A 56,870-nucleotide genomic window follows, 5' to 3' on the forward strand; every position below is an offset into this window, starting at 1 on the left:
GTCGGCGCAATGGACGTCGCGAAGGACCACACGCTCGACTATCTGCGCACGCGCAAGCAGTTCGGCGTGCCGCTCGGCAGCTTCCAGGCATTGCAGCATCGCATGGCCGATTTGCTGCTGGAAATCGAGCAGGCGCGCTCGGCAGTGATCAACTCGGCGGCTGCGCTCGACGGCGAACGTAACGCGCGCGAGCGCGCGGTGTCGGCGGCGAAGTACAGCATCGGCCGAATTGGCACGCGGGTCGCGGAGGAATGCATCCAGTTGCACGGCGGGATCGGCATGACGTGGGAGCTGCCGCTCGCGCATTACGCGAAGCGGCTCGTGATGATCGACCATCAGCTTGGGGATGAAGATCATCATCTGGAGCGGTTTGTGGCGCTGGGGGCTCACGGGCGGTGATTCGCGTGCGCGTGCTAACGCGGCACGCCGGGGCCTGTCCTTGAAAATCGGGAGTGGCGTGCTTTTCGTGCGTCACCCTTTTTTGGATGTCGCTGAGGTCAGTTCTGCACCACCAGATAGGCGAACGCCCAAATTCACTTCTGAGATGCCTTTGCCGGCGATAGGTCTGCTAGATTGCACTCATCTATTTTTGCGGGGGCGAACGTGCCAAACGAATCAGAAAGGTTGAGCAATGCGGGACTCACTGCTTTGCGGATGCGCGAGGGCGCTATCCTTCGCTACTACAACGACGTAGCGAACAACTGCACCTTCGGACTAGGCTCGCTTGTGCACTTTGGCCGATGCACCATCGACGAACTCCGGCGGCCGGTGACCTTGGCAGATGTCAACGCTCAACTCGACAAGGCGGTTCGCGCCGCGGAAGGTGCCGTCAGAAGCCGCGTGACGGAACACGAGCTAACGCAGGAGCAGTTCGACGCTCTCGTGAGCTATACCTATAACACGGGCGCAACCGGCGCCCGACAGACGTTGGACGTAGCAAATCGTGGGCAGAACAGTAAAGTTGCAAACGAAATGGCGCGCAACGTCTATGTGCACCCTCGCGATGCTAACGGCCGACGGCTACCGGCCGTGCGAGTGCCAGGCTTGGTCAATCGTCGCCGTGAAGAAGCCGCGCCGTTCCTGAAGCAAGGCCAACAATGAGACGTCTGTTTGTCGCGCTTGCGATGGTTAGCGGTTCGGCACTGGCGGCCGCACCGAATCCAACCGACGTCATCGCACGCCACAGTGGACTGCCCGCGAGCGAGGTCGACGCAGCCCTGTCGCATTGCGACGCGAATCAGATGAACATGAATCTTTGCGCGTGGCGCGAGCAGCTCGTCGCGGAACAAAAGCTGGAACAGGTCGTCGAGAGCACGACGGGCTCGTCGGGGACTTGCAAAGCGTCGCTCGAGAAAAGGCTCACCGCGTGGAAAAGGCACCGTGACGCCAGCTGCGAAAAATCGGCTTCGCAAGAATGGGGCGGCGGATCGATGCTGCCCACTGCCGTTGCGATGTGCAAAACAGTCGAGACCAGGCGCATGAGCAAAGCGATCCACGCTTCGGGATGCAAATGAGCGTGGGCGAAGCTTTGGCAGCGGGCAACGTAGCGATCCGCGATCGGGCAACAAAAAGGACCTACGGCTTTCACCGTAAGTCCTTTTGAACTTTTTTGGTCGGGGCGAGAGGATTTGAACCTCCGACCACCTGCACCCCATGCAGGTACGCTACCAGGCTGCGCTACGCCCCGAACAGAAGAAAAATTATAACAGACACTTCATTCGATTAGAACTGCTCGATCCGAACAATGCCAACAAGCGGATGAACTAGTGGCCCAGCAGATCGATCACGTTCTGCAGTTCCTTGCGCAGCTTCTCGACATCGACCGCAACCGTTGCCGCCGATGCGTGCACCTGCCCTGCGGCACCGCCAGCACCTTCGCCCTCCTCGATCACCTCATCAGGCGCAGCCCCGCCATGTGAATCGAGCCGGTTGCGCGCTCCGTTGATCGTAAAACCCTGCTCGTACAGCAACTCTCGAATCCGCCGGATCAGCAGCACCTCATGATGCTGATAATAGCGACGATTGCCGCGCCGTTTGACCGGCCTCAACTGGGTGAACTCCTGCTCCCAATATCGCAGCACGTGAGGCTTCACCCCGCAAAGTTCGCTGACCTCGCCGATCGTGAAGTACCGCTTCGCCGGAATCGGAGGCAAGACGACTTTTTCGATCGTCGCTGTCATCGTCAGTTAGCCGTGATGGGTTGCCCGAAAGCGCGCCAGTCAATCAGCGCGCGAAGCTCGCTTCGGCGCCGTTTTCGACGAGCGCCTTCAGCTTTTGACTTGCATGAAACGTCACCACGCGACGCGCGGCGATCGGAATCGCCTCGCCTGTCTTCGGATTTCTGCCGGGACGCTGCGGCTTGTTGCGCAACTGGAAGTTGCCGAAGCCCGACAGCTTCACGCTGTCGCCGCTCTCGAGTGCATCGCGGATCACCTCGAAGAACGCCTCGACCATGTCCTTCGCTTCCCGCTTGTTGAGCCCGACATTGTCGAACAGCAACTCGGCAAGTTCCGCTTTGGTGAGCGTCGGCGTTTCGTTCGAAACGACGGCGGGTGAGGTCGGAATATCTCGAATCATGGCGCTGCGTTGCGCCGTAAGAAGGGCTTCGAAATCACTCGAGTTCATTTCATTCATATCTATCAAATGGCGCGCCAAGCCTAAACCAATGTATGCGGAAACAGCCGTGCAATTGTTAGATGCGGGTTATCCGCGCAACCGTGCGCCATATACTCGAGCCAGACGTTCCACCAGAGTTTGAATAGCCAGATCGACCGTTTCATCCTGAAGGGTTCCGCCAGTATCTTGCAAGGTCACCCGGAACGCAAGGCTTTTCTCGTGCGCGCCAAGGCCGCCGGAAGTGTTTGATTTTGGACGGAATTCGTCGAAAAGCGCAACCTTCTGGACAGCCTTGCAGGCCGGTTCGGACAGTGCCTTCTGAAGCTCGTCGAGCAACGCCTGAACCTCGATTTTCTGATCGACGACCACCGCAATATCACGTCGCACCGGCGGAAATTTTGAAACTTCCGACGGAATCGGCAATACCCGTTGCATTAATGCTTCCGCTTCGATTTCAAACAGAATCGGCGCATGGGGCAAATCATATTTTTGCATCCAGCGCGGATGCAATTCGCCAATCCAGCCCACTGCGCGACCATTCAATTCGATGCGCGCGCTGCGTCCCGGATGCAGCGCCGGATGTTCAGCCTTCACGAACCGCGCCACCGCCGGCGCGACCAGCGCTTCGAGGTCGCCCTTCACGTCGAAGAAGTCGACGGTGCGCGTCAACGCGCCCCATTGCTCGTCGAGCGCGGGACCATAGGCGAGCGCGCCGATCATCTTCGGCTGCGCGAAACCTTCGACCGTTAGCTCGCCGGCCTTGATCGATGGATCGTGCAGGAATACGCGGCCCGCCTCGAACACGCGCACGCGGTCCGCCGCGCGACGGTTCAGGTTCGTGCGCAGCACATGAATCAGGCTGCCGAACAGCGTCGTGCGCATGACCGACAACTGGCTCGCGATCGGGTTGATCAGACGCACCGGCTTGCTGTTGCCCGCGAAGTCCTGCTCCCATTCGGCGTCGACGAAGCTGAAATTCACCGTTTCAGCGTAGTCGCGCGCGGCTAGCGCATGACGGATCGCGTGGATAGAGCGTTGCGTCTCGTTGGTCGCACGCATTTCGCTGGTTGCGACCGGCGGGCGCGCCGGAATCTTTTCGAAGCCGTAGATACGCGCGACTTCTTCGATCAGGTCCTCTTCGATCTCGATATCGAAGCGGTACGACGGCGGCATCACCGAGAACGTATCGCCGTCACGCTCGAACGACAAGCCAAGGCGCGTGAACACCTGCGCGATCTCATCGGCGCCCATCGCGATGCCGATGATGCGGTTCGCGCGCGAAACGCGCATCTTCACGGGTGCGCGCTTCGGCACATTGACGATTTGATCGTCGACCGGTCCTGCTTCGCCGCCGCAAATGTCGAGGATCAGCTGCGTGATTCGCTCGATATGATCGACGGTCGTGGCATAGTCGACGCCGCGCTCGAAGCGATGGCCCGCATCGGTCGAGAAGTTGTACTTACGCGAGCGGCCACGAATGCTATCGGGCCACCAGAAGGCGGCTTCGAGATAGATGTTGGTGGTGTCGAGCGTGACCGCCGTGCTGTCGCCGCCCATGATCCCCGCAAGGCTTTCGATATGCTGTTCGTCGGCGATCACACCGACCGTTTCGTCGAGTTCGACCGTGTTGCCGTTCAGCAGCTTCAGCGTTTCACCCTTGCGGCCCCAGCGCACGTCCATGCCGCCGTGGATCTTGTCGAGGTCGAACACGTGCGATGGACGCCCCAGCTCGAGCATCACATAGTTCGAGATGTCGACAAGCGCGGAGATGCTGCGCTGGCCCGAGCGCTCGAGACGCTCCACCATCCATTGCGGCGACTTCGCGCGCGCATTGACGCCGCGGATCACGCGGCCCGAAAAACGGCCGCACAGATCCGGTGCCGAGATTTTCACGGGCAGCGTTTCGTTGAGCGTGACGGGAGCCGCCTTGATTTCGAGCGGGCGCAGCGGCGCGCCGGTAATCGCCGACGTTTCGCGTGCGACGCCGAATACCGACAGACAGTCGGCCTTGTTCGGCGTCAGCTTGATTTCAAACACGGTGTCGTCGAGGTTGAGCGTCTCGCGGATGTCCTGGCCGATCGGCGTGTCGTCAGGCAGGATCAACAGACCGCTGTGGTCTTCGGAGAGCTTCAGCTCGCGCGCGGAGCACAGCATGCCCTGGCTTTCCACGCCGCGCAGCTTCGACAGCTTGATCGCGAACGGCGCGCCGCCCACTTCGGCCGGCGGCAGTTGCGCACCGACCAGCGCGACCGGCACTTTGATGCCGGGCGCAACATTCGGTGCGCCGCACACGATGTTCAGCGTCGCGCCCGTGCCCGCGTTGACCTGACACACGTTGAGCTTGTCCGCATCCGGGTGCTTGACGACTTCCAGCACCTGGCCAACGACGATTTTCGAGGTCGGCGGCGCGGCCGGTCGCAGGTCCTCGACTTCGAGACCCGCCATCGTCAACGCGTGCGACAGTTCGTCGGTGGTCAGTTGCGGATCGACAAAAGTTCTGAGCCAGGATTCCGGAAATTGCATGGTTCTGTGTACGTTCTGATCAGGTTAGGTCCACGGCCGGCAGATGCTTCGTAAAACTCGGTGGTCTTGCGCCGGTTCAGCAAGTTCTGCCGGGGACGCACGCGGCGCGCACCGGGTGCGCTGCCGCGTTTTATGCTTTGTCGCGCTCACTCACGCCGGTTCACGCGAATTGACGCAGGAAGCGCAGGTCGTTTTCGAAGAACAGCCGCAGGTCCTGCACGCCGTAACGCAGCATCGTGAGACGTTCGAGGCCGCTGCCGAATGCGAAGCCGATGTAGCGCTCCGGGTCGAGACCCATGTTGCGGATCACGGTCGGATGCACCTGGCCGGAGCCCGAGATTTCGAGCCATTTGCCCGCGTTCTTGCCCGTTTCGAACTGCATGTCGATCTCGGCCGACGGTTCCGTAAACGGAAAATACGACGGGCGGAAGCGCACGAGAATGTCGTCGCGCTCGAAAAATTTCTTCAGAAAGTCGGTATACACACCCTTCAGATCCGCGAAGCTGATGTTCTCGTCGATCCAAAGGCCTTCGACCTGGTTGAACATCGGCGAATGCGTCGCGTCGCTATCCACACGATACGTGCGGCCTGGCACGATTACCTTGATTGGCGGCGTGTTCGTGCGCGCGTAGCGGACCTGCATCGGGCTCGTATGTGTACGCAGCAGCAGCGGACGGCCGTCGGCATCCTTGCCGTCGACGTAGAAGGTGTCCTGCATCGAACGCGCGGGATGGTTTTCCGGGCTGTTCAGCGAAGTGAAGTTGTACCAGTCGGTTTCGATCTCGGGGCCGTCGGCCACGTCGAATCCGATGGTACGGAAAATCTGTTCGACGCGCTCCCAGGTGCGCATCACCGGGTGCAGGCTACCCGCATTGGCGCCGCGGCCCGGCAGCGTGACGTCGATCGCTTCGGCGGCGAGGCGCTGGTTCAGGAGCGCGTCGGCGAGCGCCTGACGACGTGCCGTCAGCGCGGCTTCGACCTGTTGCTTGACGAGGTTGATCCGTGCGCCTTCAGTCTTGCGCGTCTCGGGATTGAGTTTGCCAAGGCCCTTCAACAGCTCGGTCAGCGCACCCGCTTTACCGAGAAAGCGCGCTTTCTCATTCTCCAGGCTGGTGACATCCGGGGCTTCTGCGAAGGCTTTTTGCGCGTCCGCGACAATCTGTTCCAGATCCATTGATCCCATCATTTCAACGTCAGTGTTCTATCGAAACAAAACCGGTTCTACCAACAAAAACGGGGCTCGGTGAGGAGCCCCGTTTTTGTTGCAGCGTCACCGAGACTACCGGATATTCGCTGCAACGAACCACGCAGTTTTAATTGCCAGAAGCGCAATCAGGCTGCAACGGCGGCTTTCACCTGCTGAACGATCGCAGCAAAAGCAGCCTTGTCGAACACAGCCATGTCGGCCAGCACCTTGCGGTCCAGTTCGATCGACGCCTTCTTCAGGCCGTTGATGAACACGCTGTACGTCATGTCATGTTGACGCACCGCCGCGTTGATACGCGTGATCCACAGTGCGCGGAAGACACGCTTCTTGTTGCGGCGGTCGCGGTAGGCGTACTGGCCCGCGCGCATGACCGCCTGCTTGGCGATGCGATAGACGTTATTGCGACGGCCGCGGTAACCCTTGGCCAGCTTGATGATCTTCTTGTGACGGGCCCGTGCGGTAACCCCACGTTTTACTCGAGGCATGTTTCGCTCCTGTGAGTGTCGGTTAAGGGTTAAGCGAACGGCAGCATTGCGCGAACGGAGTTCAGATCGGAATCATGAACTGCCGTGGAGCCACGCAGATGGCGTTTGTTCTTGGTGGACTTCTTGGTAAGAATGTGACGCTTGAAGGCCTGACCGCGCTTGACGGTACCGCCCGGACGCACCACGAAGCGCTTCGCAGCGCTCTTCTTGGTCTTCATCTTCGGCATGACAACTCCATTATTAGATGGACATGGGTGTGCGGTCGGCCAGATGGCCATTTCCCGCCCTTCGAAACCCATTCCACTTGGTATGCAGACCGCCGATACTGCCAGCGGTCGCTTTTCGGGAACCACCGCACTTGCATGCGCGCCGTTCCGAAACCTTCACGCCGCGCCGGGCACCCGGCACAGCATTAAACAAACTTGCGCCACCGGAGCACGCGCCACATGGCGCGCCGCCGCTCCAGCCAACTGCTTCGCGCTTACTTCTTTTTCTTCGGAGCGAGCACCATGATCATCTGGCGCCCTTCCATTTTCGGCATCTGCTCGACCTGACCGACTTCGTCGAGGTCGGTACGTAAGCGTTCGAGCATGCGCATGCCGATTTCCTGGTGAGCCATTTCACGGCCACGGAAACGCAACGTGATTTTCGTCTTGTCGCCGTCTTCGAGGAAGCGGACGAGGTTGCGCAGCTTGACGTTGTAATCACCGTCGTCAGTACCGGGGCGGAATTTGACTTCCTTGACCTGGATGACCTTCTGCTTGAGCTTAGCCTCGTGCTGCTTCTTCGCTTCCTGGTACTTGAACTTGCCGTAGTCCATCAAACGGCAAACCGGCGGAACCGCTTGCGGAGCGATTTCAACCAGATCCACGTCCTGCTGTTCCGACATGCGGAACGCATCAGCGAGTTTCACGATGCCGAGCGGTTCGTTCTCGACGCCGACCAGTCGCACCTCGGGTGCTGTAATTTCACCGTTGATGCGGTGCGCAGACTTATCAGTAGCGATGTTACGTTTCCTCTAAAAATTAAAAAAATGAGCCGGGGTACCAGGTGGTTTAGTTGAACGACTGCACGTCCTGGCGCAGACGCTCAATGAAGGCGTCGACAGGCATGACGCCCATATCGACACCACCACGGGCACGCACGGCTACCGTTTGGGCTTCACGCTCTTTGTCACCGACCACCAGCAGGTACGGGACCTTTTCCAGCGTGTGCTCGCGTATTTTATAGCTAATCTTCTCGTTGCGCAAATCGGCCTCGACTCTAACCCCTTGTTTTTGCAACGATTGAGCTAGCGCCCGCGCATATTCGGCCTGACTTTCCGCGATATTCATCACGACGACCTGCATCGGCGCGAGCCAAGCGGGCATCGCACCGGCATGGTGCTCGATCAGAATTCCGAGAAAACGCTCCATCGATCCGACGATCGCCCGGTGCAGCATAATCGGGCGACGGCGGCTGTTGTCTTCGGCGACGTATTCCGCACCCAGCCGTTCCGGCAACACCATGTCGAGCTGCAGCGTACCGCACTGCCACGAGCGGCCGAGCGCGTCCTTGATGTGATACTCGACCTTCGGACCATAGAACGCGCCCTCGCCGGGCAGCTCTTCCCACGTGACGCCGCACGCCGTCAGTGCCTCGCGCAGGCCCTGCTCCGCACGATCCCACGTTTCGTCGGTGCCGGCGCGCGCATCCGGACGCAGCGACAGCTTGATTTCGACGTTGTCGAAGCCGAAGTCGCGATAGACGCTCATTGCCAGCGTGTTGAATGCGATCGATTCGCTGATGAACTGATCTTCGGTACAGAAAATATGCGCGTCGTCCTGCACAAAACCGCGAACACGCATCAGTCCATGCAGCGCGCCGGACGATTCGTTGCGGTGGCACGAACCGAACTCCGCGTAACGCAGCGGCAGATCGCGATACGAGCGCAGACCGTGGTTGAACACCTGCACGTGACCGGGGCAGTTCATCGGCTTGATCGCGTAGTCGCGTTTTTCCGATTCCGTCGTGAACATGTTTTCACGATAGTTCTGCCAGTGGCCGGACGCTTCCCACAGCGAGCGGTCCATGATCAATGGCGTCTTGATTTCAAGGTAGCCGGCGTCGTTCACGCGACGGCGCATGTACTGCTCGACTTGCTGCCACAGCGTCCAGCCGCGCGGATGCCAGAAGACCATCCCCGGCGACTCGTCCTGCATGTGGAACAGGTCGAGCTGCTTGCCAAGCTTGCGATGGTCGCGCTTCTCGGCTTCTTCGAGCATGTGGAGATACGCTTCCTGGTCTTCCTTTTTGGTCCAGGCCGTGCCGTAAATGCGCTGCAACTGCTCGTTCTTCGAGTCGCCGCGCCAATATGCACCCGCGACTTTCATCAGCTTGAAGACCTTCAGCTTGCCAGTGGACGGCACGTGCGGGCCGCGGCACAGGTCCGTGAAACTGCCATGCGAGTACAGCTTGATCTCGTCGCTGGCGGGGATCGATTCGATGATCTCGGCCTTGTACCTTTCGCCGATGCTCTTGAAGTACTCGACCGCTTCGTCGCGCGATACCACGCGACGCGACACCGGCTCGTCCTTCTTCGAGAGTTCCTGCATGCGCTTTTCGATCTTTTCGAGATCTTCCGGCGTGAAAGGACGGTTGTACGAGAAGTCGTAATAAAAGCCGTTGTCGATGACCGGGCCGATCGTGACTTGCGCTTCCGGGTACAGATCCTTCACGGCGTACGCGAGCAGGTGCGCCGTCGAGTGGCGAATGATATCGAGACCGTCTGCGTCCTTCTCCGTGACGATGGCGAGCGCCACGTCGTGATCGATCAGCGTGGACGTATCGACCAGCTCTCCGTCGATCTTGCCGCCGAGCGCGGCTTTCGCGAGGCCCGGGCCGATCGAGGCGGCCACTTCGGCGACGGTCACCGGATGCTCGTACTGTCGAACCGAACCGTCAGGCAAACGTATCGAAACCATTGCGTTCTCCGTGGTGCCGACCGGCGGCGGCACATACAACCAAGGTCAAAAAAACAAAAAAAATGCGGCCCCGCTTTCGAGGGGCCGCATTCACATTTTTATGCAAACTTCACTGGCGAAAGTGGTCCTCGACTAGCGTCGCTCCGAAGTGGTTTCGGTCAACGTTCGCAGTGTCATAACCGTATTCGCCTTTTTTGCGCTAAAGCGCTTACTGCAATTTGCGAAACCCCGGCGAGACCGGAATTTCATTTTCGTTGGTAGGCTCGATTGGACTCGAACCAACGACCCCCACCATGTCAAGGTGGTGCTCTAACCAGCTGAGCTACGAGCCTGAAGAAACGAGATTATATGGAGTGCAGCCCAGCTTGGCAAGTGGTTTTATGCAACGGCTTTAATTCGCCGCGCCGCTAGCAAATCTCTTCCAACCGCCCGCGCCTCAGCTCTTGCGCATCGCCCGCACCACACCCATGACTTCGCCCAGCAGCGTGCACGCGCGCTGAATCTGCGCGGCGCTCGACACCTCGACGGTAAATTGCATGAACGCGGCATTGCGGCGCGATTGCGTCTTCACGCCGATCACGTTCATCTTTTCCCGCGCGAACACTTCGGAGATGTCGCGCAGCAGACCCTGCCGGTCCGTCGCTTCGATGCTGAGGTCGACCGGGTAGACGGAGTGGCCACGGCCGCTCATCACGTCCGCCGACCACGCGGTCTGCAGCACGCGCTCCGGCGCGCGCTCTGCCATTCGGCGGAACGTTGCACAATCGCTGCGATGTACCGACATGCCCTTGCCGCGGGTAACGAACCCGCAGATGTCGTCGGGCGGCGCTGGCCGGCAGCAGCGCGCGAGCTGGGTGAGCAATGCATCGACGCCGACCACCAGCACACCCGTCGACGCGCCGCGCGCGACACTTGCGCCGCTGCTGCGTTTCTCGAATTTCTCCGGCGCATCGACCTCGGGCTCGGGCGGCGGCGCATCGTGCAGCGCCTGCTCGACGAGCCTCAGGCTGAATTCCTCCTTGCCGACCACGGAAAACAGGTCGTCGGTGGTCTTGAAGCCGAGCCGCGTGGCCAGCTGATCGAGACTGACCGAGGTCTTGCCCTCCCGCTGCAGGGTCTTTTCGACCATCGCGCGACCATTCGCGATGTGCTCCTGTAACTCGACCGCGTTGAACCACGCGCGCACCTTCTGCCGCGCGCGCGAGCTTTGCAGATAGCCGAGCTGCGGATTGAGCCAGTCGCGCGACGGACCGCCCTCCTTTACCGCCACGATCTCGACCGTCTGGCCGTTCTGCAATGGCGTGTTGAGCGGCACCATCGCGCCGTCGACGCGCGCGCCGCGGCAGCGATGCCCCAGCTCGCTATGCAGGTGATAGGCGAAGTCGATCGGCGTCGCGCCGTGCGGCAGCGCAATCACACGCGCCTGCGGCGTCAGCACGTAGATGTGATCGTCGTCGAGCGTGGCCTGGCGCAACTGCTCCCACGGCTGCACCGCACCCGCTTCGCCATGCTCGCCCTCGGACACTTCGTCCTTCCACGCGAGCAACTGCCGCAGCCAGGCGATCTTCTCGTCGTATTTCTCGTTCGCGGTGAACGTGCCGCCATAGCCGCGCGCGCCCGCTTCCTTGTAGCGCCAGTGCGCGGCCACGCCGTACTCCGCGAAGCGATGCATTTCCTGCGTGCGGATCTGCACTTCGAAGGCGCGGCCGTCGTCGCCGATCACGACCGTGTGCAGCGACTTGTAGCCGTTCGGCTTCGGCCGGGAGATGTAATCGTCGAATTCCTTCGGCACCGGCTGCCACAGGTTGTGCACGATGCCGAGCACGGTGTAGCAGTCCTTGATGTCCGGTACGATCACGCGAAACGCGCGAACATCGTACAACTCGGCAAAGTCGAGCTCCTTGCCGCGCATCTTGCGCCAGATGCTATAGATATGCTTCGGCCGACCGCTCACTTCCGCGCGGATATGCGCGGCCGCTAGCTCCCGCTGAAGTCGTTCGATCGCCTGCGCGACGTAGCTCTCTCGCTCGACACGCTTTTCGTCGAGCAGCTTCGCAATGCGCTTGTAGGTGTGCGGCTCCTCGAAACGAAACGCGAGATCTTCGAGCTCCCACTTCAATTGCCAGATGCCAAGGCGGTTCGCGAGCGGCGCGTAGATATCGAGTGTTTCCCGCGCGACGTCGGGCGACGGCGTGAGCTTCGCCGCCGCGTAATAACGCAGTGTCTGCAGCCGCGAGGCGAGACGAATCAGCACGACGCGAATGTCCTGCGCGAACGCGAGCAACATTTTGCGCAGCGCCTCGACCTGCACGCGGCGCGCCGCCTGCGCATCGCGCCCGGCCTCGGGCATCGCGTTTTGCGCCGCGCGAAGACTGACCGTGCCGAGACGCAGCAGCTTGCGTACGTCGCCGACCAGTTGCGCGACTTCTTCGCCGAAGTTGTCGGCGATCACGCGCTCCGGATCGCGCAGATGCGGTGTCAACGCGAACAGCGCGGCGGCCAACACCGCCGGCGGCTCGACGTTGAGCTTGCTCATGATCGACGCGGTGCCCGCCGCGTGATCCGCGAGCAATTCGCCCGACGACAGCCGCACGTCGCCCGCATGTTCGCGCACGAACGCCATCGCTTCGTCGAAGGAGCGATGGGGATGAGGCGCGTTCGAAACGGTTTCGGTGTTCATGGTGCGACGGCCCGCCGGGCCAGACGATTCAACGGAAATCAACTACGGTGCTGCGTGACGGCCGCGACTAGCTGCGCTGCGCGGCGATCACGACGATTTCGACGAGGCACTTCGGATTCGCGAGCTTGGCCTCGACGGTCGCGCGCGGCGGCGTGTCGCCCTGCGCGACCCACTCGTCCCATACGGCGTTCATGCCGGCGAAATGCGCCATATCCGAGATGTAGATCTGCACCGACAGCAGCAGCGACTTGTCGCTGTTCGCTTCAGCGAGCAGACGATCGATGTGGCCGAGCACTTCGCGCGTCTGGCCGGTGATGTCCTGATCGTCGTCTTCGGCGATCTGACCCGCGAGGTACACAGTGCCGTTGTGCACGGCCATTTCCGAAAGACGCTTGCCGACGTGGTAACGAATGACTGCCATGAAAAGTCCTCAACTGAGGGGTTAGTCGAACTGCATCCCGCACGACTGTGCCGACAAAAATGTCGTGCCGAACGTAATATTATGACGCCTTCGCGGCCGGCCCGATGAAGAACTCCCGCGCAAGCGCGATCTGGTCCGCCGCAAGAAACGCCGGCGCATGCCCGACGCCCGCGATCTCCGCGCTCGATACCGCGCGCCCGCTCGTCACCATCTTCGCAACCGTTTCACGCGACAGCAAATCCGACCGTTCGCCGCGCACCACCAGCACCGGCCCCGGGAACGACGCCAGCGAATGCCACAGCGCCGCCTCGCCGAGCTTCGCCGCTTCCTCGGTGATCGCGGCGAACGGCTGCGCGATGCGCGGGTCATAGCGCAACACCCACGCGCCGCTCTCCTCGCGCAGCAACGGCGTATTGATTTCGCGCCATTCGTCCGGCGTCAGCGGGCCGAAACTTTGCGCGAGCTGTGCGGCATAGTCGATACCTTGCTGCAGCGTATCGAAGCGTGCGGGCTTGCCGAGATAATCGCCGATCCGCTTGACTGCGGCCGGCTCGAGATGCGGACCGACGTCGTTCAGCAGCAGCTTGCGGATCGGCGTGCCCGGCAGGCCGGCGAGCCCCATGCCGATCAGGCCGCCCATCGAGGTGCCGAACCAGTCGACGGTGTCGACGTCGAGCCGCGCGATCAGCGTGACCATGTCGGCGACGTACTGCGGCACCGCGTACAAGTTGGGGTTCGCGAGCCACGACGACAAGCCGCGGCCGACCACGTCCGGGCACACCACGCGATAGTTATCGGCGAAGTCGGCGGCGAGGCGATCGAAATCGCGCCCCGATCGCGTGAGTCCGTGCACGCATAGCAGCACACGCGGATTGTCCGGTTCGCCCCACTCGGTATAGGCGACGCGATGCAGGCCGGCCGCGCTCGCGCACTGCACGTAACGTTGACGCGGCGCGGGCCGCCCGGCGGTGGCGGCGGAAGTCGTTGCGGTCATACGGGGTCCTCGCAAAGGCGCCGCGAATTGGGCTGCGAACGATTGTAAACCGCTTCGTCGCGCGGCAAGCATCGGCCGAAAGGCGTAGGAAGGTCGACCCGACCGGCGCATCCGGTGCCGCGCGCAAAAACAAAACGGGCGAGACTCACGCCTCGCCCGTCCGCACGGCACCCTTGCCGCCGCGCCGTCGTATCGACTCGCGCGGCGCGGTTGGCCCGCGTCAGCTCACCGCGCTGACATCGAGCGGGGCGCCGGTCTTCGCCTTGATTTCATCGACGCTCACGCCGGGCGCAAGTTCGGTCACCTTCAGGCCGTTCTCGGTCACTTCGATCACGCCGAGATCGGTGATGATCTCGTCGACGACACCCACGCCCGTCAGCGGCAGCGTGCATTCTTCGAGGATCTTGTGCTGATCGCCCTTGGCGACGTGCTCCATCAGCACGACCACGCGCTTGACGCCCGCGACCAGGTCCATCGCGCCGCCCATACCCTTGATCATCTTGCCCGGGATCATCCAGTTCGCGAGATCACCCTTCTTGCTGATCTGCATTGCGCCGAGAATCGCCAGATTGATGTGACCGCCGCGAATCATCGCGAACGAATCCGCCGACGAGAAAATCGACGAACCCGGCAGCGTCGTCACAGTCTGCTTGCCGGCGTTGATCAGGTCGGCGTCGACTTCGTCTTCGGTCGGCGACGGGCCGATGCCGAGCAGGCCGTTCTCCGACTGCAGCCACACTTCGACGCCCGGCGGCACATGGTTCGCGACCAGCGTGGGCAGGCCAATGCCGAGGTTCACGTAAAAGCCGTCCTGCAATTCCTTCGCCGCGCGCGCGGCCATTTCGTCACGAGTCCATGCCATGATCAGTCTCCTTTCGCGCGGACGACGCGTTGTTCGATGCGCTTTTCCGGATGCGGATTCAGCACGATGCGCTGCACGAAGATGCCAGGCGTGTGGATCGCGTCGGGATCGAGCTCGCCCACTTCGACGATCTCTTCGACTTCCGCGACCGTGATGCGCCCGGCCATCGCGCACATCGGATTGAAGTTGCGCGCGGTGCGGCGATAGATCAGGTTGCCCGACTTGTCGGCCTTCCACGCCTTGACGAGCGCGACGTCGGCGGTCAGCGAATGTTCGAGCACGTAGTGGTTCGCGCCGAACTGGCGGGTTTCCTTGCCCTCGGCGATCTGCGTGCCGAAGCCGGTGTTCGTGAAAAATGCGGGGATGCCCGCGCCGCCCGCGCGCAGCTTCTCGGCGAGCGTGCCTTGCGGCGTGAATTCGAGCTCGAGTTCGCCGGCCAGGTACTGACGCTCGAACTCCTTGTTCTCACCGACGTATGACGAAATCATCTTCCTGATCTGGCGAGTCTCGAGCAGCAGGCCAAGGCCGAAACCGTCGACGCCCGCGTTGTTGCTGATGCAGGTGATGCCCCGCACCTTCGAATCGCGCAGCGCCGCGATCAACGCCTCGGGAATGCCGCATAACCCGAAGCCGCCGACGGCGAACGTCTGCCCGTCCTTGACGATGTCCTTCAGCGCCTCGGCGGCACCTGGATAGACCTTGTTCATCTGTATGTCCCTTCCTGTATGGAAACCCGAAACCTGTACGCAGGCCGCCGGATCGTTGCGGCTGATATCGCAGCTGGCGAACTTCGCGTCGCCTCACGATACCGCTACGTCATTCTAGTCATACGCGGCAAGGGCCGCGTCGTCATCTGCCCGAAAGGGTACGCTGGGCCCGCCATGCGGCACAATACGCAAAAATACATAAGTACTTGCCGCCCGCCCATGCCCGCCCTGGATTACCGCGCTGCGTTTCACCTCGCCCCGATCGGACTCGTGCTGTCGCGCGAACGGACCATCGAAGACTGCAACGACCAACTCGCGTCGATTTTCGGCTACGCGCGCGACGCGCTGATCGGCCAGTCGTTCCAGGTGTTGTATCCATCGGCGGATGAGTTCGAGCGCATCGGCGCGCGCATTCCGCCGATCATGACCGCGCAAGGCAGCTACGCGGACGACCGCATCATGAAGCGCGCGAATGGCGAGCTGTTCTGGTGTCACGTGACGGGCCGCGCGCAGCAACGCACCGACCCGCACGCGGCGGGTGTCTGGACCTTCGAGGATCTGAGCGCGACCCGGCGCGTCGCGGTGGAGCTCACGCCGCGCGAGCGCGAAATCGCCGCGCAACTGGTCACCGGCAAAACCAGCAAACAGATCGGCCGCGTGCTCGACATCAGCCCGCGCACGGTCGACGTCTACCGCGCGCGGCTCATGCGCAAATACGATACGGGCAACGCGACCGAGCTGTTGCAGCGGCTGCTCGGGGATTGAGAGACAGACTTCGAAGCGGGCGGCCACTCAGTCAGGCCGCAGGCCGCGCTGTCAGGCGGCCTTGACGAGCGCCGCGCCCTCGATGGCCGCGCGCAGCACGTCGGGCACCGGCATCGACTTGCCCGCCGCGTAGTCGATCCACACGCATCGCGCGGCGCCCCGCGCATAGAGCGTATCCGGCTCATCGGCGCGCAGCAGCTCGAAAGCCGTATCGAAGCTGCTGCGCCCCGGCGTCGCCACCGACATCCTGCCGATCACGTCGCCCGGATAGTGCAGCTGCTTTAGAAACTCCATCGACGCATTCACGATCACCGGCCCCTGCCCGTCCACGCGCTGGTCGAGAAAGTCCATGTGCTCGAACCAGGAGATCCGCACCTGCTCCATGTAGCGAAAATAAACCGTGTTGTTCACGTGACCGAAGGCGTCCATGTCGCCCCATCGGATCGGCATCGTCATTTCGAAAACTGCGTGAAAATCGCTCATTCGGTACTTCCGTTCTTCCTTTGCTTGCTGACGTTCGAAACTTTGGACGGCCCGCTCACGCGAGCCCGAACCCGTCGTCGGCGGCGATCACCGAGCCGTTGATGAACTGCGATTCGTCCGCCGCGAGCAACAGGAGCAGCCCGTCGAGATCCTCCGGCTTGCCGACGCGATGACGCGGCAGCATCGCAACCAGTTTCTGCCCCTGATCGGTCGACCAATGGTGATGGTTGATCTCAGTGTCGATATACCCTGGGCAGATCGCGTTCACATTGATGCCGTGCTTGCCCCACTCGAGCGCCATCGCTTTCGTCATGTGGACGACCGCGGCCTTGCTCATCGAATACAGGCCGATTTGCGGCAATACGCGCAAGCCCGCCATCGACGCGATGTTGATGATCCGGTACGACGGCTTCTGCGCATTGTTGCCGCGCATGATCATGCGCTTGGCGACTTCCTGCGCGACGAAAAACGCGCCGCGCGTATTCGTGTCGAACACGTATTCGAAGTCCGCCGGCGTGACTTCGGACAGCTTCTGCGTGGTCGATACGCCAGAGTTATTGACGAGGATATCGATCGTGCCGGCCTCGGTCTCCGCATGGGCGACCGCCGACTTGATGCTCTGGTAGTCGGTCACGTCGAGCGACACGACATGCGCGGCGCCGCCGGACGCCTCGATCTCCGCGCGCAGCTCCTTGAGCCGCTCGGTTCGTCGGCTCGCCAGCACGACTTTTGCGCCCGCCTGCGACAGCACCTGGGCGAAGCGCTTGCCCAACCCGCTCGAGGCGCCCGTAATCAGCGCGACCTTCCCTTCCAGATTGATCGAACGGCCCATTGTCTTTCCTTGTTCGGTTGTAACGACAACTGCGGTTGACGAGGTTCGGTAGGACCGTCACAAAGGTCTGTACCGTATCATGAAATAGTACGATCGTGCTAATCTCTGGCTTTTGGGTTGCGGCACCGTGATCCATCGCCCACAATACGAACCCGAAAAAAGCATTCTAACGGTAAGAGGAGCATCGATGACCCCCGCAAGTCTCATTGAGCAATACGGCCCGCGCGAGTCGATGGAGTATGACGTCGTCGTTGTCGGTGGCGGCCCTGCGGGCCTGTCGGCGGCGATTCGCCTCAAGCAGCGCGCTGCCGAACAAGGCGTCGAGCTTGGCGTGTGCGTACTGGAAAAAGGCTCGGAGATCGGGGCGCATATTCTCTCGGGCGCGGTGATGGACCCCCGCGCGCTGACCGAACTGATCCCGGACTGGAAAGAAAAAGGTGCGCCGCTAACGGTCGACGTGACCGAAGACCGCTTCCTGTTCCTCACCGAAACCGGCGCGAAGAGCGTGCCGGCCTGGGCGCTGCCGGACAATTTCAAGAACCACGGCAACTACGTGATCAGTCTCGCGAACGTGACGCGCTGGCTGGGTCAGCAGGCCGAGGCGCTCGGCGTCGAGATCTTCCCGGGCTTTCCGGCGGCCGACATCCTGTACAACGACGATGGCTCGGTCAAGGGCGTCGCGACCGGCAATCTCGGCATCGGCAAGGACGGTGAGCCGACCGAAAACTTCCAGCTCGGCATGGAACTGCACGCGAAGTACACGCTGTTCTGTGAAGGCGCGCGCGGGCACCTCGGGCGTCAGCTGAACGACCGGTTCAGGCTGCGCGACGGCGTCGATCCGCAGGTCTACGGCATCGGCATCAAGGAGCTGTGGGAGATCGATCCCGCGAAGCACAAGCCGGGTCTGGTGATGCACACCGCCGGCTGGCCGCTCGAAAACGACACCTACGGCGGCTCGTTCCTCTACCACATGGACAACAACCAGGTCGTGGTGGGCTTCGTGGTCGGCCTCGGCTATTCGAATCCGTACCTGTCGCCATTCGAGGAATTCCAGCGCTACAAGACGCATCCGGCGATCCGCGCGATGCTCGAAGGCGGCAAGCGCGTGTCCTACGGCGCGCGCGCGATCACCGCGGGCGGCCTGATGTCGCTGCCGAAGCTGGTGTTCCCGGGCGGTGCGCTGGTCGGCGACGACGCGGGCTTCCTGAACGCGTCGCGCATCAAGGGTTCGCATGCGGCGATCAAGACCGGCATGCTCGCGGCCGACGCCGCGTTCGACGCCGTGCAGGCCGGCCGCCAGGCAGACGAGCTGAGCGCTTACCCGGAAACCTTCAGGACGTCGTGGCTCTACACCGAGTTGTACCGCGCGCGCAATTTCAAGCAGTGGATGAGCAAGGGTCTGTACCTGGGCACGCTGATGGTCGGCATCGAGCAGAAGCTGCTGGGCGGCAACGTGCCGTGGACGCTGCATCATCAACATTGGGACCACGAGATGCTGAAGCCGGCTTCGCAGTGCAAGCCGATCACGTATCCGAAGCCGGACGGCAAGCTGACGTTCGACCGGCTGTCTTCCGTATTCATCTCGAACACGAACCACGAAGAGAACCAGCCGGCGCACCTGACGCTGAAAGATCCCTCGGTGCCGGTCGATGTGAACTGGCAGACCTATGCCGGTCCGGAGTCACGCTATTGTCCGGCCGCGGTGTACGAGTTCGTGAAAAACGACGATGGCAGCGAGCGGCTCGTGATCAATGCGCAGAACTGCGTGCATTGCAAGACCTGCGATATCAAGGACCCGACACAGAACATCGTCTGGGTGACGCCTGAAGGCGGTGGCGGCCCGAACTATCCGAACATGTGATCGGCGTGCTGTTCGCGTTCGCGACGCTGCGCGATAACGGGCAGCGCATGGCGGTGCGATGGCGGCACACGAATTTGCCTTCGTGCCGCTGTGTTACGGCGCGCTCGCCGCGATCTTCGGCGTGGTCACGACCACATCGCCGCATTGCGCGCGATGACGCAGCGCGTGATCGATCAGCACGAGCGCGAGCATCGACTCGGCGATCGGCGTTGCGCGAATGCCGACGCACGGGTCATGCCGCCCGAAGGTTTCGACGACCGCCGGCTGCCCCGCCTTGTCGATCGAACGGCGCGGCGTGCGAATGCTCGAGGTCGGCTTGATCGCGATCGACACCGTGATGTCCTGCCCCGTCGAAATACCGCCGAGCACACCGCCCGCGTGATTGCCGACGAAGCCCTCCGGCGTCAGCTCGTCGCCATGCACCGAGCCGCGTTGCGCGACGCTCGCGAAACCCGCGCCGATCTCCACGCCCTTCACCGCGTTGATGCCCATCATCGCGTGCGCGATGTCGGCGTCGAGGCGGTCGAATAGCGGCTCGCCGAGGCCGACCGGCACACCGGACGCGACCACGTTGATGCGAGCGCCGATCGAATCACCGTCCTTGCGCAGCGCGTCCATATACGTTTCGAGTTTCGGAACGATCTCGGCATTGGGCACGAAGAACGGGTTTTCGCGCACCTGCGCCCAATCGACGAATGGCACGTCGATCTCGCCGAGCGCGGCCATATAGCCGCGAATCTCGGTGCCGAACTTCTCGCGCAGCCACTTCTTCGCGACCGCACCGGCCGCGACCGTCGGCGCCGTCAGCCGCGCCGACGAGCGGCCGCCGCCGCGGTAATCGCGAATGCCGTACTTTTGCCAGTACGTGTAGTCGGCGTGGCCGGGGCGGAACGTCTCGGCGATGTTGCCGTAGTCCTTGCTGCGCTGGTCGGTGTTACGGATCAGCAGCGCGATCGGCGCGCCGGTGGTTTGACCTTCGAACACGCCCGAAAGAATCTCGACCTTGTCCTCTTCCTGGCGCTGCGTCACGTGGCGTGACGTGCCCGGCTTGCGGCGATCGAGTTCCAACTGGATATCGGCTTCGTTGAGCGCCATGCCCGGCGGGCAGCCATCGATCACGCAGCCGATAGCGGGGCCATGCGATTCGCCGAAGGTCGTGACAGTGAAAAGCGTACCGAGCGTGTTGCCGGACATGAGCGTCGTCCAAAGAAATGCGGGGAGAACGCTATTATGCCAGCCCGCTCGCGCCGAAGCCGGGCCTGGCGACGGCGATGGCCGCTATTTCCGCGCGCCGCGCAGCTCGGTCACGACCTGCTGCAGCTTCTCCGGCGTCGCGAGCGTCGGGTCGATCGGCTCGCCGACCACGAGGCTCAGCCGGCTCATCACGCCTTTTCTGAGCGGACGCGGCCAGTGGGCATCGACCGCGCGCGAGAACACACTCCCCCACAGACCGCGCAGCGCCATCGGAACAACGAGCGCCGGCGTGCGCCTGAGGATCTCGGCGACGCCATGACGAAACGGATTCAGCTCGCCCGTACGCGTCAGCTTGCCTTCGGGAGAGATGCAGACGAGTTCGCCGGCCGCGAGCGCCTGCGCGCACAGATCGTACGCGCGCGCGAGCAGCGCTGCGTCTTGATGAGCGGGCGCGATCGGAATCGCTTTCGCGTGCCGGAACAACCAGCCGACGACCGGCGAGCGGAAGACCTGATGGTCCATCAGGAAGCGGATGGGCCGCGGGCTTTCGGCCATGATGACGATCGCATCGACGAAACTGACGTGGTTGCATACGAGCACCGCCGCACCCTCGTCCGGAATCCGCTCCGCATGCACGAGCCGGATCCGGTAGAAGGTATGCACGAGCAGCCACGCGATGAAGCGCAGCAGGAACTCAGGCGCGAGCGAATAGATGTAGCCCGCGACGACCACGTTCAGTAGCGCGGTGACGAGGAAGATCGCCGGGATGCTGAAGCCCGCCGCGGTCAAGCCCATCGCCATCAGCGCCGACACGATCATGAACAGCGAATTGAGGATATTGTTCGCGGCGATGATCCGCGCGCGATGACTCGGCTGACTACGGCTTTGGATCAGTGCATACAGCGGCACGCTGTAGAAGCCGCCGAACATCGCGAGCAGGAACAGATCGGCGAGCACACGCCAATGCGCAGGCCGCGCGAGAAATTCCCCGACGCTCAGCAAATGCCCCGCCGGCGGCAGCGCGTGGCTCGCGAAAAAAAGATCGATCGCGAAAACGCTCATGCCGATCGAGCCGAGCGGCACCAGCCCGAGCTCGATGCGGCGCTTAGAGAGCCGTTCGCACAACAGCGAACCCATGCCAATGCCGATCGAGAAGGTGGCCAGCAGCACGGTCACGACGTCGGGATCGGCGGACAGCACGTCCTTCGCGAAGTTGAAAAACGACGCGAGGAACGTCGCGCCGACGAACCACAGCCACGAAATGCCGAGCAGGCTCAGAAACACCGTGCGGTTTTCGTGCGCGAGCTTGAGATTGCGCCATGTTTCGCTGACGGGATTCCAGTTGATGCGCAACCCGGGCTGCGGCGCGGGCGTAGCCGGCACGAAGCCCGACACGACACGCCCTGTCAATGCAATCGCGACACACGCGCAAGCCAGCACCACCGCGCCATGCTCGGCGAACCCCGCGCCCGCGCCGCCGACGATCGTGCCGATCAGGATCGCGACGAAGGTGCCCATCTCGACCATACCGTTGCCGCCGACCAGTTCCGCTTTAGACAGATGCTGCGGCAGATACGAGTACTTGACCGGCCCGAACACCGTCGAATGCACGCCCATCAGGAACGTGCACAGGTACAGCAGCGGCGCGCTATGCAGCCAGAACCCCGCGCCGCCGACCAGCATCACCGCGATCTCGAGAGTCTTGACGAGGCGCGTGAGAAACGCCTTGTCGTACTTGTCCGCGATCTGGCCGGAAGTGGCCGAAAACAGCACGAAGGGCAGAATGAAAATCGCGGAGATCAGGAACGCCGCCGTTTTCGGGTCGACGCCCGAAAATCGCGCCGCCTGATACGTGACGAGCGACGTGAAGCCGATCTTGAACACGTTGTCGTTCATCGCGCCGAGAAACTGCGTCCAGAAGAACGGCGCGAACCGGCGCTGGCCGAGCAGGCGGAACTGGGATTCGTGCGCTTCGCGCGCACGAGCGGCGCGGCGGGCAGCAGGCAACGGACGATCGTTCATGAAGTCTGGAGACCCGCGCGGAAAAATGATGATGAAGCGGGCGGCGCGGCGGGCAAGCGGACCGCCGCGGCGCGCGCACCGAGCTCGCCTGATCCGCCCGCACCAGCTACAGATACAAAAAAAGCGCCCGCTTGCGCGCGCGCCCTGTCGGCGGATTCGCGCTCGCGGCAACGGCCGCAGCGCGACGTTCGAGCCATGCGCATCAGCGCGCCGGCTGCTGATCCCGTCCTTCCTGCTCTTCCGGCCAGTCGCGGATATAGGCCTTCAGCATGCGGTTCTCGAAGCCCTGCTCCTCGACCACCGCCTTCGCGACGTCGTAGAACGAGATGACGCCCATCAGCGTGCGGCTTTCCATGACGGGCAGATAGCGTACGTGATGCTCGAGCATCATGCGGCGCACTTCGTTGACGTCGGTTTCGGGCGTGCAGGTGAGCGGATGGTCGTCCATCACCTTGCGGATGGTCGAGGTGCCGACGCTGCCGCCGTTCTCGCTCAAGGTCAGAATGATTTCGCGAAACGTCAGCATGCCGACGAGGTCGCCGTACTCCATCACGACGAGCGAGCCGATGTCGTGCTCGGCCATGGTATTGACGGCGTCATGCAGCGTGGTATCCGGCGTGACCGTAAAAAGGGTGTTGCCCTTGACTTTAAGAATGTCGCTGACTCGCATGATCTATCTCCTGATACCGCTCATCGTGCAATGCATGAAATGTTTTTTGATCCTATCGGAAAGGCCCATAAAAGGAAAGCGGACCGCCAGCCAAGGCTCGGCGGGCTTTCGGGATCTCGAATTCATCCGTCTTCCAGATAGCGAGCATGCCCCGCTCCCAGCCCACGCCGCACGACCCCATACACCAACCAGGGACAAACCCGCAGGAAAACCGCGCTTGAAGCGGCGTGCGCCAATGATAGGATGGCCGGCCCACCCTGCTCTTTCGCGAGGCCGCGCGCCCCGCCGCCCACGATGTCCGCCAACCGTTTCGATACGCTTGCGCTGCACGCCGGCGCAGCCCCCGACCCCGCCACCGGCGCACGCGCGACGCCGATCTACCAGACCACGTCGTTTTCGTTCCGCGACACGGACCACGCCGCCGCGCTGTTCAACATGGAGCGCGCCGGCCACGTCTATTCGCGCATTTCGAATCCGACCGTCGCCGTGTTCGAGGAGCGCGTCGCCGCACTCGAAAACGGCGCCGGCGCGATCGGCACGGCGAGCGGCCAGGCCGCGCTGCATCTGGCGATCGCGACGCTGATGGGCGCAGGCTCGCACATCGTCGCATCGAGCGCGCTGTACGGCGGCTCGCACAGTCTGCTGCATTACACGCTGCGGCGTTTCGGCATCGACACGACCTTCGTGAAGGCCGGTGATCTCGCCGCGTGGCGCGCCGCGCTGCGCCCCAACACCCGCCTGCTATTCGGCGAAACGCTCGGCAATCCGGGCCTCGACGTGCTCGACATCGCCGCGCTCGCGCAGATCGCGCACACACACCGGGTGCCGTTGCTGGTCGACTCGACCTTCACGACGCCTTACCTGCTGCGCCCGTTCGAGCACGGCGCCGACTTCGTCTACCACTCGGCGACCAAGTTTCTCGGCGGCCACGGCACGACGATCGGCGGCGTGCTGGTCGACGGCGGCACGTTCGATTTCGAGGCTTCCGGCCGCTTTCCCGAATTCACCGAGCCGTACGACGGTTTCCACGGCATGGTGTTCGCCGAGGAAAGCACCGTCGCGCCGTTCCTGCTGCGCGCGCGCCGGGAAGGCTTGCGCGACTTCGGCGCGTGCCTGCATCCGCAGGCCGCGTGGCAGCTGCTGCAAGGCATCGAGACGCTGCCGTTGCGCATGGAGCGTCACGTCGCCAACACCCGGCGCGTGGTCGAATTTCTCGCCGGCCATGCGGCGGTCGAATCGGTCGCCTATCCCGAGCTATCGACGCATCCCGACCACGCGCTCGCCAAGCGACTGCTACCACGCGGCGCCGGCGCGGTGTTCAGCTTCAATCTGCGCGGCGACCGCGCGGCCGGGCGCGCCTTCATCGAAGCGCTCGCGCTCTTCTCTCACCTCGCGAACGTCGGCGACGCGCGCTCGCTGGTGATCCATCCGGCGTCGACGACGCATTTCCGCATGGATGCCGCCGCGCTCGCGGCGGCCGGTATCGCGGAAGGCACGATCCGTCTGTCGATTGGCCTCGAAGATCCGGATGACCTGATCGACGATCTCAAGCGCGCGTTGAAGGCCGCGCAAAAAGCCGCGCAACCCGCGGGCAGCAGCCGCAGCGCAAGCCCGGACGGCGCCCCCGCGCAGCAGAGCGCCACGGCCGCATCCGCCGGCACCAGCGCCCCCGCCCGCCCGGAGTCCGCATGATCGTCACCGTTCAAGGCGAACCGGCTTACGCCTACACCGGCGGCAAACCCTTCGACGCGAGCCTGCGGACAGCGGTATTCATTCATGGCGCCGAGCACGATCACAGCGTGTGGGCGCTGCAAAGCCGCTACTTCGCGCATCACGGCTTCGGCGTGCTTGCGCTCGATCTGCCCGGCCACCGCCGCAGCGCCGGACCCGCGCTTGCCGGCATCCCCGCGCTGGCCGACTGGCTCGCGGCGCTGCTCGACGCCGTGGGCGTCACGCGTGCGTTCGTCGCCGGTCACAGCATGGGCTCGCTGATCGCACTCGACTTCGCCGGCCGCTATCCGCAGCGCGCGACGCATGTTGCGCTGCTCGCGACCGCGCTACCGATGACCGTCTCCGACGCGCTGCTCGACGCCGCACTCAACCGCGAGCCCGAGGCGATCGCCATGGTCAACCAGTGGTCGCATTCGACGCTCGCGGCGAAGCCGTCGTGTCCCGGCCCCGGCTTCTGGCTGCATGGCATGAACCAGCGGCTGATGGAGCACGTCTCCGCCAGCGGTGAACCGCATCTGTTCCACACCGATTTCACCGCCTGCCACACCTATGCGGATGGCCTCGCCCGCGCGGCGCAGGTGCGTTGCGCCACCCGCCTGATCGTCGGCCGGCGTGATGCCATGACGCCGCCACGTGCCGCGAAAGCGCTTGCCGATGCGCTCGCGCAGGCGGGCACGCCGGTCGACACCGTCACGCTCGACGCAGGCCACGCGTTGATGACCGAGCAACCCGACGCGACGCTCGATGCGCTGTACGGCTTCGCTTCGCGGCCGCCGCACGAAGCACGTTGAGTGGGCGTTCGATCGCGGCTCTGCGCGCACCTCGTTGGCCCGCAGGCAGTCACTAGGCAAGCCGCTGCGAATGGCCAGGTTGCGTTAGGCAGGCGATCGCCGGAGAATGATCGAAGCTGTCTTTTTCAGCCTGCGGAGGCCGTCATGGCTCATACAGCCCATACCGATCGCTTCGCGAGCTTCGCGGAGTTTTATCCGTACTACCTGAGCGAGCATCGCAACATTGTGTCGCGGCGGCTGCATTTCGTCGGCTCGCTCGGCGTGATCGGCTGCCTCGCGATGGCGCTCGCCACCGGCGGCTGGCTGTGGTTGCCGGCGGCCGTGGTGTGCGGTTATGGCTTCGCTTGGGTCGGCCATTTCTTCTTCGAAAAGAACAGGCCGGCCACCTTCCGTCATCCGTTTTACAGCCTGATGGGCGACTGGGTGATGTTCAAGGACATCTGCGTGGGAAAGATTTCGTTGTAGTTCTACCGCGGCGGGCTCAAGGTCAAGCCGCCATATCACGCTGCCTGGTGCGGCATCGAAGCCGCCGCGCGCTCGCCGTCTCCGGGTCGCGCCGCCCTTGCCGCCGCGCGCGAGGCCAGCAACGCGGCGAGCGTCACCTTCAGTTGGTCGTTGTCGAGCGCGGCGAGCAGCATGCCGCCGTCCACCCGCGTCGAGTCGAGTTCGAGCTGATACGTGAGCTCGGCACGGTCGATCACGAACAGGTCGTACAGCCGCTGCACGGTCACCTGCGCCGGGTTCGCTAGCAGCACGAAATGCGGGCCGGTATGGTCCTCCTCCAGCCGCGCGATCCACTCGATCTCCTCGAGACGCTGCAATAGCATCAGCGTCGTATCCATGTCGCGGCGAAGCATGCGCGCAAGCTCGGGCATCGTGTAGCCGCGCCTGCCGGCCTCGCGCGCTTCGCACAGCCGCGCGAGCAATTCGAGCGAATCGAACAGGTTGCTGCCATAGAACACCGGGCGATGAAACTGACCGATGCGAACCGCCGGCAACGCCGATGCAATCATCGCGCCGGTCAGCGTGATGAACCAGCACAGGTACATCCACAGCAGAAACAGCGGCACCGCGGCGAACGCGCCGTACACGGCGGTATAGGTGGGAATACGGCGTACGTAGTAGCCGAAGCCGCGCTTGGAGAGCTCGAACGCGATTGCGGCGATCACGCCGCCGACCACCGCGTCGCGCCATTCGACGCGGCAGTTCGGCAGATAAACGTAAAGAATCGTGAACGCGAGCATGGTGAACGGCAGCGTGGCGCTCGCGAGCGCCCATTCGATCAGCGGTGTGATGCGCTGCGCGGCGCTGAACGTCATGGATTCCGTGAACAGATACGAAGAGATCGACAGACTCACGCCGATCAGGATCGGACCGAGCGTGATGATCGCCCAGTAGACGAGTATGCGCTGCGCGACGGGCCGTGCCTTGCGCACGCGCCAGATCACGTTGAACGCGGACTCGACGGTCATCATGGTCATCACCGCGGTGACGAACAGCACGATCATGCCGATCGTGGTCAGCCCTTTGGCCTTCGCCGCGAACTGGTTCAGATACTTGAAAATCTGATCGTTCAGCTGCGCGGGCATCAGGTGATCGGCGAGAAAAAACTGCAGCGACGCCTGGAACGAGCTGAAGATCGGAAACGCGGTGAACAGCGCAAACGCGACGGTGGCGAGCGGCACGAGCGCGAGCATCGTGGTGAACGTCAGGCTGCCCGCGACCTGCGGAATCCGGTCCTCGCCGATGCGTTGCGCGGCGAATTGCGCGAGCCGTTTGAGCGTGTCGAGATCGAAACGCACCCTAACCAACAAACCTGCCTCCTTGCTTGCTGAACCACCAGACCGGGACTGCGGGAACCTCGCCCGGCACCTGGCCGAACGGCTATGAGCGGCCTGTGCAACGGACCGAGCCCCTATAATACCCGTTCAATGATGAGGCCTATGAAAGACATTCTCGTGCTTTATTACAGCCGTCACGGCGCCACGCGCGAGCTCGCGCTGGCCATCGCGCACGGCGTCGATAGCGTCCCCGGCATGCAGGCGCGCGTGCGCACCGTGCCGGCGGTTTCCACGGTCTGCGAGGCGAGCGAGCCGGACATTCCCACCGAGGGACCGCCGTACGTCGAACTGCGCGACCTCGAAGAATGCGCGGGCCTCGCGCTGGGCTCGCCGACGCGCTTCGGCAACATGGCGGCGGCGCTCAAATACTTCCTCGACGGCACCACGCCGCAATGGCTATCCGGTACGCTGTCGGGCAAGCCGGCCTGCGTGTTCACGTCCACCGGCAGCCTGCACGGCGGCCAGGAATCCACGCTGCTGTCCATGATGCTGCCGCTGCTCCATCACGGCATGCTGATCGTCGGCATTCCGTACACCGAGAGCGCGCTGTCCACCACGCAAACCGGCGGCACGCCGTACGGCGCGTCGCATTTCGCGCGGGCCGGCACGGCCGGCCAAGGCATCTCCGCCGAAGAACGGACGCTTGCGATCGCGCTCGGCGCGCGCGTTGGACGCACGGCGGCGTCGATGACCGAAAGGCCGTGAGCCTACCGCCGTGAACGCACCCGTGCCCGTGCAGCCCAGAGCCGCCGCTGCGCTCGTCGCCGTTTTCACGCTGGTCGCGATGATCGCGCTGGCGCTCGCATGGGAAGGGTGGCTCGCGCCGTTGCGGCCCGGCGGTTCACTGCTCGTGCTGAAGGCCTTGCCGCTGCTCGCCGCGTTGCCGGGAGCATGGCGACGCCGGCTTTATACGATGCAATGGGCTTCGATGCTGATCCTGCTGTACTTCGCCGAAGGCGTGGTACGCGGCTGGAGCGATCATGGCTTGAGTGCGCGGCTCGGCTGGCTGCAAGCGGCGCTTGCCGTGATCTTCTTCGCCTGCGCGCTCGCGTATGTCGGGCCGTTCAAGCGCGCGGCGAAACGGGCCGCTAAGCAGGCCGCTAAGCAGGCCACTAAGCACCCCACTAAGCAGGCCGCCAGCGAACCCACCCCGCCCGCCTGACGCCTCCAACACCGCCAACCGACTCAGATGACCCACACCGCTTTTCTCGCCGCCTGCCGCGACGCCATCGGCGCGGCTCACGTACTGACCGACCCGCAGGACACGGCGCCGTTTCTGACCGACTGGCGTCGCCGCTACACCGGCGCGGCCTGCGCGGTGCTCGCGCCAGCCACGTCCGCCGAAGCCGCCGCGCTCGTCAAGCTCGCGGTCGAACATCGCGTCGCGCTGGTGCCGCAGGGCGGCAACACCGGCCTCGCGGGCGGCGCGACACCCGACGCGAGCGGCGCGCAGGCGGTCATCAGCCTGCGCCGCCTGAATCGGGTGCGCGACATCGATCCGCACAACAACACGATCACCGTCGAAGCCGGCGTGATCCTCGCCGAGGTGCAGAAGCATGCGGAAGCGGCCGGGCGTCTGTTTGCGCTGAGCCTCGCCGCCGAGGGCAGCTGCACGATCGGCGGCAATCTGTCGACCAACGCGGGCGGAACCGGTGTGCTGCGCTACGGCAACACGCGCGAGCTATGCCTCGGCCTCGAAGTAGTGACGCCGCAAGGCGAACTATGGGACGGCCTGCGCGGGCTGCGCAAGGACAACACCGGCTACGATCTGCGCGACCTGTTCATCGGCGCGGAGGGCACCCTCGGCCTGATCACCGCGGCGGTGCTGAAGCTGCATCCGCAGCCCGCCGCGCGCGTCACCGCGCTTGCCGCGCTCGCGTCGCCGCATGCGGCGCTCGATTTTCTCGCGCTCACGCAGCGCATGGCCGGGCCCCTATTGACCGGCTTCGAGCTGATGTCGGATTTCTGCGTGCGCCTCGTCGGCCGGCATTTCGAGCAGATGCGTTATCCGTTCGCTGAAGCGCATGCGCAGATCGTGCTGCTCGAACTGTCGGACAGCGAAAGCGAAGTGCACGCCCGCACGCTGTTCGAAGGGCTGATGCAGACCGCACTCGAACAGGGTCTCGTCGAAGACGCCGTGGTCGCGGAAAACCTCGCGCAGTCGCGCGCGTTCTGGAATCTGCGCGAGCACATTCCGCTCGCACAGGCCGAGGAAGGGCTCAACATCAAGCACGACATCGCGGTGCCGATTTCATGCATCGGCCACTTCATCGAAGCGACCGACGCGGCGATCGCGCAAGCGGCACCTGGCGCGCGCATGGTCACGTTCGGCCATCTCGGCGACGGTAATCTGCACTACAACGTGCAGGCACCGGAGGGCGTCGACGCGACGGCGTTTCTGCGGCAACACCAGAGCGCGATCAACCGGATCGTCTACGACAGCGTGGCTGCACATCGCGGCAGCATCAGCGCGGAACATGGACTCGGCCAGCTGAAAATCGACGATGCCGCGCGCTACAAGCAGGACGTCGAACTGCGGATGATGCGCGCGATCAAACAGGCGCTCGATCCGCTGAACCTGATGAATCCGGGCAAGGTGCTACGCTAACGTCAGAAGCCTGCGCGATCCGGCGCGCAGGCGTTTCGCAGGAGTAGCGTCCGTGAAGATTCGCGTGCTGTCCGATCTGCATCTGGAAAACGACGAGCCTGAACTGATCCCGCATGCGCAGGCGGATCTGGTCGTGCTGGCGGGCGATATTCACAACCATGCGGCCGGCCCGCGTTGGGCCGCGCAGGCCTTCGACGACGCGGTACCGGTCGTCTATGTACCGGGCAATCACGAGTACTACGACGGTGAGTTCGGCGCGCTGGAGAGCGCGCTGCTCGACGCGGCCGCGCAGGTCGACAACGTCCATGTGTTGAACAACGCCGCGCTGATCGACAGCCAGGGACGCTGGCGCGTGCTCGGGACGACGTTGTGGACCGACTTCGCGCTGTACGGCGCGACGCCCGGTGCAATCGAGGAATCGATCGTCGCCGCGCGCCGGGTCATGCTCGACTATCGCGGACTGATCCAGATGAACTGGCCGCACGACCCACGCGACGCCGCGCGCGACTTCACGCCCGCCGATTCGCTCGCGCTGCACCAGCATGCACGCGCGTGGCTCGAAAGCGAGCTTGCCAGGCCGTTCGCCGGCCAAACGATCGTGGTGACGCACCATGCGCCGCATCGGCTGAGTCTGGCTGGGCGCTTTGCCGAGGACCGCGTGTCGGCGGGCTTCGTCAATCATCTGCCCGAGCTCGTGCGCGCGCCCGTCGCGCTGTGGATTCATGGCCACACGCATACGTCGTTCGACTATGTGGTGGACGGCACGCGCGTCGTATGCAATCCGCGCGGCTATTTCGACCGACGCACGCGCCAGTGGGAAAATCCGCGGTTTGCGTGGGACAAGGTTGTCGAGATCTAGCAGGCGCCTTGCATTAAATCACCCCACTGCCGCTTTTCACCGCTCGCGCCGCGGCGCATCCTGTGACTCGACCTCGACCGGCACGAGTTGCGGCTGCTGTTCGCGCATGCGCCGCAGCAGATCACGCGACGCGGCGACGCCGATCAGTCCAAACATGACGGCCAAGCCGATCATCAGGTGCGTATCCATGGATGTGTCGTCCTTAGTGGTTGCGAGGTGCCGACCGGCGGCGGATCCCAGCACGTCCGCCCGGAACGGCGGTGCATGAACGACACGTTAGCAAATCGACTGCGCGCGAGAAGTAAAGAAATGTTGCGACGCGGCGCCTGTGTAACAGGCTGTCACGCGATGCGCGGCTCGAACGTCAAGGCATGACGAGCAGACCGTTCAGGTTCGCGCGAACTGCCGCAACTCCTGCTGGTCCGCCGCCAATGTGGACGGCAACTCGTCGCGCAGGAATTCCACCCACGTGCGGATCTTCGCGTCGAGATACTGCCGCGACGGATACAGCGCATACAGATTCATCTGCTGCGACGTGTATTCGGGCATCACCCACATCAGTTCGCCGCTGCGCAAACGGCTGATCGCCGAGTAAATCGGAATCAGCGCCACGCCCATGCCCTGGGAGACGGCCACGACCATCGCCTCGGCCACGTTCACCTGAAACGTCGTCGCGCCGAGCGAGACGGTTTCCTCGCCGTTCGGGCCGTCGAAAGTCCATTTGTCCGGCGGATACACCGGCGACACCATCTGCAGGCAGGTGTGCTGCGCGAGGTCCGCGGGCTTTTGCGGCACGCCGTGCCGCTCGAGGTAAGCCGGCGACGCGCACGCAATGCTAAAGGCGCTGCCCAGGCGCTGCGACACGAGGCCCGAATCCGGCAAGCCGGTCGCGAGCGTCAGCGACACGTCGAAGCCTTCGTCGAGCAGATCGGGCATGCGCTGCGCGAGCGTCAGTTCGATATGCACGTCCGGGTAGCGCTGCTGGTAGCGGCCCACGGCCGGCACCACGTAGTGCTGGCCGAAGCTCGTCATCGCGTGAACCTTGAGCTTGCCGGAAGGGCGCGCGTGCGCGTCGCTCGCCTCGGCCTCCGCCTGATCCACATACGCAAGAATCTGCTCGCAGCGCTGCAGATAGCGCTCGCCGGCTTCGGTCAGCGCGATGCGGCGCGTCGTCCGGTTCAACAGCCGCGTGCGCAGATGCGCTTCCAGATCGGAAACCGCGCGCGACGCATAGGCCGTCGTTGTATTCAGGTGCTGCGCCGCGCCCGTGAAGCTGCCCGCTTCGACGACGCGGACGAAAACGCGCATGTTTTGAAGCGTGTCCATAGCTATCCCCAGAAATCGGCAGCGATTGTTACATGATCAGCAATGGCGATTATCTCACGTTGGGTAAAAATGCCTTGCATCCTTACCGGTTATTCCCCAATCGATCGAAAAATATAATTGCGCACAAGGTTCTATAGTCAAATTTGGAGGAAATCGTGCAGTCTCCGGTATCCAAAGGGATCGCCGCAGCCGCGGTTCTTACGATCCTATTAACAATCGCCGGATGTGCAAGTACCGGAGGTGTCGCGCCGCAAGCGCACACGATCGATCCTGCGTCGCTCGACGCCGGCAACGCGATCCGCGCTGCCAACGCCGACGCGCAGTGGCCCGCCGCCGACTGGTGGCGCGCCTACAACGACCCGCAGCTGGACCGGTGGATCGCGGACGCGCAGGCCGGCAATCCCAGTCTCGCGCTCGCCCAGGCGCGCGTGCGCGAAGCGGCGTCGATGGCCGGCGTCGCGCGCGCGGCGCTCGCGCCGCACGTCAACGGCAGCCTGTCGATTCAGCGCCAGCAGTGGGCCGACAACGTGTTCTACGGTCCGGGGCCGTTGGCGGGCGAACAGTCGTGGAACAACACCGGCACGCTCGGCCTCGCGTATCACCTCGATTTCTGGGGCAAGGACAAGAACGCCGCCGAGCGCGCGCTCGACCTCGCGCACGCCAGCGCCGCCGACGCGCGCGCCGCGCAACTCGAACTGCAGGCCAATGTCGTGCGCACCTATATCGAGATGTCGCTGAACTACGCGTTGCTCGACATCGCAAAGGCCACGTTGCAGCAGCAGCAACAGATCGTCGACCTCGCGAACCGGCGCCTGAAGGGTGGCATCGGCACGCAGCTCGAAGTGAGCCAGGCCGAAACGCCGATGCCCGAGTACGAGCGCCAGATCGACGCGATCGACGAGAAAATCGCGCTTGGCCGCAACCAGTTAGCCGCGCTCGCCGGCAAAGGTCCGGGCGCCGGCGACGCGATCCAGCGCCCGACGCTGTCGCTCGCCGCGCGCGCCGGTCTGCCGGCCGCGCTGCCCGCGGATCTGATCGGCCACCGCCCCGACGTGGTCGCGGCGCGCTGGACGGTCGCCGCCCAGGCGCGCGGCATCGACGTCGCGAAGGCCGGGTTCTATCCGGACATCAACCTGCTGGCGTCGATCGGCGGTTATGCGGCGATGGGGCCGCTGTTCCAGTTCCTGAAGAGTCCGTCGCATAGCTGGAGCGTGGGCCCCGCGCTGACGCTGCCGATCTTCGACGGCGGCCGGCTGCGCTCGCAGCTCGGCGCGGCGTCGGCGGGCTACGACGAGGCGGTCGAGCGCTACAACCAGTCGATCGTGGGTGCGCTCAAGGACATCTCCGACCAGGTGATCCGCATCCGCTCGCTGACCACCCAGGCCGACGACGCCGACCGCTCGGTCGCCGCCGCGCGCAGGAACTACGAGCTCTCGCGCGAAGGTTACCGGCGCGGTTTGAGCGACTATCTGAACGTGCTGGTCGCGCAAACCCAGTTGCTGCGCGCGCAGGAAGGCGTCGCGAAGGTGCGCGCCGAGCGCCTCGGCGCACATGCATCGTTGATGACGGCGCTCGGCGGCGGCCTCGACGATCCGGCCAACGGTCCGCGCGATAGCGAGACCGCCTCGCGCGCCCCGAATGCGCCCGCGTCCAGGCAATGAAGCCCATGTCCCGCTCGCCCTCTCCGTCGAACGCGCGCCTGGCGTCGTTCGCCGCGCTCTACGAGGCCGCCGCCCACTGGGCGCGGACCGACGGCCTCGTGTGGATCTATCTGTTCAAGGCGCTCGCCGCGTGCTTCCTCGCGCTCGGCATCGCGATGAAGCTCGACCTGCCGCAGCCGCGCACCGCGATGACCACCGTGTTTATCGTGATGCAGCCGCAAAGCGGCGCGGTGTTCGCGAAGAGCTTCTACCGGATCTGCGGCACGCTGGTCGGTCTCGTCGTGATGCTCGCGCTGATCGGCCTGTTCGCGCAGCAGCCGGAGCTGTTCATCATCTCGACCGCGATCTGGGTCGGCATCTGCACCGCAGGCGCCGCGCGCAACCGCAACTTCCGTTCGTACGGCTTCGTGCTGGCCGGCTACACGGCCGCGCTGATCGGCATCCCCGCGTCGCAGCATCCGGATGGCGCGTTCCTGAGCGCGCTCACGCGGGTCGCGGAAGTCGTGATCGGCATCATCTGCGCGGGCGCGATCAGCGGCCTCGTGTTTCCTCAGTTCGCCGGTCTGCAGATGCGCGGCACCGTGCGCGCACGATTTTCGGCGTTCGTCGAGTACGTGTCGGCGTCGCTTGCCGGCCGTAACGACCGCGCGCAGATCGAGGCGACCAATGCGCGCTTCGTCGCCGACATCGTCGGCTTCGAAGCCGCGCGCAGCATCGCCGTGTTCGAAGGCCCCGAAGCGCGGATGCGCGGCGGGCGCCTCGCGCGCCTGAACAGCGAGTTCATGACCGCGTCCACGCGCTTTCATGCGCTGCATCAGCTGATGAACCGTCTGCGCGAGAACGGCACGCACGGCGCGTCGATTGCCATCGCCGCGCTCGAGCCGTACTTCAAGGAGATCGCGCCGTTGCTGGCGAAGTCGGGCGAGCCGGTGCTGAGCGCGGCCGACGCCGCGCACGCCGCCGCGCAGCTCGACACGTACAAGGGCGAATTGCCGACCCGCGTGCGGGCGACGCGCAGCGAACTCGAAACGCACCCCGACGCGCCGCTGCTCGATTTCGACACGGCCGCCGAGCTGCTGTACCGCTTCATCGACGATCTGCACGCCTACGCGGCAACCTACGCGTCGCTTGCAGTCGACACGCACGCGCGCGAACGCTGGATCGAGCGCTACGAGCCGAAGACCAACGCGATCGCGGCCGGCGTCGCGGGCCTGCGGGCCGCCATCGTGATGATCGTGCTCGGCGCGTTCTGGATCGCGACCGCGTGGCCGAGCGGCGCGACGCTGACGCTTAACGCGGCGGCCGTGTGCGCGCTCGCGTCGGCGTCGCCGGACCCGAAGGGCACCGCGTTCCAGATGGCCGGCGGCACGCTACTCGCGACGCTGATGGGCCTGGTCGCGGTGTTCGGCGTGTTTCCGCACATCGACGGTTTCGCGATGCTGTGCGTCGCGCTCGCGCCGTTTCTGCTGCTCGGCGTGTTCATGACCACGCGCCCGAGGCTCGCAGGCTACGGGGTCGGTTGTTGCATCTTCTTTTGCTTTCTCGCCGGGCCCGACAACGTGATGCACTACGACCCCAGCTCGTTCATGAACGACGCGCTCGCGCTGATGCTGTCGATGCTGGTGTCGTCGATCGCATTCGCGGTGCTGCTGCCGCCGTCGACGCCGTGGCTGCGCAACCGCCTGCTCGCGGACCTGCGCCGCCAGGTGGTGCTGGCGGGCCGTGCGGGTCTCACACGTGTGCGCTCGCGCTTCGAAAGCGGCGCGCGCGATCTGATGTTCCAGATCAACGCGCTATCGCAGAACGAGCCCGAAACCAGGCGCGACACGCTGCGCTGGCTCTTTTCGGTGCTCGAGGTCGGCAACGCGGTGATCGACCTGCGCCGGGAACTCGCGACGCTGCCCAACGAGCCGCGCTACCACCAGGCGGCAGCGTGGCGCGGCGCGCTGCGCGCGCTGTTCGATGCGCTCGCGACGTTGTTCGCGCGGCCGCGGGAACGGCACTTCGCGCGCGCGCTCGCGGCCACCGCCGATGCGATCGCGCAGGTGCAGCAGACGATGGCCGGCTTCACGCTATCGCGCGAAGAACGCCATCAACTGTTGCGCATCCTCAGTCAACTGCATTTCATCCGTACCGCGCTGCTCGATCCGCAGTCGCCGCTCGCCTCGGCGATCGGCGCGCGCGCCGACGCATCAGAAGAAGGAGTTCCTCATGCCGCGTGATATCGCCGTGCTCGATGCGTATGTGCCGGCCATTGTGCTGCTGTTCATCGCAGGCGCCGCGCTGACCTGGCTGCTGGATCGCGTGATCGCCTATACCGGCCTCTATCGCGTGGTGTGGCATCCCTCCCTGTTCCGGGCCAGCTTGCTCGTGTCTGTGTGCGGCCTTCTCGGCCTCGCCGTTTATCGTTGATCAGAGTCGAAACATGACCATCCGAAATCTTGTGGGCTTCATCGCGACAGCCGTCATTTTCATCGTCGCGATCCTGATTGGGCGCGTGCTGTGGGTCCATTACATGGACGAACCGTGGACCCGCGACGGCCGCGTGCGCGCCGAGATTGTCAACGTCGCGCCGGACGTGTCGGGCGCGATCGTCGCTCTGCCGGTCAAGGACAACCAGTTCGTGAAAAGGGGCGATCTGCTGATGCAGATCGATCCGTCGCACTACCAGATCGCGGTCGAGCAGGCGCAGGCTGCCGTTGCCGCGCGCAAGGCCGAGTTGCAGATGAAGCGCGACGACGCGCAACGTCGTGCCGATATGGATTCGCAGGTGGTGTCGAAGGAAAGCCGCGAAAACGCGACGCATACCGCGTCCGCCGCCGATGCCGCCTATCAGCAGGCGCTCGCCGCGCTCGATGCCGCGAAGCTGAACTTGGCGCGCACGCGCGTCGTGTCGCCGGTCGACGGCTATGTGACGAACCTCTCGGTGTTCCGCGGCGACTATGCGAGCGCCGGCGCCGCGAAGCTCGCGATCGTCGACAGTCACTCGTTCTGGGTGTATGGCTACTTCGAGGAAACCAAGCTGCCGCACGTGCGCGTCGGCGACCCGGCCGAAGTGCGCCTGATGAGCGGCGGCACGCTGCAGGGCCATGTGGAAAGCATCTCGCGCGGCATCTACGATCGCGACAATCCGCAAAGCCACGAGCTGCTCGCGGACGTGAATCCGACCTTCAACTGGGTGCGCCTCGCGCAGCGCGTGCCGGTGCGCGTGAAGATCGACTCGGTGCCCGCCGACGTGATGTTGGCGGCGGGCACGACCTGCACGGTGATCGTGCGGCCGGGGTCCGGGGTTGCGTCGGGCTCCGCGTCGGTGCCGGTGTCCGGATCGAACAACGCGAGCTGAGGTTCGCCTGGAGCTCCGTCCTATAGCCTGAACTGCCCCACCATCGCCTTCAGCCCGCGTGCCTGATCGTCGAGCGAGCGGGCCGCGGCGGTGGCTTCCTCCACCAGCGCGGCGTTCTGCTGCGTCCCCGCGTCCATCTGCGTGACCGCGAGATTGATCGCCTCGATACCGACGCTCTGTTCGGACGACGCCGCCGAAATCTCACCCATGATGTCGGTCACGCGCTTCACGGCCTTCACGACTTCGTCCATCGTCTGACCGGCATCCGCGGCGAGCGTCGAGCCGTTGGCGACGCGCTCGACCGAGGCCTGGATCAAGCCCTTGATCTCCTTCGCGGCCGCCGCGCTGCGCTGCGCGAGATTGCGCACTTCCGCGGCGACGACCGAAAAGCCGCGCCCATCCTCGCCCGCGCGTGCCGCCTCGACGGCCGCGTTCAACGCGAGAATGTTGGTCTGGAACGCGATCCCCTCGATCACGCCGATGATGTCGCCGATGCTGCGCGCGCTGTCGTTGATGTCGTTCATCGTCGCGACCACGCGGCTCACCACCGCACCGCCCTGCTCGGCGATCGCCGACGCGTTGTTCGCGAGCGTGCTCGCCTGCTTCGCATTGTCGGCGTTCTGACGCACCGTCGAGGTCAGTTGCTCCATGCTGCTCGCGGTGCGCTCGAGCGCGAGCGCCTGCTGCTCGGTGCGCAGCGACAGATCGAGATTGCCCATCGAAATCTGCCCGGACGCGGTCGCGATCGCATCGGCGCTCGACGCGATGTCCGCGACCGTCGTCGCGAGTCCGCTTTGCATGTCGGACAGCGCGAACAGCATGCTCGCACGGTCCTTGCCGCCGAGTGCGATGCGGTTGGACAGATCGCCCGCGGCGATGCGGCGCGCGATCTCCTTCGCGTACGCGGGCTCGCCGCCGAGCTGCGCGGTGAGCCGCCGCACGACCCATGCGGCGATGCCGAACGCGAGCACGATCAGCGCAAGCGTGATCGCCGCGATCATCACGAACGACGAATGGTAGATGAAGCCGGACGCGTCGATCGTCGCCTTCGCGGCGGTGCCGCGCTGCGCGACGAGTCCGTCGACGAGCTTTTCGAGCTTGCCGGTTTCGACGAACAGCGACACGTCCTGCGTGCCGACCTGCCAGTTCATCTGCGACAGATCGAGCGGTTGCGCTTTCACGAGCGTGACGAAGTCGCGCAGATGGGTGCTCCATGCCGCGACCGCCGCGGCGAACGCCTTCTGCTCGCCGAGCGCCTTCGCGTCCGACGTATCGACGTACTGCTGGAGCGTGCGCAGCTGTTCGCTCAGACCGGCCAGGCCGCGCTCGATGTCGGCGCCGAGCTCGTCGCGCTCCTTCGCGGTGGTCGCGGTCAGCAGCATCTTTTGCGCGCGGCTCGCGCGCAGCATGTGGCCGCGCGCTTCCTCGGCGGCACGGCTCGCGACGTGGCCCTGGTCGTAGATCGATTGCGCGGACGCGTTCAGCCGGCCGATCTGCAGTAGCGAAAAGACGCCGATCAGCAGCGTGCCGGCGAGCAGGATCGCGAACGCGATGCGCAGCGTCGCCTTCACCGACAGGCCGTTGAACTTCATTGCCGCTGCGCTGTTTGCCACTGCCTTCATAGTCCCCATCCCCACGTGTCGACGCGCCGGAAAGGTCGGTTCCGGCGTCCCCGCTTGTCTCTCCGGGTCTACGGCAACCTGCTGTGCGATCTTGAATGTCGCGCGATCGGACTGCGGCGGGTCGTGCGCCGCTTGTCGTTCCCGGAGCCCATGTTCGACGCGCCGCTTCGTGAGCCGCGCCGTCGCGAGCGCTTTATACCGTAGACAAAAATCCGCCAAAAATTCGTCGACGGGTCGGAGTACGACGATCGGTCATCCGTCCCCGTGTCTGATTCGCAACAAAACTTGTCCTTACATTTCGCTCCGGCCACATTAGACTTCCGCTAAATACCGAAACACGCCGATTTTTCCTTTCATCTCACCGTTTGCCTGATCTTTTTCTTCTGCGTATGGAAACGAGTCTCGATAAAACCGCCCTCGCCGGCGCCTCCGCCACGCCGGCGGCCGCCAAGGTGCAGCGCACGGTGTATTCCGTGCTCGGCGCGATCAGCTTTTCGCATCTGCTCAACGACATGATCCAGTCGTTGATCCTCGCCATCTATCCGATGTTCAAGGACAACTTCTCGTTGTCGTTCGGGCAGATCGGTCTGATTACGCTGACCTATCAGATCACCGCGTCGCTGCTGCAGCCGCTCGTCGGCAGCTATACCGACAAGCACCCGAAGCCGTACTCGCTGCCGGTCGGCATGGGCTTCACGCTGGCCGGCCTGTTGCTGATGTCGGTCGCGCCGAGCTTCGGCGTGCTGCTGATCGCCGCGGCGCTGGTCGGCTGCGGGTCGTCGGTGTTCCATCCGGAATCGTCGCGGGTCGCGCGGATGGCGTCGGGCGGCCGTCACGGTCTCGCGCAGTCGCTGTTCCAGGTCGGCGGCAATGCGGGGTCGTCGCTCGGGCCGCTGCTTGCCGCGCTGATCGTGATTCCGCACGGCCAGCGCAGCATCGCGTGGTTCTCAGCCGCGGCGCTCGTCGCGATCGTCGTGCTCACGCAGATCGGCCGCTGGTACAAGCGTCATCCGTCGGTCAGGAAGGCGCGCGGCCAGAGTGCGCACGTGGCGCTGCCGCGTAACAAGGTCGTTCTGGCGATGAGCGTGCTGGTGCTGCTGGTGTTCTCCAAGTACTTCTACCTTGCGAGCATCAACAGCTACTTCACGTTCTATCTGATCGACAAGTTCCATCTGTCGGTGCAGGCCGCGCAGATCCATCTGTTCGTGTTCCTCGCGGCGGTCGCGGCGGGGACGGTGATCGGCGGGCCGATCGGCGACAGGGTCGGGCGCAAGTATGTGATCTGGGTGTCGATTCTTGGCGTCGCGCCGTTCACGCTGTTGCTGCCGTATGCGAATCTTTTCTGGACTGGGGTGCTGACGGTGGTGATCGGGATTGTGCTCGCGTCGGCGTTCTCTGCGATTCTTGTTTATGCGCAGGAGTTGATTCCTGGGAAGGTCGGGATGGTTGCGGGGTTGTTTTTTGGGTTTGCGTTTGGGCTTGGTGGGGTGGGGGCCGCGGTGCTTGGGCAGCTTGCTGACGCTACCAGTATTGCGTTTGTTTATAAGGTTTGCTCGTTCTTGCCGTTGATTGGGGTGTTGACTGTGTTGTTGCCGGATGTTGAGGGGAAGCGCGCTAGGGGGTGAGCGCGTGGGGGTTGTGGGGTTTTTGTCGTTTGTCTAAGGGGGTTGGCCTTTCCTTGTGTTGCTATCGGTCTATTGGCGTTGCCCCTGTGCGGGGCTACTTGACTGTTTCTCGCGGTGTACTAGAGTTCATCTTCGTCAGAACATCTTTTAAAAATCAAGACCTTAAGTCTATCCCGTTATCCACGGGTCTACAACGTTTAGCGGCGTGGATTGTCCTTTTTCAGTCCCCGCGCCGCGAACCGTCACTTGAGGAAAGAAAAATGACGAAGCAACTGCAACGCATCAACCGCGAAACGATCCGCCGGCTCGAAGCCGAGCGCATCGCCACGATAGCGAACGGCGGCGCGCCGAAACTGCGCGATATCTATGACGACCAGCTGCGCGGCTTCGGACTGCGTATGCGGCCGAACGGCTCCGTGTCGTTCGTGTATCGCTGGTCATCGCCGACTGGGCAGCAGAAGGCGACGCTCGGCCGCTGGCCAGCGATGGGCGTCGAGGAAGCGCGCGCGGCCGTCCGCGCGTTTGTCTCGCGCGCCGATCACAAGGCCGACACGATACCGACGCGCGTCGCCAAACACGAGCGGCGCACGGCCGACACAAAGCTCTGCGCGATGCCGAGCGTGGGCCAGTATCTCGACGGCGACTATGCGACGTACTGGCGAGGCACGACGAAGTCTGAGACGCCGGAACAGAACCTGAAGAACATCCGGCGCGACTTCCCCGACCTGCTGCCGAAGCGGCTCGACGAAGTGACGCGGCCGATGATGAAGAAGTGGATCGAGCAGCGCGTCGCCGCAGGCTGCAAGCCCACGGGGATCAACCGCACGCTCGGCGCTATCGGTGGCCTGTTCTCGCACGCCGTTGAGCACGAAGTCATCGAACGCAATCCGTGCGCGCGGCTGCGCTGCAAGGTCGATCCCGAAGAGGACGAGCACGGCCGTGAACTGGCGGTTGACGAAGAGTCGCGGCTGCGTGCCGCGCTCGACGCGCGCGAGACGCGTATCCGTGCCGGGGCGGCGGCGCGTCATGACGGCCGCAGGCTTGCCGCGGTTCCGGGCGATCATCATGTGTATGCCGATCACGTGAAGCCTGCGGTGCTACTCGCGCTGGCGACCGGCATGCGTCGCAGTGAGATCATGCGGCTCGAATGGCGGTCTGTCGATCTGAAGGCGAGGACGATCACGGTCGAGCCCGCCACGTCCAAGGTGAAGCGGCGCCGCGTCATCCCGTTGAATGCCGAGGCGTATGCGGTGTTGATGGCGTGGCGGCGTCAGGTGAAGTGGGCACGCGTGTTCACGAACGAGATCGGCGAGCCGCTGCGCGAGGTGCGCGACTGGAACAGGATCAGGCGCGAAGCGAAGATCGAGGGCTTCCGGTTCATGGACACCCGCCACGATTTTGCGACCAAGCTGGTCAACGCGGACGCGTCGCAGTTTGACGTGCAGCGGCTGCTCGGCCACAAGGACAGCCGCATGTCGCAGCGCTACATGAAAACGCGCGAGACGAAGCTCGCAGAAGCGGTCGCGCTGCTCGACCGGCCGCGCGTATCCGGGACCGGCGACGACAGCGCCCAGGCCGCCTGATCAACTCCCGTGCTCTACCGCCAAGCCCCCGCATGGGGGCTTTTTTTGCGCCATGCCCCAGCTAACTGATTGATGCACAGCAGTTCACCGGCGTTAAGATGACTTCTGCGCAGTTCGCGGAGGTTTTTATGAGCATCGATGCTCCAGACCACCATCACCCCGACTGGCTGGAGGCTTTGGCCAATCTGAGTGCAAAGCTTCACATCATCGCCGACGACCGCCAGCTTGATCGCACCCCAGCAATCCGGCAGCAGATCCGCGATGTAGCTGAAGCGCTTGCACAGATCTTCAGTGTTGACGAATGCACGGACGTTGATACCGTAGCCGATATCGACAGCTTCAGTAACGGTCCCGTCAATGCACGGACCGTAGGCAACGCCTTTGCCCGCCCCGTGCGAAGTACAGTCAATACGGGAAACGCAAAACGCCCGCGCGCCGATGACACCGAGCAGGTTGAGAAGGCCCGTACCACGTTCGACGCGTGGGGTGGCGCTGCCATGTCCGGCGACAAGCGCCGCGAGTGCGAACTGGAAGTGGCGCACGCCCTGAAGATCGAACGGCGCAAGGTTACGCGCTGGTTCGACTATTTCATCAAGTCCTGACACCTGCCTTAGCGCCGCTATGACATGCCGTAGCGCCGCTATGACATGTACGCCATTGCATGCGCTTTTGCGCTGTACCACGCTTGTAAGTGGCAGCCCGTTGCGGGCTCAACCACTTACCGGAGGCGTACATGGACAGCGCACGCTGCAAGACCGTGAGGGAGTTCTGCGACTACTACGGCATCTCGAAGCCGCTCTACTACAAGCTCAAGCAGCAGGGCCGCGCACCGGCTGAACTCAGGGCGGGTCACCGCACCATCGTCACGCCCGAAGCCGAGCGCGCATGGGTGGAAGCCAACACGGTGCCCGCAGTCGCCGATGCGACGACGGCCTGAACGGAGGCCGTCATGGACGACGAATTCAGGGCGTGGGAAGTGTGGCTGCGTGAGGTATATCTGTCCGGCACCGGCACGCTCGACTGGATGCGCGCGGGGCCGTGGCTCGATAAAGTCGCGGACGTGCACCGGGAACTGCAGCAGTTGCGCGATGAACGCGACGAGCGCGACGCTGGGGGCCGCACATGAACGCCGCCGACCGGGATGAACTGGCACGCGCACTCGACTGCATTGATCCTGACTGCACCCGGGATGCGTGGATTGCCGTGCTGATGGGCCTGCATTCTGAAGGGCTCGAAGAGATGGCACGTGACTGGAGTGCGGCCGGTGCCAAATGGGATGCCGCCGCATTCGATACGGCGTGGCACTCGTTTCGTGACACCGGCAACGGCCATGCGCGCGTCAGCGTCGGCAGCGTGTTTCATCTCGCGCGCCAGTACGGCTTTATCCCGGCGCCACTGAAACGGGCACGGGTGGGCCGGCGCGCGCCACCCCCTGACGCTGCCCCCGCCACACCTGCCGCAGCCGCGCCGGAGCCTGCTACGCCCGCACCGGGGCCACTCCCTTACGACGACACCACTCCCTTTGCGCAATTTGCCGCGGGCACCGATGCGAGCGCCTATCCGTATGCAGTACGCAAGCGGCTCGATGTGACGCGGCTGCGGGTAGTGCAGACGTGGGATAACCGGCTTGAGCTTGGCGCGCTTTATTGCAGCGTGACCGATGGCCGTCCGCATTCTGTCCAGGTGATTGCACCCGATGGCAGAAAGCGTAACTGGCCGCGTTACGCATTCGAGGATTCCGCCTGGCGCGTGCGTGCGGATGCCGGGGCACTGGCTGATGGCACCATCGTTTATCTGGCCGAAGGCATCGCAACTGCCCAGGCCGTGTCGGACGCGGCTGGCCCCGGCGCCGTTGAAGTGCTCGCCACCGCAGGCGTGATGCGCTTCCGCACCGTGGCCGAAGCGCTGCGCGCGAAATATCCGGCGCTGCGGCTGGTGATGGTCGCGGACCGTGGGGTGGAAGCGTCGGTGATGAAAATGGCCGCGCAGTGTGGCTGCGAAGTGGCGCTGCTGCCCGGCTCGATGCCGGACCGTTCGGATGCCTGGGACTACCGCGAACAGCATGGCGCCGGTGCACTACGCGCCGTGCTTGAAGCCCCCACCACGCCGGCACCGGCGCCGCAACCGGAGCGCACCGCAGGCAGCGGTCGCAGCCGGGCCAGCCTGGCCGAGGTGCTGGATGCGCTGCACGATGATGAAGTACTGCACGGACTGATCGGCTATGACCGCATGCACCACACCATCATGCTGCTCAGGCCACGTCCGTGGCCGGCCGGCCGTGAGTGCTGGTCTGACAGTGACCTCACTAACGTCGAGCTTCGTCTGATTACAGAGCATGGCCTGCACGCGGCCTTTGACACCGTGTGGCGTGCCTGCGCGCTGCTCGCGGAAGAAAACGCATTCCATCCGGTATGCCGTTATCTCGATGGCCTGCGATGGGACGGGGTGCACCGGGTCGACGGCTGGCTGGTGACGCACTGTGGCGCCGACGACAGCGACTATGCGCGCGAGGTATCCCGCGTGCTGCTGCTTTCGCTGGTGGCGAGGGTACGTTTTCCCGGCTGCAAGCAGGATGTGATGCCCATCCTTGAAGGCGCCCAGGGCATCGGCAAAAGTGCCAGCCTCGCCACCCTGGGCGGTGAATGGTACTCCGACGCCACGCCGAACCTCGACAGCCTGCGCGATGCCGGGGAAGCGGTCGACGGGGTGTGGCTGCTCGAAAACGCCGAGATCACCGCGCTGCGACGGCACGAACTCGAAAGCCAGAAGGCATTCCTGTCGCGCACCGTGGACGCATTCCGCCCTGCCTATGGCCGTGTCTATGTGAGCCAGCCGCGCCAGTTCGTGATGGTTGGCACGACGAACCGCACTGCGGATTACCTCACTGACGAGACCGGCAGCCGCCGCTTCCTGCCGGTGCGGGTGGGCCGCTGCAATGTCGAGGCCACCCTGCACGACCGGGACCAGCTGTTTGCGGAAGCGGACAGCCGGATCGCGGCAGGCGAACACTGGTGGATCGAGGATGGCGTACTGCTGGCCGCAGCCGCCAGGGAGGCTTCAGAAAGAACCCCGGACAATCCGTGGCTCGCACGGGTGTCCGAGTACGTGAAACGGGACTATGTGCCGTATGAAAAGCGGCCTGCCGTGATTTTCGAGGCCTTCACGGACCACGCCTACGAGAACCGCAACAGCCGCGACGGCCAGCTGATCGGAGAAGCCCTGCGTTCACTGGGCTATGTGAAAAAGGTTTTGCATGGGGACCGTTTCTATGTCCCTGGGAGTGCTGAGGGTGCACGGTAGGTGCACGGTCGGTTATTGACCGTGCACCTCGCAGAGCCGCCACCAGCAAGGGTTAGTGCACGGGTGCACGGTGGTGCATGCTTTTTTCTCTTAGAGGCAGGTAATACATATAAAGAGAGAGAAGAAAAGTAGATCACGCGATATATAGCCTAATTGGGAAAACCGCGTTTCATGCGCACCAGCGCGCCCCCTGCACCCGGCCAGAAGGTCATCGATGGACGCAATGGTGCGTCAACGAAATGCACAGGAGTGCACAAGGAGAGACTGCAATGAGCTTCCGTACTTCAAAATCCGAATTCGTTCCAACACCTGAAGGCGAGTATTACGCGTGCCTGGTGCAGCTTGTCGATCTGGGCCGCAGTCCCCAGTATGGGACTGAACAGGTGGCCATGCGATTTGAACTCTGTGCGCTGCCGGGGGAGCCCTCGCTCGATGAACAGGGCCGGGGCCGTCCACCGCGACTCTGGCTGATGCCGATGAGCCTGACGGTATCGGCTGGCTCGAAGCTTGGGCGCCTGCTGGGTGGCTGGGATGGGGTGGAGCCGGATGACCTGGCCGAAGAACAGGACCTGTCCGAACGGCTGGGCCGGTGGGCACGTGCAATGGTCATTCACACCGAGCGCAACAGCCGTACCTTCGTAAACATTGACACGCTGGCGCCGCTTGAACCCGGCGAAGCGCTGCACCTGCCGCAGCCGTACTACAAGCCGTCGAGCTATGACGTGCGCGACGGCCGCTGCGAGGCCTATGAATCCCTGCCGGACTGGATGCGCGAGCGCGCTTCCAGTTCGCCGGACTGGCAGGCAAACCAGGCACCAAAGGCCACTCCGGCCGCGCCGCCGGTGAAGCACTCCCCCGCAGGCACCCGGAAACCGGCACTCCCCGCAGCCGCCCGCGAAGCGGCTGGGCGCTTTACCGGGGACGATGGTTTTGATGCACTACCAGATGTACCGTCTTTCTGACGGGCGGCACCCGTGACGGACGATGAAGCCGGACTCGAGGCACGCCTCTTTGTGTTCGTGCGCGAACGGGGCTATCCGGTCGCGGGCGACGGCTCGACCAACGAAAGCGGTGCGGCGGCGTGCCTCGGTTATGCGTCGCGCTCGACGCTCGCGAAGCAGCACGCATGCGGCAAGCTGCGCCTGCGCTTTCGCATGGCCGGTCGCTCGCGATGGTATGCGATAGCCGATATTGCGCGATACCTGTCGGACTGGCGAAACGGATGAATCTGGTGAAAGTGGCGGTTTGTCCGCGCGCTGCCGTCCACGATGCTTGATGGACGGCCCGCACCTTGCGGACCGCTCACGGGGGGCAGGCAATGAACCGGTTCATTTTCGCGAAGGCGATCCGCGCGCTGGCCGTCGGTGGTGAAGTCAGCAACGCCCGCGCGTATGCCACGAACGCCTACGGCGCGGCCTCGCCCGCGACGCAATGGCTGGCAACAAAGGCCGCGGTGCTCGCGACCGGCGACATTGACGATCCGGATGATATCGGCCTGTCCGGGATTGGCGACTTCGTTTCGCTGGTGCAGCGAGAGAACCTGATCACGAAAATCCGCGATGCGCTGGGCGGCGGCTTCCGCGAAATGGTGCCGTTCCGCGCCGTCACGCTTGAGACTGATATCGCGGGCGCTTCATGGACTGCCGAAGCCGCGCTGAAGGTAATCGACAGCAACACCTCGTTCAGCCTGCAACGCTTCGGCGTGCGCAAATGCACGGCGGTTACGATCGCGACTGCCGAACTGGTCCGGTTCGTGAACGAGCGCAGCGATGCCGTGCTCGAAAACGCACTGGCGCGTGCAGTGGGCCGCGAGATCAGCCGGACCTTCGCGGGCAACAGCGCGTCGTCCGATGCGTCGCCGGGCGGCATCTTCCACGGCGTCGAGGCGGTGGCGTCCAGCGGCGATATCGAAGCCGATGTGACCGGACTGCTCGACGGCTTTGCGGGCGATCTGTCCAGTTCGTGTTTCATCATGCCGCCCGCGCTCGCGGCGCGACTGAACCTGCTGGGTCACGACACGATCAGCGCGACGGGGGGCACGCTTGCGGGCACGGTGGCCGTCACCTCGGATGCCATCCCGGCCGGCGTGATCGGGCTCATCGATGCGCGCGCGGTGCTGCTGTACGAAGGCCCGCTCGTGCCCGACGTCACGGGACAGGCCGCAATCACGGTCGACGACGGCAGCGGGCCGAAGATACTGGCGACCTGGCAGAACAACCTCTACGCGCTACGCGCCGAGCAGTACATCAACTGGGCTTTGCCCGATCCGGATCACGCGCGATGGGCAAGCGGCGTGGCAGCGATCAGCCGGAACGATGCGCCCACAACGAAACGCAAGGGGCAGACATCATGAGACAGGCCGATATCCAGCACGCCAGCACGCTGCTGGTCATCCGCAGCGCCAACGAGGACCTGCGCGAGATCAGCGGGACTGCATCGACACCGACCCCGGACCGGTATGGCGACGTGATCGAACCGCTCGGCGTGAAATTCGTGACGCCGCTGCCGCTGCTGGTCGGCCACGATCACACCCGAAGCGTCGGCAGTGTGGTGCTCGGCGCGGCGTCGAAGCTCGGCGTTCACTTCAAGGCCGTGATTGCGAAGATCGAGCAGGACGGACCGCTGAAAAGCCTGTGCGACGATGCATGGGCCAGCGTGAAGGCCGGTCTGCTGCGCTCGGTCAGCATCGGCTTCCGGCCGCTCGAATCGGAACCGATGCAGGGCGGCGGCGTGCGGTTCACAAAATGGGAATGGCTGGAACTGTCGCTATGCGCGGTGCCGGCGCAGCCCGAGGCCACGATCACCGACATGCGCGCCTTCACGCCCGCCGAAGCGCTGGTCGAACGTCAGCTGGCCGAAGATCGCGCGCAACGCCGGCAGGCCGGACTCACCGGAACCACGACCTCACCGGCCGATGCCGTGTTTGAACGGCGGCTGGCCCAATTCCGCAGGCGCTATCCGCGCGGAGTGCGCGTGCGCGACGACTAGAACACCACCGGCGCGGCGGTGGCTAATATCCGCGCATCCGCGAGTAGTTGGCTCTGGCTGTGCGACGTTTCTCCTGTGGCGTTGCACAGTCTTTTTATTGCGCCAGCCGGACAGACGTTCCAGAATTGTTGCACTCGCAACCTGTCGGAGCGGCGATCATGGATACCGGTAGTGTGGTCATAGGTCGTGCTGTCGAGGATGTGCTGACCGGACGGCTGCGCTGGGTGCCGCGACGGATCGGGCGCGAACCGAATCCGATGCCGCCCGCCGCCACGGTCGAGGGCCGCCGCGAACGCGACCGGGCACGCAAGGCCGCACAGCGCGCGAAGCACACCGGGCGGCCGTCATGAACGACGACGGATTCCGCGCAGCCGTGGCCGCAGCGCTGCACGCCAGCAGCGGCACCCGGCCCGGACATAACGGCGGCGTCGAGCGCGATGCGCTGAGCGTCACCGGCCCACCGGTCAGGCACAGTCCGCGAGGCGAGTATCATGTTGCTGCGAAGTATGCGAAGCGGGCTGACCCGTTGCCCGTCACGTTGAACTCGACACGCTACCCGACATCATCCACCCGGCAGGTATCTGACGTGGAACCGACACCGTTCGAGCAGGCCGCCTTCGAGGAGGCGCTGGCCGATCCTGCCGTGTTCGACGCCTTCGCGCGACTGCTCGGCGACGGCGACACCTGAGCGCCGGGCATAATGACGGTCCGTGTTCCCGTCTGCGGACCTCACGATGAAAAAAGCGAAATCCCTGACGCTGGACGCCAGCGACGACGTGTGCCGCGCGCTCGGCGACCTGCTGGTCCGGCTCTGTGCCGAGGAACGCGCGAAGCGCGGACTCACCGATACCGCTTCAATCCTCGACCAGGCGGACAACGTCCTGCGCGTCGCCACGCAAAGGCTGCTCGACCACGCGGCGGTCCTGCATGCGATGGCCGGCGCACGCGAGCCGCGACACTGACGGCGGATCAGGTCTGCGTGAGTCTGCGGTCGGCGCGGGATGCGGCCGCGTGCGGTCGGGGTCCGGGGCGGGTGATTCGACCCCCGGCTGTCAAACTGCGTACATGAGAGAAAACCTTTTTCGAAGGTTTCCGTCCGCTTCTCAAAATCTTTGAGACCGCCCCCCGGCAAGTCGCCCCTCCTTCGTTGGTTGAGCGTCGCACTTCGAGTCGCATGCGGTGAACGCCATGTGTGCCTCTTTAAGTCGCGACCTCTACGCCCATAAGCCTTTCGTTGAGGAACGCTTTCGTTGGCACGAAGTTGTCTTCGATCATTCTGGTCAGGACGGACTTGATGAGATTGAACGTCTTGGCGAGGTGATCTAGGTTGTGCTTCGGCTTTCCATGGGCTGCGGCGGATCTCATGTCGTATAGATCAAAAATCTCCTTTTGTAGGTTCGCTCGTTCAGGGCCGGGCGGGTGCAGGTACGAAGCGATCAAGATGGAGACACGAAAGCGAAGCTCACTTGTAGAAGGCGAAAATAGTGCCTCAAGCGCACCCCAAAGCGAAATGAGCGTTAATGCATGATGCGGAACGAAGGTCGAAAGCGCGAAAGCATCCATCGCCAGCCGGAAGTTACCGTGCGTTCCCATCAGATCAACGGCATTCTTCCAGTTCGCCTTGACCCACGACACGCGTGCGCCCGCGTGCTCCGTGTCTTCGGGATTGATGAAGCCGAGACTGATGTATTGCGGCGTTGATTCGACCGGGGCTATTCGAATCTCGTTGTCGTCAAGTTCCGTGCCATTGGACAGCGAGTGGTTGGACTCGACAAGTAGCCGGATTCCTGGATCGCAGACGAGCCTCATCAAAACTGTGATGGTTCTGCCCACGTCGTGGTACGAGAGGCCATGAGGCGGCTCATAACTGCGAGGGATCGAAAGTTCGACCGTTACGTCCCATCCCGCGTGCGTGGATGTCGCCTTCCACGGTCCGGCGTGGTGTTCTCCTTTTAGCCTTGGAGGATTGAACGCCATGATGTTGGTTTGCATCAGATGCGCGTAAGTACTGCGCAGCATCAACCCCTTTCCGAGATCCAACTCGTCGACGCCTTCGGGTAGGGACAGTTGTGTGAGACCTGCGTAATAGCCTTCTTGTGGTTTTCGCGATTTCATGGCTAATCCAAAGAATCCAGCGTGTGCTGATACGGCGCAGCTGAGCGGGATAGCACCGTCGCAGTATCAGGCTGCCGCCGATTTGTCGCATTCGGCGAACCGGCAGCGATTTGGATCGCCATGATAGCGGACGGCGCGGCCGTTCCAGAGCGGGCGGTGCGCGCGCAAGATGGGCCGTGATGACGATGGCGCTCAGAAGCACGTGTGCTACAGCTAACCGGAGCGCGGGACGTCCAGAAGGCCGCTATGCGTGCCGTGCGGCCGGAACCCCCGTCCAGCAAGGGAAAGCGGCCGGTCCGGCTGTCGCGCGGAAAGTGCGCGGCGATAGTCCCGACGTAGTCCTCGCGCCGCGATTTAGCCCCTCGCCAACAGGTTATAATTCGCGCCAAGGCCTTGATGGATAAGGGTTCTGGCGATTCACGCATGAGCCTCGACGTTGCCCCTGTGCGGGGCGGCACCTACTTTCTTTGCTGCTGCAAAGAAAGTAGGCAAAGAAGACAGCTCACACCGCAAACTCTTAAGCGGGTCCCTCGGTCCGCGCGTGGCAGTGGTGCATCTGGAATCCGTGCTCCCGCACATTCGGCGCTTGTGACAAGGCAGTCATTCTTCCGGCGGCGCTGCGCGCGCCGAAACCCCGTTCCCAAACCATCGGTCGGTTTCCCTCGCAGACCCGTCCGCGACGCACGCAGTGCGGAGTGGGAAGCATGACGGCTTTGTCACTGCCGTGGAATGCGCGAGAGCACGGATTCCAGATGCACCACTACCTCCTCCAAGCCAGGGGACCCGCTTATGAGCTGGCGGTTTAAAGCTGTCTTCTTTGCCTACTTTCTTTGCAGCAGCAAAGAAAGTAGGTGCCGCCCCGCACAGGGGCAACGCTAATAGACCGACAAGAAAGCAAGGAAAGGCCAACACCCGCAAAAATTCACGCCACCGCCCTAGGCCCGCATCCGTCTCCACAGAAAAAAGAACCCAGCAACCACGACGACGAGGGCAAGCACAACTACGCCAGCGAAAAGACGAACAACGCTCTTTTTCCGCATTTCAATACCTGTGCGTTAGAGGACCGTAGCAATCCGGCGACGGCATGGCCACCTCCTTCATATCTGGAACGAAAAAAAAGGCCATACTGACCGCCTATACCGTACCTGACAGTAAAAAAGAACAAATGGGCGACGGATGAAATTGACGACGAACGACGTTTCCCAGTTGCCCTTCGCCCTCGCCGCGAACCCGCTTGCCCACCCTCCCACCCGTGGCTATGCTTGTGCGAACAACCCGCGCCGCCCGAGGCGCACAATGTGCAAAGTTCCTTTCCCGCCGCATGAGGATCGCCGCCGATGACCCGCTACCGCGATTTCCACCGCCGCTCGATCGACAACCCCGAAGCCTTCTGGCGCGAAGAAGCACAGCGCATTCACTGGCACACGCCGTTCGGCACCGTGCTCGACCGTTCGAAGCCGCCGTTCGCGCGCTGGTTCGTCGGCGGCCGCACGAACCTCTGTCATAACGCCGTCGACCGCCATCTGGCCGAGCGCGCGAAGCAGAACGCGCTCATCTACGTATCGACCGAAACCGGCATCGAGCGGCATTACACGTATGCCGAACTGCACGCCGAAATCAACCGGATGGCCGCCGTCATGCGCTCGCTTGGCGTGAAACGCGGCGACGTTGTACTGATCTACCTGCCGATGATCCCCGAAGCGCTGTTCGCCATGCTCGCCTGCGGGCGCCTCGGTGCAATTCACTCGGTCGTGTTCGGCGGCTTCGCGGCGCCGAACCTCGCCGCGCGTATCGACGACGCGAAGCCGGTGCTGATCGTGACGGCCGACGCCGGCGCGCGCGGCGGCAAGGTGGTCGACTACACGCCGCTCGTCGACGAAGCGCTCGCGCGCGCCATACACAAGACGCCGCACGTGCTGCTGGTCGATCGGCAACTCGCGCCCGAACGCCTGAACGCGCCGTATCTCGTCGCCTACGAGCCGCTGCGCGAGCAGTTCTTCGACGCGCATGTGCCGTGCGAATGGCTCGAATCGAACGAACCGTCGTACGTGCTGTACACGTCGGGCACGACCGGCAAGCCGAAGGGCGTGCAGCGCGATGTCGGCGGCTATGCGGTCGCGCTCGCGGCATCGATGGAATACATCTTCGAGGGCAAGGCCGGCGACACGATGTTCACCGCGTCCGATGTCGGCTGGGTGGTCGGCCACAGCTATATCGTGTACGCGCCGCTGATCGCGGGGCTGACCACCGTGATGTACGAGGGCACGCCGATTCGCCCGGACGGCGGCGTCTGGTGGCGGCTCGTCGAGCAGCACAAGATCAATCTGATGTTCACCGCGCCGACCGCGATACGCGTGCTGAAGAAGCAGGACCCGGCGCTGATGAAATCAGCCGATCTGTCGAGCCTGCGCACGCTGTTTCTCGCCGGCGAACCGCTCGACGAACCGACCGCCGCGTGGATCACGAACGCGCTGAACAAACCGGTGATCGACAACTATTGGCAGACCGAAACCGGCTGGCCGATGCTCGCGATTGCGCGTGGCATCGAGGCACTGCCGTCCAAGCTCGGCTCGCCGGGCGTGCCCTCGGTCGGCTATCGCCTGACGGTGCGCGACGAACTGACCGGCGAGCCCTGCGCGGCCGGTGAAAAAGGCGTGCTGACGCTCGACTATCCGCTACCGCCGGGCTGCATGTCGACGGTGTGGGGCGACGACAAGCGCTTCGTCAGCACCTACTGGTCGAGCGTGCCGAACCAGCAGGTCTATTCGACCTTCGACTGGGGCGTGCAGGACGAGGACGGCTACGTGACGATCCTCGGCCGCACCGACGACGTGATCAACGTCGCGGGCCATCGCCTCGGCACGCGCGAAATCGAGGAAGCGCTATCGAGCCACGCGGCCGTCGCGGAAGTCGCGGTGGTCGGCGTGACCGATCCGGTCAAGGGTCAGGCGGCGATGGCCTTCGTCGTGCTGCGTGGCGCGCAAGGCGAAGGCGACCCGAGCGAGCGAGCGCGGCTCGAAGCCGAGCTGGCGATGACGGTCGACCGCCATCTCGGCTCGATTGCGCGCCCCGCGCGCGTGGTGATGGTATCGATGCTACCGAAGACGCGCTCCGGCAAGCTATTGCGCCGCGCGATCGCGGCGCTCGCCGAAGGTCGCGAACCGGGCGATCTGCCGACGATCGAAGATCCGGCTGCGCTGCAGCAGGTGCGCGACGCGCTCGCCGCCGGCGGCGGCAAGAAATAAGCGGACGAACAAGTGGACGAACAGGCGGCTGCTCAACCCGCGGTATGCTGCGCGCCGAGAAAGCGCGCGAGGATCGCGTTCGAATACGTCCCCGCGATCCCCGTCAGAAACGACACGAACGATCCCGGCGCGTGGTCGTCGGCGGTATCGGAGATCGTGCGCACGACCGCGCACGGCACGCCGTACTCATAGCAGACCTGCGCGATCGCCGCGCCTTCCATCTCGACCGCGAGCGCGTCGGGTAGCGCGTCGCGCAGCGCCGCGACGGCCGCCGCGCTGGCGACGAACTGATCGCCGCTGACGATCAAGCCACGATGCACGCGCGGCTCGCGCGTGCCGAACCGGGCCGCGCAGGCCGCGCCTTCCTCGGCGACGAACTGCTCACATGCGGCGGCGAGACGCTCGGCGAGCGCCGCATCGGCGGCAAAGCGCGACATGCCGAGCAGCGGCACCTCGAAGCGCGGAAACAGCGGCGATGCGTCGATATCGTGCTGCATCAGCGTGCTCGCGACGACGATATCGCCGACCTGCACGTCGCCGCGGACACCGCCCGCGACGCCTGTAAACACCACGGCTTCGACATCGAACGCGTGAATGAGCGCGCTGACCGTCGTCGCCGCCGCGACCTTGCCGACGCGCGCGAGCGTGACGACGCACGGCGTGCCGTGGACGGTGCCGAGGTGGTAATCACGCCGGCCGTGCGTGAGCGTGCGCACGCCGGACTCGGCGCGCATCGCTTCGATCAGGTCGCCCAGTTCCTGCGGCAACGCGGCCAGGATGCCGAGCGGCCGCGCCCCTGCGTGGCTCGTGTTCAAGGGCGCGCTCATTCGACCGCCTGCAATTTCGCCACCGCGAGCGCCAGCCACTTCTCGCCGTGCCGCTTGAAGCGGACCTGCGCCTTCGCGTCGGTGCCGCTGCCTTCGAGCGCGGTGATCGTGCCTTCGCCGAACTTCGTGTGGAACACCTGCTGGCCGACCCGGAAGCCCGTTTCGGCCGCGCGCTGCGCGTTCGCGAACGCGGGTGCCGGCGCGGAGGCCACCGCCGCCGTCGCCGCCGAACCTCCGCCGTAGCCCGGCCGCGCGATCCAGTCGCGCCCGTAGCCGGCGTTGTCCGAGCGGCCGCCCCAGCGCGAGCCCGCCTCGACCTTCGGCGTCAGCCACTTCAGCGTTTCCTGCGGCAATTCGTCGAAGAAGCGCGAGCGGATGTTGTAGCGCGTCTGGCCGTGCAGCATCCGGCTTTGCGCGAACGACAGGTACAGCCGCTCCTTCGCGCGCGTGATCGCGACGTACATCAGACGCCGCTCTTCTTCGAGACCATCTGACTCCATCGCGCTGTTCTCGTGCGGGAACAGCCCTTCTTCGAGACCGGTGATGAACACGGCGGTGAATTCGAGCCCCTTTGCAGCGTGCACCGTCATCAGCTGCACCGCTTCCTGGCCGGCCTGCGCCTGGTTATCACCGGCTTCGAGCGACGCGTGCGACAGGAAACCCGCGAGCGGTGTCATCGTGTCGGGGTTTTGCGCCGGATCGGCGATGCCCGGCGCGTCGAGTACCACCGTGTTCGGATCGTCGGTCGCGACCGCGAGTTCGGGCGCGGCGCTGGCTCCGGGGCGCAGTGGAATCGAGCGCGCGGGCGTATCGAGCCCGTAGCCTTCCTCGCTGACGAACGCGGCGGCCGCGTTCACGAGTTCCTGCAAGTTTTCGAGCCGCTCCTGGCCTTCGCGCTCGTTCTGATAGAAGTCCGCGAGACCGCTCGCGCGGACCACGTACTCGACGGTCTCGGGCAGACTCATCTGCTGCGTGTCGGCGCGCATTTTGCCGACCAGGTTCGCGAACGCGGCGAGGCTCGAGCCCGCCTTGCCGGCGACGTACGGAATCGCCGCGGCCATCGAGCAGTTATACAAACGCGCCGCGTCGGCGATCTGTTCGATCGAACGCGCGCCAATGCCGCGCGTGGGGAAATTGACCACGCGGCCGAATGCGGTGTCGTCGTTCGGGTTGTCGATCAGGCGCAGATACGCGAGCGCGTGCTTGACTTCCTGACGCTCGAAAAAGCGCAGGCCGCCATACACGCGATACGCGATGCCCGCGTTGACGAGCGTGTGCTCGATCGTGCGCGACTGCGCGTTGCTGCGATAAAGCACTGCGATTTCGCTGCGCGACAGGCCGGTGTTGATCAGCGCGCGGATCTCTTCGACGATCCAGCCGGCTTCCTGCGAATCGGTCGCCGATTCATACACGCGCACCGGTTCGCCGTGGCCCGCGTCGGTGCGCAGATTCTTGCCGAGACGCCGCGAGTTGTTCGCGATCAGCTGGTTCGCGGCATCGAGAATATGGCCGTGCGAGCGATAGTTCTGCTCGAGCTTGATCAGATTGCGCACGTTGAACTCGTGCTCGAAGTCGCGCATGTTGCCGACGTTCGCGCCGCGGAACGCGTAGATCGATTGATCGTCGTCGCCGACCGCGAAGATCGCGTTGTGCTGACCCGCGAGCAGCTTGAGCCACGCGTATTGCAGCTTGTTGGTGTCCTGAAACTCGTCCACCAAGATGTGCCGGAAGCGCGCCTGATAATGCGCGCGCAGCGGCGGATTGTGCGCGAGCAGTTCGTAGCAGCGCAGCAGCAGTTCGGGGAAGTCGACGACGCCTTCGCGCTGGCACTGCTGGTCATAGGCTTCGTAGAGCTCGACGAACTTGCGGTTGAAGTTGTCGGTGGCGTCGACGTCCTTGGGGCGCAGGCCCTGCTCTTTTGCGTTGTTGATGAAGTACTGGAGATTTTTCGCCGGGTACTTTTCATCGTCGATGTTGAGGCCCTTCATCAGGCGTTTGAGCGCCGACAGTTGGTCCGCGGTATCGAGAATCTGGAACGTGGCGGGCAGCCCGGCGTCGCGGTGATGCGCGCGCAGCATGCGGTTGCACAGGCCGTGGAACGTGCCGATCCACATACCGCG

The 56,870-nt window shown here is 64.1% G+C and carries 55 protein-coding genes and 2 tRNA genes (2 of these 57 running past the window's edge); 30 read left to right on the plus strand and 27 right to left on the minus strand.

Annotated features, from left to right (window positions below; all coding sequences use genetic code 11):
• The 3 genes from BJG93_RS10405 to BJG93_RS10415 all read left to right on the plus strand — a co-directional run.
• Positions 1–399 carry the final stretch of an acyl-CoA dehydrogenase family protein gene (locus BJG93_RS10405; protein WP_027198210.1) on the plus strand. 753 nt of this gene lie to the left of the window's left edge, so 399 of the gene's 1,152 nt are visible here — the last part of the coding sequence; its start codon lies beyond the left edge, outside the window; it ends in the stop codon at positions 397–399.
• 225 nt (positions 400–624) lie between these two features.
• Positions 625–1,101, plus strand: coding sequence for a lysozyme (locus tag BJG93_RS10410; RefSeq protein ID WP_407675273.1), 477 nt, complete (start codon positions 625–627; stop codon positions 1,099–1,101).
• 140 nt (positions 1,102–1,241) lie between these two features.
• Positions 1,242–1,514: a lysozyme inhibitor LprI family protein gene (locus BJG93_RS10415; RefSeq protein ID WP_231337396.1), complete on the plus strand. Its 273-nt coding sequence runs from the start codon at positions 1,242–1,244 to the stop codon at positions 1,512–1,514.
• A 96-nt stretch (positions 1,515–1,610) separates the two neighbouring features.
• On the opposite strand, the gene BJG93_RS10420 is transcribed toward BJG93_RS10415, so the two are convergent.
• The 15 genes from BJG93_RS10420 to BJG93_RS10490 form a co-directional block, all read right to left on the minus strand.
• A tRNA-Pro gene (locus tag BJG93_RS10420) sits at positions 1,611–1,687 on the minus strand.
• Positions 1,688–1,763: 76 nt separating this feature from the next.
• Entirely contained in the window at positions 1,764–2,180 is a 417-nt protein-coding gene (locus BJG93_RS10425; protein ID WP_027198213.1) for a MerR family transcriptional regulator, read from the minus strand.
• Positions 2,181–2,223: 43 nt separating this feature from the next.
• The gene (locus BJG93_RS10430; RefSeq protein WP_027198214.1) at positions 2,224–2,634 is read right to left on the minus strand and encodes an integration host factor subunit alpha; all 411 of its coding nucleotides are present in this window, start codon (positions 2,632–2,634) and stop codon (positions 2,224–2,226) included.
• Positions 2,635–2,703: 69 nt separating this feature from the next.
• Positions 2,704–5,139, minus strand: a complete 2,436-nt coding sequence (gene pheT / locus BJG93_RS10435) for a phenylalanine--tRNA ligase subunit beta (protein ID WP_027198215.1) — start codon at positions 5,137–5,139, stop codon at positions 2,704–2,706.
• A 160-nt stretch (positions 5,140–5,299) separates the two neighbouring features.
• Positions 5,300–6,313: a phenylalanine--tRNA ligase subunit alpha gene (pheS, locus tag BJG93_RS10440; RefSeq protein WP_027198216.1), complete on the minus strand. Its 1,014-nt coding sequence runs from the start codon at positions 6,311–6,313 to the stop codon at positions 5,300–5,302.
• Between the two features lie 158 nt (positions 6,314–6,471).
• A complete protein-coding gene (gene rplT, locus BJG93_RS10445) occupies positions 6,472–6,831 on the minus strand; it encodes a 50S ribosomal protein L20 (RefSeq protein WP_006052502.1) in 360 nt (119 codons plus the stop codon).
• A gap of 29 nt (positions 6,832–6,860) precedes the next feature.
• Complete coding sequence (gene rpmI, locus BJG93_RS10450) at positions 6,861–7,058, minus strand: 50S ribosomal protein L35 (protein WP_027198217.1); 198 nt, start codon at positions 7,056–7,058, stop codon at positions 6,861–6,863.
• Positions 7,059–7,312: 254 nt separating this feature from the next.
• Positions 7,313–7,837 (minus strand): translation initiation factor IF-3, encoded by a 525-nt coding sequence (gene infC, locus BJG93_RS10455; RefSeq protein WP_075643713.1) that lies wholly within the window; start codon positions 7,835–7,837, stop codon positions 7,313–7,315.
• Positions 7,838–7,886: 49 nt separating this feature from the next.
• Entirely contained in the window at positions 7,887–9,794 is a 1,908-nt protein-coding gene (gene thrS / locus BJG93_RS10460) for a threonine--tRNA ligase (RefSeq protein WP_027198218.1), read from the minus strand.
• Between the two features lie 255 nt (positions 9,795–10,049).
• Positions 10,050–10,126, minus strand: a tRNA-Val gene (locus BJG93_RS10465).
• Positions 10,127–10,230: 104 nt separating this feature from the next.
• Positions 10,231–12,474 carry a RelA/SpoT family protein gene (locus BJG93_RS10470; RefSeq protein WP_027198219.1) on the minus strand — a complete coding sequence of 748 codons (2,244 nt, stop codon included), beginning with the start codon at positions 12,472–12,474 and terminating at the stop codon, positions 10,231–10,233.
• Positions 12,475–12,541: 67 nt separating this feature from the next.
• The gene (locus tag BJG93_RS10475; RefSeq protein ID WP_018435253.1) at positions 12,542–12,895 is read right to left on the minus strand and encodes a RidA family protein; all 354 of its coding nucleotides are present in this window, start codon (positions 12,893–12,895) and stop codon (positions 12,542–12,544) included.
• A gap of 79 nt (positions 12,896–12,974) precedes the next feature.
• Positions 12,975–13,889, minus strand: coding sequence for an alpha/beta fold hydrolase (locus tag BJG93_RS10480; protein WP_027198220.1), 915 nt, complete (start codon positions 13,887–13,889; stop codon positions 12,975–12,977).
• Positions 13,890–14,109: 220 nt separating this feature from the next.
• Positions 14,110–14,751 carry a CoA transferase subunit B gene (locus tag BJG93_RS10485; protein ID WP_027198221.1) on the minus strand — a complete coding sequence of 214 codons (642 nt, stop codon included), beginning with the start codon at positions 14,749–14,751 and terminating at the stop codon, positions 14,110–14,112.
• Positions 14,752–14,753: 2 nt separating this feature from the next.
• Complete coding sequence (locus BJG93_RS10490; protein ID WP_027198222.1) at positions 14,754–15,458, minus strand: CoA transferase subunit A; 705 nt, start codon at positions 15,456–15,458, stop codon at positions 14,754–14,756.
• A 219-nt stretch (positions 15,459–15,677) separates the two neighbouring features.
• Here BJG93_RS10490 and BJG93_RS10495 point away from each other — a divergent pair, with 219 nt between their 5' ends.
• The gene (locus BJG93_RS10495; RefSeq protein ID WP_027198223.1) at positions 15,678–16,223 is read left to right on the plus strand and encodes a LuxR C-terminal-related transcriptional regulator; all 546 of its coding nucleotides are present in this window, start codon (positions 15,678–15,680) and stop codon (positions 16,221–16,223) included.
• A 51-nt stretch (positions 16,224–16,274) separates the two neighbouring features.
• Here the strand turns inward: BJG93_RS10495 and BJG93_RS10500 are convergent, their stop codons facing one another.
• Both BJG93_RS10500 and BJG93_RS10505 read right to left on the minus strand, forming a co-directional pair.
• Entirely contained in the window at positions 16,275–16,706 is a 432-nt protein-coding gene (locus tag BJG93_RS10500; RefSeq protein WP_027198224.1) for an acyl-CoA thioesterase, read from the minus strand.
• A gap of 55 nt (positions 16,707–16,761) precedes the next feature.
• On the minus strand, positions 16,762–17,538 hold the full coding sequence (locus BJG93_RS10505) for an SDR family oxidoreductase (RefSeq protein WP_027198225.1): 777 nt from the start codon (positions 17,536–17,538) through the stop codon (positions 16,762–16,764).
• A 187-nt stretch (positions 17,539–17,725) separates the two neighbouring features.
• Between BJG93_RS10505 and BJG93_RS10510 the strand changes: the two genes are divergently transcribed.
• Positions 17,726–19,399: an electron transfer flavoprotein-ubiquinone oxidoreductase gene (locus BJG93_RS10510; RefSeq protein ID WP_231337397.1), complete on the plus strand. Its 1,674-nt coding sequence runs from the start codon at positions 17,726–17,728 to the stop codon at positions 19,397–19,399.
• Positions 19,400–19,492: 93 nt separating this feature from the next.
• Here BJG93_RS10510 and aroC read toward each other — a convergent pair whose 3' ends face one another.
• The 3 genes from aroC to BJG93_RS10525 form a co-directional block, all read right to left on the minus strand.
• On the minus strand, positions 19,493–20,593 hold the full coding sequence (aroC, locus tag BJG93_RS10515; RefSeq protein ID WP_027198229.1) for a chorismate synthase: 1,101 nt from the start codon (positions 20,591–20,593) through the stop codon (positions 19,493–19,495).
• Between the two features lie 84 nt (positions 20,594–20,677).
• Positions 20,678–22,615: an MFS transporter gene (locus BJG93_RS10520; protein WP_027198230.1), complete on the minus strand. Its 1,938-nt coding sequence runs from the start codon at positions 22,613–22,615 to the stop codon at positions 20,678–20,680.
• A 202-nt stretch (positions 22,616–22,817) separates the two neighbouring features.
• Positions 22,818–23,285, minus strand: coding sequence for a CBS domain-containing protein (locus BJG93_RS10525; RefSeq protein ID WP_027198231.1), 468 nt, complete (start codon positions 23,283–23,285; stop codon positions 22,818–22,820).
• 294 nt (positions 23,286–23,579) lie between these two features.
• Between BJG93_RS10525 and BJG93_RS10530 the strand changes: the two genes are divergently transcribed.
• The 3 genes from BJG93_RS10530 (at position 23,580) to BJG93_RS10540 (ending at position 26,272) form a co-directional block, all read left to right on the plus strand.
• A complete protein-coding gene (locus tag BJG93_RS10530; RefSeq protein WP_027198232.1) occupies positions 23,580–24,977 on the plus strand; it encodes an O-acetylhomoserine aminocarboxypropyltransferase in 1,398 nt (465 codons plus the stop codon).
• Positions 24,974–25,807 carry an alpha/beta fold hydrolase gene (locus tag BJG93_RS10535; protein WP_027198233.1) on the plus strand — a complete coding sequence of 278 codons (834 nt, stop codon included), beginning with the start codon at positions 24,974–24,976 and terminating at the stop codon, positions 25,805–25,807. Before BJG93_RS10530 ends, BJG93_RS10535 begins: the two co-directional genes overlap by 4 nt.
• Before the next feature lie 144 nt (positions 25,808–25,951).
• Complete coding sequence (locus BJG93_RS10540) at positions 25,952–26,272, plus strand: Mpo1-like protein (protein WP_027198234.1); 321 nt, start codon at positions 25,952–25,954, stop codon at positions 26,270–26,272.
• 35 nt (positions 26,273–26,307) lie between these two features.
• On the opposite strand, the gene BJG93_RS10545 is transcribed toward BJG93_RS10540, so the two are convergent.
• Positions 26,308–27,621 (minus strand): YihY family inner membrane protein, encoded by a 1,314-nt coding sequence (locus BJG93_RS10545; RefSeq protein WP_082194648.1) that lies wholly within the window; start codon positions 27,619–27,621, stop codon positions 26,308–26,310.
• Between the two features lie 129 nt (positions 27,622–27,750).
• Here BJG93_RS10545 and wrbA point away from each other — a divergent pair, with 129 nt between their 5' ends.
• Genes wrbA through BJG93_RS10565 form a run of 4 tightly spaced genes read left to right on the plus strand, consistent with a single transcriptional unit; the run spans position 27,751 to position 31,115 of the window.
• Entirely contained in the window at positions 27,751–28,353 is a 603-nt protein-coding gene (gene wrbA / locus BJG93_RS10550) for an NAD(P)H:quinone oxidoreductase (protein WP_027198236.1), read from the plus strand.
• 10 nt (positions 28,354–28,363) lie between these two features.
• Positions 28,364–28,810, plus strand: coding sequence for a DUF2069 domain-containing protein (locus tag BJG93_RS10555; RefSeq protein ID WP_027198237.1), 447 nt, complete (start codon positions 28,364–28,366; stop codon positions 28,808–28,810).
• A 27-nt stretch (positions 28,811–28,837) separates the two neighbouring features.
• Positions 28,838–30,256, plus strand: coding sequence for an FAD-binding oxidoreductase (locus BJG93_RS10560; RefSeq protein WP_027198238.1), 1,419 nt, complete (start codon positions 28,838–28,840; stop codon positions 30,254–30,256).
• 52 nt (positions 30,257–30,308) lie between these two features.
• Positions 30,309–31,115: a metallophosphoesterase gene (locus tag BJG93_RS10565; protein WP_027198239.1), complete on the plus strand. Its 807-nt coding sequence runs from the start codon at positions 30,309–30,311 to the stop codon at positions 31,113–31,115.
• A 36-nt stretch (positions 31,116–31,151) separates the two neighbouring features.
• Here the strand turns inward: BJG93_RS10565 and BJG93_RS10570 are convergent, their stop codons facing one another.
• Together BJG93_RS10570 and BJG93_RS10575 are read right to left on the minus strand one after the other, a co-directional pair.
• Positions 31,152–31,304, minus strand: coding sequence for a hypothetical protein (locus BJG93_RS10570; protein ID WP_167544144.1), 153 nt, complete (start codon positions 31,302–31,304; stop codon positions 31,152–31,154).
• Positions 31,305–31,502: 198 nt separating this feature from the next.
• A complete protein-coding gene (locus BJG93_RS10575; protein WP_027198240.1) occupies positions 31,503–32,441 on the minus strand; it encodes a LysR family transcriptional regulator in 939 nt (312 codons plus the stop codon).
• A 155-nt stretch (positions 32,442–32,596) separates the two neighbouring features.
• On the opposite strand from BJG93_RS10575, the gene BJG93_RS10580 reads away from it, so the two are divergent.
• The 4 genes from BJG93_RS10580 to BJG93_RS10595 are packed head-to-tail and all read left to right on the plus strand — an operon-like array spanning position 32,597 to position 37,445.
• A complete protein-coding gene (locus BJG93_RS10580) occupies positions 32,597–34,102 on the plus strand; it encodes an efflux transporter outer membrane subunit (protein WP_051374480.1) in 1,506 nt (501 codons plus the stop codon).
• Positions 34,103–34,107: 5 nt separating this feature from the next.
• On the plus strand, positions 34,108–36,324 hold the full coding sequence (locus BJG93_RS10585; protein WP_027198241.1) for an FUSC family protein: 2,217 nt from the start codon (positions 34,108–34,110) through the stop codon (positions 36,322–36,324).
• Entirely contained in the window at positions 36,314–36,514 is a 201-nt protein-coding gene (locus BJG93_RS10590; protein WP_008921331.1) for a DUF1656 domain-containing protein, read from the plus strand. The genes BJG93_RS10585 and BJG93_RS10590 overlap by 11 nt, the downstream gene beginning before the upstream one ends.
• A 13-nt stretch (positions 36,515–36,527) precedes the next feature.
• Positions 36,528–37,445 carry an efflux RND transporter periplasmic adaptor subunit gene (locus BJG93_RS10595; protein ID WP_027198242.1) on the plus strand — a complete coding sequence of 306 codons (918 nt, stop codon included), beginning with the start codon at positions 36,528–36,530 and terminating at the stop codon, positions 37,443–37,445.
• A 20-nt stretch (positions 37,446–37,465) separates the two neighbouring features.
• On the opposite strand, the gene BJG93_RS10600 is transcribed toward BJG93_RS10595, so the two are convergent.
• Complete coding sequence (locus BJG93_RS10600; protein WP_027198243.1) at positions 37,466–39,067, minus strand: methyl-accepting chemotaxis protein; 1,602 nt, start codon at positions 39,065–39,067, stop codon at positions 37,466–37,468.
• Between the two features lie 389 nt (positions 39,068–39,456).
• Here BJG93_RS10600 and BJG93_RS10605 point away from each other — a divergent pair, with 389 nt between their 5' ends.
• The 13 genes from BJG93_RS10605 to BJG93_RS10665 all read left to right on the plus strand — a co-directional run bounded on the left by BJG93_RS10605 (position 39,457) and on the right by BJG93_RS10665 (position 49,525).
• Positions 39,457–40,692: an MFS transporter gene (locus tag BJG93_RS10605; protein ID WP_027198244.1), complete on the plus strand. Its 1,236-nt coding sequence runs from the start codon at positions 39,457–39,459 to the stop codon at positions 40,690–40,692.
• Between the two features lie 260 nt (positions 40,693–40,952).
• A complete protein-coding gene (locus tag BJG93_RS10610; protein WP_034479537.1) occupies positions 40,953–42,275 on the plus strand; it encodes a site-specific integrase in 1,323 nt (440 codons plus the stop codon).
• A gap of 128 nt (positions 42,276–42,403) precedes the next feature.
• On the plus strand, positions 42,404–42,877 hold the full coding sequence (locus tag BJG93_RS10615) for a hypothetical protein (RefSeq protein ID WP_154671839.1): 474 nt from the start codon (positions 42,404–42,406) through the stop codon (positions 42,875–42,877).
• Positions 42,878–43,008: 131 nt separating this feature from the next.
• Positions 43,009–43,212 carry a helix-turn-helix transcriptional regulator gene (locus tag BJG93_RS10620; RefSeq protein WP_034479539.1) on the plus strand — a complete coding sequence of 68 codons (204 nt, stop codon included), beginning with the start codon at positions 43,009–43,011 and terminating at the stop codon, positions 43,210–43,212.
• Positions 43,213–43,224: 12 nt separating this feature from the next.
• Positions 43,225–43,401, plus strand: coding sequence for a hypothetical protein (locus tag BJG93_RS10625; RefSeq protein ID WP_154671840.1), 177 nt, complete (start codon positions 43,225–43,227; stop codon positions 43,399–43,401).
• Positions 43,398–45,575, plus strand: coding sequence for a VapE domain-containing protein (locus tag BJG93_RS10630; RefSeq protein ID WP_051374415.1), 2,178 nt, complete (start codon positions 43,398–43,400; stop codon positions 45,573–45,575). Before BJG93_RS10625 ends, BJG93_RS10630 begins: the two co-directional genes overlap by 4 nt.
• A gap of 269 nt (positions 45,576–45,844) precedes the next feature.
• Positions 45,845–46,537, plus strand: coding sequence for a hypothetical protein (locus BJG93_RS10635; RefSeq protein ID WP_027198246.1), 693 nt, complete (start codon positions 45,845–45,847; stop codon positions 46,535–46,537).
• Positions 46,538–46,549: 12 nt separating this feature from the next.
• On the plus strand, positions 46,550–46,801 hold the full coding sequence (locus BJG93_RS10640) for a hypothetical protein (protein WP_027198247.1): 252 nt from the start codon (positions 46,550–46,552) through the stop codon (positions 46,799–46,801).
• Positions 46,802–46,893: 92 nt separating this feature from the next.
• Positions 46,894–47,928 (plus strand): phage major capsid family protein, encoded by a 1,035-nt coding sequence (locus BJG93_RS10645; protein WP_027198248.1) that lies wholly within the window; start codon positions 46,894–46,896, stop codon positions 47,926–47,928.
• Entirely contained in the window at positions 47,925–48,563 is a 639-nt protein-coding gene (locus BJG93_RS10650) for an HK97 family phage prohead protease (RefSeq protein WP_051374416.1), read from the plus strand. The genes BJG93_RS10645 and BJG93_RS10650 overlap by 4 nt, the downstream gene beginning before the upstream one ends.
• A gap of 158 nt (positions 48,564–48,721) precedes the next feature.
• A complete protein-coding gene (locus tag BJG93_RS10655) occupies positions 48,722–48,913 on the plus strand; it encodes a hypothetical protein (RefSeq protein ID WP_071336511.1) in 192 nt (63 codons plus the stop codon).
• Entirely contained in the window at positions 48,910–49,251 is a 342-nt protein-coding gene (locus BJG93_RS10660; protein ID WP_027198249.1) for a hypothetical protein, read from the plus strand. The genes BJG93_RS10655 and BJG93_RS10660 overlap by 4 nt, the downstream gene beginning before the upstream one ends.
• Positions 49,252–49,297: 46 nt before the next feature.
• Positions 49,298–49,525: a hypothetical protein gene (locus tag BJG93_RS10665; protein WP_027198250.1), complete on the plus strand. Its 228-nt coding sequence runs from the start codon at positions 49,298–49,300 to the stop codon at positions 49,523–49,525.
• A gap of 238 nt (positions 49,526–49,763) precedes the next feature.
• Here the strand turns inward: BJG93_RS10665 and BJG93_RS10670 are convergent, their stop codons facing one another.
• Entirely contained in the window at positions 49,764–50,678 is a 915-nt protein-coding gene (locus tag BJG93_RS10670) for a HEPN domain-containing protein (RefSeq protein WP_027198251.1), read from the minus strand.
• A 1,337-nt stretch (positions 50,679–52,015) separates the two neighbouring features.
• Here BJG93_RS10670 and BJG93_RS10675 point away from each other — a divergent pair.
• Positions 52,016–53,923, plus strand: a complete 1,908-nt coding sequence (locus BJG93_RS10675) for a propionate--CoA ligase (RefSeq protein ID WP_027198252.1) — start codon at positions 52,016–52,018, stop codon at positions 53,921–53,923.
• Between the two features lie 32 nt (positions 53,924–53,955).
• Here the strand turns inward: BJG93_RS10675 and BJG93_RS10680 are convergent, their stop codons facing one another.
• Positions 53,956–54,750 carry a 5'-methylthioadenosine/adenosylhomocysteine nucleosidase gene (locus BJG93_RS10680; protein ID WP_027198253.1) on the minus strand — a complete coding sequence of 265 codons (795 nt, stop codon included), beginning with the start codon at positions 54,748–54,750 and terminating at the stop codon, positions 53,956–53,958.
• Positions 54,747–56,870, minus strand: the 3' portion of a protein-coding gene (locus BJG93_RS10685) for a UvrD-helicase domain-containing protein (RefSeq protein ID WP_027198254.1). 240 nt of this gene lie beyond the right edge of the window; the window shows 2,124 of its 2,364 coding nt (coding positions 241–2,364); the start codon falls outside the window, past its right edge; the stop codon is at positions 54,747–54,749. The genes BJG93_RS10680 and BJG93_RS10685 overlap by 4 nt, the downstream gene beginning before the upstream one ends.

Source organism: Paraburkholderia sprentiae WSM5005, from assembly GCF_001865575.2.
Taxonomy (GTDB): domain Bacteria; phylum Pseudomonadota; class Gammaproteobacteria; order Burkholderiales; family Burkholderiaceae; genus Paraburkholderia; species Paraburkholderia sprentiae.

Coding starts and splice junctions, on each gene's coding strand:
- BJG93_RS10675 (WP_027198252.1), top strand. CDS start 52,016: ATGACCCGCTACCGCGATTTCCACCGCCGCTCGATCGACAACCCCGAA.
- BJG93_RS10430 (WP_027198214.1), bottom strand. CDS start 2,634: ATGAATGAAATGAACTCGAGTGATTTCGAAGCCCTTCTTACGGCGCAA.
- BJG93_RS10415 (WP_231337396.1), top strand. CDS start 1,242: ATGAACATGAATCTTTGCGCGTGGCGCGAGCAGCTCGTCGCGGAACAA.
- BJG93_RS10615 (WP_154671839.1), top strand. CDS start 42,404: ATGAGCATCGATGCTCCAGACCACCATCACCCCGACTGGCTGGAGGCT.
- BJG93_RS10600 (WP_027198243.1), bottom strand. CDS start 39,067: ATGAAGGCAGTGGCAAACAGCGCAGCGGCAATGAAGTTCAACGGCCTG.
- BJG93_RS10575 (WP_027198240.1), bottom strand. CDS start 32,441: ATGGACACGCTTCAAAACATGCGCGTTTTCGTCCGCGTCGTCGAAGCG.
- BJG93_RS10480 (WP_027198220.1), bottom strand. CDS start 13,889: ATGACCGCAACGACTTCCGCCGCCACCGCCGGGCGGCCCGCGCCGCGT.
- BJG93_RS10645 (WP_027198248.1), top strand. CDS start 46,894: ATGAACCGGTTCATTTTCGCGAAGGCGATCCGCGCGCTGGCCGTCGGT.
- BJG93_RS10540 (WP_027198234.1), top strand. CDS start 25,952: ATGGCTCATACAGCCCATACCGATCGCTTCGCGAGCTTCGCGGAGTTT.
- BJG93_RS10660 (WP_027198249.1), top strand. CDS start 48,910: ATGAACGACGACGGATTCCGCGCAGCCGTGGCCGCAGCGCTGCACGCC.
- BJG93_RS10495 (WP_027198223.1), top strand. CDS start 15,678: ATGCCCGCCCTGGATTACCGCGCTGCGTTTCACCTCGCCCCGATCGGA.
- BJG93_RS10605 (WP_027198244.1), top strand. CDS start 39,457: ATGGAAACGAGTCTCGATAAAACCGCCCTCGCCGGCGCCTCCGCCACG.
- BJG93_RS10490 (WP_027198222.1), bottom strand. CDS start 15,458: ATGAACAAGGTCTATCCAGGTGCCGCCGAGGCGCTGAAGGACATCGTC.
- BJG93_RS10505 (WP_027198225.1), bottom strand. CDS start 17,538: ATGGGCCGTTCGATCAATCTGGAAGGGAAGGTCGCGCTGATTACGGGC.
- aroC (WP_027198229.1), bottom strand. CDS start 20,593: ATGTCCGGCAACACGCTCGGTACGCTTTTCACTGTCACGACCTTCGGC.
- BJG93_RS10650 (WP_051374416.1), top strand. CDS start 47,925: ATGAGACAGGCCGATATCCAGCACGCCAGCACGCTGCTGGTCATCCGC.
- BJG93_RS10585 (WP_027198241.1), top strand. CDS start 34,108: ATGTCCCGCTCGCCCTCTCCGTCGAACGCGCGCCTGGCGTCGTTCGCC.
- BJG93_RS10625 (WP_154671840.1), top strand. CDS start 43,225: ATGGACGACGAATTCAGGGCGTGGGAAGTGTGGCTGCGTGAGGTATAT.
- wrbA (WP_027198236.1), top strand. CDS start 27,751: ATGAAAGACATTCTCGTGCTTTATTACAGCCGTCACGGCGCCACGCGC.
- BJG93_RS10635 (WP_027198246.1), top strand. CDS start 45,845: ATGAGCTTCCGTACTTCAAAATCCGAATTCGTTCCAACACCTGAAGGC.
- BJG93_RS10535 (WP_027198233.1), top strand. CDS start 24,974: ATGATCGTCACCGTTCAAGGCGAACCGGCTTACGCCTACACCGGCGGC.
- BJG93_RS10500 (WP_027198224.1), bottom strand. CDS start 16,706: ATGAGCGATTTTCACGCAGTTTTCGAAATGACGATGCCGATCCGATGG.
- thrS (WP_027198218.1), bottom strand. CDS start 9,794: ATGGTTTCGATACGTTTGCCTGACGGTTCGGTTCGACAGTACGAGCAT.
- BJG93_RS10525 (WP_027198231.1), bottom strand. CDS start 23,285: ATGCGAGTCAGCGACATTCTTAAAGTCAAGGGCAACACCCTTTTTACG.
- pheT (WP_027198215.1), bottom strand. CDS start 5,139: ATGCAATTTCCGGAATCCTGGCTCAGAACTTTTGTCGATCCGCAACTG.
- rpmI (WP_027198217.1), bottom strand. CDS start 7,058: ATGCCGAAGATGAAGACCAAGAAGAGCGCTGCGAAGCGCTTCGTGGTG.
- pheS (WP_027198216.1), bottom strand. CDS start 6,313: ATGGATCTGGAACAGATTGTCGCGGACGCGCAAAAAGCCTTCGCAGAA.
- BJG93_RS10560 (WP_027198238.1), top strand. CDS start 28,838: ATGACCCACACCGCTTTTCTCGCCGCCTGCCGCGACGCCATCGGCGCG.
- BJG93_RS10670 (WP_027198251.1), bottom strand. CDS start 50,678: ATGAAATCGCGAAAACCACAAGAAGGCTATTACGCAGGTCTCACACAA.
- BJG93_RS10510 (WP_231337397.1), top strand. CDS start 17,726: ATGACCCCCGCAAGTCTCATTGAGCAATACGGCCCGCGCGAGTCGATG.
- rplT (WP_006052502.1), bottom strand. CDS start 6,831: ATGCCTCGAGTAAAACGTGGGGTTACCGCACGGGCCCGTCACAAGAAG.
- BJG93_RS10680 (WP_027198253.1), bottom strand. CDS start 54,750: ATGAGCGCGCCCTTGAACACGAGCCACGCAGGGGCGCGGCCGCTCGGC.
- BJG93_RS10520 (WP_027198230.1), bottom strand. CDS start 22,615: ATGAACGATCGTCCGTTGCCTGCTGCCCGCCGCGCCGCTCGTGCGCGC.
- BJG93_RS10530 (WP_027198232.1), top strand. CDS start 23,580: ATGTCCGCCAACCGTTTCGATACGCTTGCGCTGCACGCCGGCGCAGCC.
- BJG93_RS10595 (WP_027198242.1), top strand. CDS start 36,528: ATGACCATCCGAAATCTTGTGGGCTTCATCGCGACAGCCGTCATTTTC.
- BJG93_RS10470 (WP_027198219.1), bottom strand. CDS start 12,474: ATGAACACCGAAACCGTTTCGAACGCGCCTCATCCCCATCGCTCCTTC.
- BJG93_RS10425 (WP_027198213.1), bottom strand. CDS start 2,180: ATGACAGCGACGATCGAAAAAGTCGTCTTGCCTCCGATTCCGGCGAAG.
- BJG93_RS10590 (WP_008921331.1), top strand. CDS start 36,314: ATGCCGCGTGATATCGCCGTGCTCGATGCGTATGTGCCGGCCATTGTG.
- BJG93_RS10665 (WP_027198250.1), top strand. CDS start 49,298: ATGAAAAAAGCGAAATCCCTGACGCTGGACGCCAGCGACGACGTGTGC.
- BJG93_RS10655 (WP_071336511.1), top strand. CDS start 48,722: ATGGATACCGGTAGTGTGGTCATAGGTCGTGCTGTCGAGGATGTGCTG.
- BJG93_RS10630 (WP_051374415.1), top strand. CDS start 43,398: ATGAACGCCGCCGACCGGGATGAACTGGCACGCGCACTCGACTGCATT.
- BJG93_RS10485 (WP_027198221.1), bottom strand. CDS start 14,751: ATGGCATGGACTCGTGACGAAATGGCCGCGCGCGCGGCGAAGGAATTG.
- BJG93_RS10475 (WP_018435253.1), bottom strand. CDS start 12,895: ATGGCAGTCATTCGTTACCACGTCGGCAAGCGTCTTTCGGAAATGGCC.
- BJG93_RS10570 (WP_167544144.1), bottom strand. CDS start 31,304: ATGGATACGCACCTGATGATCGGCTTGGCCGTCATGTTTGGACTGATC.
- BJG93_RS10620 (WP_034479539.1), top strand. CDS start 43,009: ATGGACAGCGCACGCTGCAAGACCGTGAGGGAGTTCTGCGACTACTAC.
- BJG93_RS10610 (WP_034479537.1), top strand. CDS start 40,953: ATGACGAAGCAACTGCAACGCATCAACCGCGAAACGATCCGCCGGCTC.